The 55600-nt window shown below is 74.3% G+C and carries 56 protein-coding genes (2 of these 56 cut by a window edge); 33 read left to right on the forward strand and 23 right to left on the reverse strand.

Going from position 1 to position 55600, the window contains the following annotated elements; genetic code table 11:
- Positions 1-1441 carry the 5' portion of a phosphoenolpyruvate carboxykinase (GTP) gene (locus B5Y66_RS05125; RefSeq protein ID WP_079572100.1) on the reverse strand. The gene continues 497 nt to the left of window position 1, outside the view, so the window shows 1441 of its 1938 coding nt (coding positions 1-1441); it begins with the start codon at positions 1439-1441; its stop codon lies off the left edge, out of view.
- A 129-nt stretch (positions 1442-1570) separates the two neighbouring features.
- Here B5Y66_RS05125 and B5Y66_RS05130 point away from each other — a divergent pair, with 129 nt between their 5' ends.
- Positions 1571-3049, forward strand: coding sequence for a helix-turn-helix transcriptional regulator (locus tag B5Y66_RS05130; RefSeq protein ID WP_079572103.1), 1479 nt, complete (start codon positions 1571-1573; stop codon positions 3047-3049).
- 59 nt (positions 3050-3108) lie between these two features.
- On the opposite strand, the gene B5Y66_RS05135 is transcribed toward B5Y66_RS05130, so the two are convergent.
- Complete coding sequence (locus tag B5Y66_RS05135) at positions 3109-4407, reverse strand: hemolysin family protein (RefSeq protein ID WP_079572105.1); 1299 nt, start codon at positions 4405-4407, stop codon at positions 3109-3111.
- A gap of 110 nt (positions 4408-4517) precedes the next feature.
- Positions 4518-5309, reverse strand: a complete 792-nt coding sequence (locus B5Y66_RS05140; protein WP_079572107.1) for an ABC transporter ATP-binding protein — start codon at positions 5307-5309, stop codon at positions 4518-4520.
- 262 nt (positions 5310-5571) lie between these two features.
- Between B5Y66_RS05140 and B5Y66_RS05145 the strand changes: the two genes are divergently transcribed.
- The gene (locus tag B5Y66_RS05145) at positions 5572-5955 is read left to right on the forward strand and encodes a YybH family protein (RefSeq protein WP_245806946.1); all 384 of its coding nucleotides are present in this window, start codon (positions 5572-5574) and stop codon (positions 5953-5955) included.
- 1 nt (position 5956) lies between these two features.
- Here the strand turns inward: B5Y66_RS05145 and B5Y66_RS05150 are convergent, their stop codons facing one another.
- Together B5Y66_RS05150 and B5Y66_RS05155 are read right to left on the reverse strand one after the other, a co-directional pair.
- Entirely contained in the window at positions 5957-6232 is a 276-nt protein-coding gene (locus B5Y66_RS05150) for a hypothetical protein (protein ID WP_079572110.1), read from the reverse strand.
- 164 nt (positions 6233-6396) lie between these two features.
- Positions 6397-7713: an alpha/beta fold hydrolase gene (locus B5Y66_RS05155; protein WP_245806947.1), complete on the reverse strand. Its 1317-nt coding sequence runs from the start codon at positions 7711-7713 to the stop codon at positions 6397-6399.
- A 56-nt stretch (positions 7714-7769) separates the two neighbouring features.
- On the opposite strand from B5Y66_RS05155, the gene B5Y66_RS05160 reads away from it, so the two are divergent.
- Together B5Y66_RS05160 and B5Y66_RS05165 are read left to right on the forward strand one after the other, a co-directional pair.
- The gene (locus tag B5Y66_RS05160) at positions 7770-8516 is read left to right on the forward strand and encodes a YqeB family protein (protein ID WP_176168792.1); all 747 of its coding nucleotides are present in this window, start codon (positions 7770-7772) and stop codon (positions 8514-8516) included.
- Entirely contained in the window at positions 8500-9132 is a 633-nt protein-coding gene (locus B5Y66_RS05165) for a TetR/AcrR family transcriptional regulator (RefSeq protein ID WP_079573207.1), read from the forward strand. Before B5Y66_RS05160 ends, B5Y66_RS05165 begins: the two co-directional genes overlap by 17 nt.
- Positions 9133-9782: 650 nt before the next feature.
- Here B5Y66_RS05165 and glpK read toward each other — a convergent pair.
- From glpK to B5Y66_RS05180, 3 genes are all read right to left on the reverse strand, one after another.
- Positions 9783-11297: a glycerol kinase GlpK gene (gene glpK / locus B5Y66_RS05170; protein WP_079572112.1), complete on the reverse strand. Its 1515-nt coding sequence runs from the start codon at positions 11295-11297 to the stop codon at positions 9783-9785.
- A 74-nt stretch (positions 11298-11371) separates the two neighbouring features.
- A complete protein-coding gene (locus tag B5Y66_RS05175; RefSeq protein ID WP_079572115.1) occupies positions 11372-12133 on the reverse strand; it encodes an MIP/aquaporin family protein in 762 nt (253 codons plus the stop codon).
- Positions 12134-12248: 115 nt separating this feature from the next.
- On the reverse strand, positions 12249-13994 hold the full coding sequence (locus B5Y66_RS05180; protein WP_079572118.1) for a glycerol-3-phosphate dehydrogenase/oxidase: 1746 nt from the start codon (positions 13992-13994) through the stop codon (positions 12249-12251).
- A 99-nt stretch (positions 13995-14093) separates the two neighbouring features.
- Between B5Y66_RS05180 and B5Y66_RS05185 the strand changes: the two genes are divergently transcribed.
- A complete protein-coding gene (locus tag B5Y66_RS05185; protein WP_079572120.1) occupies positions 14094-15047 on the forward strand; it encodes a sugar-binding transcriptional regulator in 954 nt (317 codons plus the stop codon).
- 58 nt (positions 15048-15105) lie between these two features.
- Positions 15106-15636 carry an amino-acid N-acetyltransferase gene (locus tag B5Y66_RS05190; protein WP_281251987.1) on the forward strand — a complete coding sequence of 177 codons (531 nt, stop codon included), beginning with the start codon at positions 15106-15108 and terminating at the stop codon, positions 15634-15636.
- Positions 15637-15687: 51 nt separating this feature from the next.
- Here B5Y66_RS05190 and B5Y66_RS05195 read toward each other — a convergent pair whose 3' ends face one another.
- Positions 15688-16611 (reverse strand): HhH-GPD family protein, encoded by a 924-nt coding sequence (locus B5Y66_RS05195; protein ID WP_407656369.1) that lies wholly within the window; start codon positions 16609-16611, stop codon positions 15688-15690.
- Between the two features lie 243 nt (positions 16612-16854).
- Between B5Y66_RS05195 and B5Y66_RS22165 the strand changes: the two genes are divergently transcribed.
- Both B5Y66_RS22165 and B5Y66_RS05210 read left to right on the forward strand, forming a co-directional pair.
- Positions 16855-18240: a hypothetical protein gene (locus tag B5Y66_RS22165; RefSeq protein ID WP_139820745.1), complete on the forward strand. Its 1386-nt coding sequence runs from the start codon at positions 16855-16857 to the stop codon at positions 18238-18240.
- A gap of 64 nt (positions 18241-18304) precedes the next feature.
- Positions 18305-18754, forward strand: a complete 450-nt coding sequence (locus B5Y66_RS05210; protein WP_079572132.1) for a GNAT family N-acetyltransferase — start codon at positions 18305-18307, stop codon at positions 18752-18754.
- A 6-nt stretch (positions 18755-18760) separates the two neighbouring features.
- Here B5Y66_RS05210 and disA read toward each other — a convergent pair whose 3' ends face one another.
- Both disA and radA read right to left on the reverse strand, forming a co-directional pair.
- Positions 18761-19846: a DNA integrity scanning diadenylate cyclase DisA gene (gene disA, locus B5Y66_RS05215; protein ID WP_079572135.1), complete on the reverse strand. Its 1086-nt coding sequence runs from the start codon at positions 19844-19846 to the stop codon at positions 18761-18763.
- 9 nt (positions 19847-19855) lie between these two features.
- On the reverse strand, positions 19856-21301 hold the full coding sequence (gene radA, locus B5Y66_RS05220; protein ID WP_079572137.1) for a DNA repair protein RadA: 1446 nt from the start codon (positions 21299-21301) through the stop codon (positions 19856-19858).
- Between the two features lie 60 nt (positions 21302-21361).
- Between radA and B5Y66_RS22670 the strand changes: the two genes are divergently transcribed.
- From B5Y66_RS22670 to B5Y66_RS05250, 6 genes are all read left to right on the forward strand, one after another.
- The gene (locus B5Y66_RS22670; protein ID WP_245806948.1) at positions 21362-22060 is read left to right on the forward strand and encodes a DUF2087 domain-containing protein; all 699 of its coding nucleotides are present in this window, start codon (positions 21362-21364) and stop codon (positions 22058-22060) included.
- 124 nt (positions 22061-22184) lie between these two features.
- The gene (locus B5Y66_RS05230) at positions 22185-22811 is read left to right on the forward strand and encodes a hypothetical protein (RefSeq protein ID WP_139820746.1); all 627 of its coding nucleotides are present in this window, start codon (positions 22185-22187) and stop codon (positions 22809-22811) included.
- A gap of 109 nt (positions 22812-22920) precedes the next feature.
- On the forward strand, positions 22921-23721 hold the full coding sequence (gene proC / locus B5Y66_RS05235; protein WP_079573213.1) for a pyrroline-5-carboxylate reductase: 801 nt from the start codon (positions 22921-22923) through the stop codon (positions 23719-23721).
- Between the two features lie 11 nt (positions 23722-23732).
- Complete coding sequence (locus B5Y66_RS05240) at positions 23733-24416, forward strand: TetR/AcrR family transcriptional regulator (protein ID WP_245806949.1); 684 nt, start codon at positions 23733-23735, stop codon at positions 24414-24416.
- Positions 24406-25185 carry an ABC transporter ATP-binding protein gene (locus B5Y66_RS05245; protein WP_079572143.1) on the forward strand — a complete coding sequence of 260 codons (780 nt, stop codon included), beginning with the start codon at positions 24406-24408 and terminating at the stop codon, positions 25183-25185. The genes B5Y66_RS05240 and B5Y66_RS05245 overlap by 11 nt, the downstream gene beginning before the upstream one ends.
- A complete protein-coding gene (locus B5Y66_RS05250) occupies positions 25182-25904 on the forward strand; it encodes an ABC transporter permease (RefSeq protein ID WP_079572146.1) in 723 nt (240 codons plus the stop codon). Before B5Y66_RS05245 ends, B5Y66_RS05250 begins: the two co-directional genes overlap by 4 nt.
- A gap of 85 nt (positions 25905-25989) precedes the next feature.
- Here B5Y66_RS05250 and B5Y66_RS05255 read toward each other — a convergent pair whose 3' ends face one another.
- The 3 genes from B5Y66_RS05255 to B5Y66_RS05265 form a co-directional block, all read right to left on the reverse strand.
- Positions 25990-27366: a phytase gene (locus B5Y66_RS05255; RefSeq protein ID WP_079572148.1), complete on the reverse strand. Its 1377-nt coding sequence runs from the start codon at positions 27364-27366 to the stop codon at positions 25990-25992.
- A 79-nt stretch (positions 27367-27445) separates the two neighbouring features.
- Entirely contained in the window at positions 27446-28117 is a 672-nt protein-coding gene (locus B5Y66_RS05260) for a potassium channel family protein (RefSeq protein ID WP_079572150.1), read from the reverse strand.
- Between the two features lie 36 nt (positions 28118-28153).
- Positions 28154-29542 carry a TrkH family potassium uptake protein gene (locus tag B5Y66_RS05265; RefSeq protein WP_245806950.1) on the reverse strand — a complete coding sequence of 463 codons (1389 nt, stop codon included), beginning with the start codon at positions 29540-29542 and terminating at the stop codon, positions 28154-28156.
- A 64-nt stretch (positions 29543-29606) separates the two neighbouring features.
- On the opposite strand from B5Y66_RS05265, the gene B5Y66_RS05270 reads away from it, so the two are divergent.
- On the forward strand, positions 29607-30782 hold the full coding sequence (locus B5Y66_RS05270; RefSeq protein WP_079572153.1) for an acetoin utilization protein AcuC: 1176 nt from the start codon (positions 29607-29609) through the stop codon (positions 30780-30782).
- Between the two features lie 152 nt (positions 30783-30934).
- Positions 30935-31033, forward strand: a complete 99-nt coding sequence (locus B5Y66_RS05275; protein WP_003792170.1) for a 30S ribosomal protein bS22 — start codon at positions 30935-30937, stop codon at positions 31031-31033.
- A 91-nt stretch (positions 31034-31124) separates the two neighbouring features.
- Here B5Y66_RS05275 and B5Y66_RS05280 read toward each other — a convergent pair whose 3' ends face one another.
- Complete coding sequence (locus tag B5Y66_RS05280) at positions 31125-31928, reverse strand: HAD family hydrolase (protein WP_079573219.1); 804 nt, start codon at positions 31926-31928, stop codon at positions 31125-31127.
- Between the two features lie 35 nt (positions 31929-31963).
- On the opposite strand from B5Y66_RS05280, the gene B5Y66_RS05285 reads away from it, so the two are divergent.
- A complete protein-coding gene (locus tag B5Y66_RS05285) occupies positions 31964-32236 on the forward strand; it encodes a glutaredoxin family protein (protein WP_245806951.1) in 273 nt (90 codons plus the stop codon).
- A gap of 18 nt (positions 32237-32254) precedes the next feature.
- Positions 32255-32914, forward strand: coding sequence for a redox-sensing transcriptional repressor Rex (locus B5Y66_RS05290; protein WP_079572156.1), 660 nt, complete (start codon positions 32255-32257; stop codon positions 32912-32914).
- 100 nt (positions 32915-33014) lie between these two features.
- On the opposite strand, the gene B5Y66_RS05295 is transcribed toward B5Y66_RS05290, so the two are convergent.
- Positions 33015-33563, reverse strand: coding sequence for a YceI family protein (locus B5Y66_RS05295; protein ID WP_079572158.1), 549 nt, complete (start codon positions 33561-33563; stop codon positions 33015-33017).
- Between the two features lie 102 nt (positions 33564-33665).
- Between B5Y66_RS05295 and B5Y66_RS05300 the strand changes: the two genes are divergently transcribed.
- From B5Y66_RS05300 to ccsB, 6 genes are all read left to right on the forward strand, one after another.
- On the forward strand, positions 33666-34226 hold the full coding sequence (locus B5Y66_RS05300) for a MarR family winged helix-turn-helix transcriptional regulator (protein WP_079572160.1): 561 nt from the start codon (positions 33666-33668) through the stop codon (positions 34224-34226).
- A 61-nt stretch (positions 34227-34287) separates the two neighbouring features.
- Positions 34288-34932, forward strand: coding sequence for a histidine phosphatase family protein (locus B5Y66_RS05305; protein ID WP_079572163.1), 645 nt, complete (start codon positions 34288-34290; stop codon positions 34930-34932).
- Positions 34932-35567 carry a TlpA family protein disulfide reductase gene (locus B5Y66_RS05310; protein ID WP_079572166.1) on the forward strand — a complete coding sequence of 212 codons (636 nt, stop codon included), beginning with the start codon at positions 34932-34934 and terminating at the stop codon, positions 35565-35567. Before B5Y66_RS05305 ends, B5Y66_RS05310 begins: the two co-directional genes overlap by 1 nt.
- Positions 35567-36346, forward strand: coding sequence for a cytochrome c biogenesis CcdA family protein (locus tag B5Y66_RS05315; protein WP_079572171.1), 780 nt, complete (start codon positions 35567-35569; stop codon positions 36344-36346). Before B5Y66_RS05310 ends, B5Y66_RS05315 begins: the two co-directional genes overlap by 1 nt.
- Complete coding sequence (resB, locus tag B5Y66_RS05320) at positions 36346-38130, forward strand: cytochrome c biogenesis protein ResB (protein WP_079572175.1); 1785 nt, start codon at positions 36346-36348, stop codon at positions 38128-38130. Before B5Y66_RS05315 ends, resB begins: the two co-directional genes overlap by 1 nt.
- 2 nt (positions 38131-38132) lie before the next feature.
- Positions 38133-39143 (forward strand): c-type cytochrome biogenesis protein CcsB, encoded by a 1011-nt coding sequence (gene ccsB / locus B5Y66_RS05325; RefSeq protein WP_079572178.1) that lies wholly within the window; start codon positions 38133-38135, stop codon positions 39141-39143.
- A gap of 12 nt (positions 39144-39155) precedes the next feature.
- Here the strand turns inward: ccsB and B5Y66_RS05330 are convergent, their stop codons facing one another.
- Positions 39156-39506: a PLD nuclease N-terminal domain-containing protein gene (locus B5Y66_RS05330; protein ID WP_079572180.1), complete on the reverse strand. Its 351-nt coding sequence runs from the start codon at positions 39504-39506 to the stop codon at positions 39156-39158.
- A gap of 55 nt (positions 39507-39561) precedes the next feature.
- Between B5Y66_RS05330 and B5Y66_RS05335 the strand changes: the two genes are divergently transcribed.
- Positions 39562-39837, forward strand: coding sequence for a DUF4229 domain-containing protein (locus tag B5Y66_RS05335; protein WP_245806953.1), 276 nt, complete (start codon positions 39562-39564; stop codon positions 39835-39837).
- 7 nt (positions 39838-39844) lie between these two features.
- On the opposite strand, the gene B5Y66_RS05340 is transcribed toward B5Y66_RS05335, so the two are convergent.
- Together B5Y66_RS05340 and B5Y66_RS05345 are read right to left on the reverse strand one after the other, a co-directional pair.
- The gene (locus B5Y66_RS05340) at positions 39845-40714 is read right to left on the reverse strand and encodes a 1,4-dihydroxy-2-naphthoate polyprenyltransferase (RefSeq protein ID WP_079572183.1); all 870 of its coding nucleotides are present in this window, start codon (positions 40712-40714) and stop codon (positions 39845-39847) included.
- A 49-nt stretch (positions 40715-40763) separates the two neighbouring features.
- Entirely contained in the window at positions 40764-42059 is a 1296-nt protein-coding gene (locus B5Y66_RS05345) for an AMP-binding protein (protein WP_079572185.1), read from the reverse strand.
- A 128-nt stretch (positions 42060-42187) separates the two neighbouring features.
- Here B5Y66_RS05345 and B5Y66_RS05350 point away from each other — a divergent pair, with 128 nt between their 5' ends.
- Together B5Y66_RS05350 and B5Y66_RS05355 are read left to right on the forward strand one after the other, a co-directional pair.
- Positions 42188-43291 (forward strand): DUF3048 domain-containing protein, encoded by a 1104-nt coding sequence (locus tag B5Y66_RS05350; RefSeq protein WP_079573225.1) that lies wholly within the window; start codon positions 42188-42190, stop codon positions 43289-43291.
- 76 nt (positions 43292-43367) lie between these two features.
- Positions 43368-44453, forward strand: a complete 1086-nt coding sequence (locus B5Y66_RS05355; protein WP_079572187.1) for a DUF3048 domain-containing protein — start codon at positions 43368-43370, stop codon at positions 44451-44453.
- A gap of 24 nt (positions 44454-44477) precedes the next feature.
- Here the strand turns inward: B5Y66_RS05355 and B5Y66_RS05360 are convergent, their stop codons facing one another.
- From B5Y66_RS05360 to B5Y66_RS05370, 3 genes are all read right to left on the reverse strand, one after another.
- Positions 44478-46091, reverse strand: a complete 1614-nt coding sequence (locus tag B5Y66_RS05360) for an outer membrane protein assembly factor BamB family protein (protein ID WP_079572190.1) — start codon at positions 46089-46091, stop codon at positions 44478-44480.
- 86 nt (positions 46092-46177) lie between these two features.
- Complete coding sequence (locus B5Y66_RS05365) at positions 46178-47800, reverse strand: outer membrane protein assembly factor BamB family protein (protein WP_139820747.1); 1623 nt, start codon at positions 47798-47800, stop codon at positions 46178-46180.
- Between the two features lie 72 nt (positions 47801-47872).
- Positions 47873-48847, reverse strand: a complete 975-nt coding sequence (locus B5Y66_RS05370; RefSeq protein WP_079572195.1) for a 1,4-dihydroxy-2-naphthoyl-CoA synthase — start codon at positions 48845-48847, stop codon at positions 47873-47875.
- Between the two features lie 126 nt (positions 48848-48973).
- Between B5Y66_RS05370 and B5Y66_RS22475 the strand changes: the two genes are divergently transcribed.
- The 4 genes from B5Y66_RS22475 (at position 48974) to B5Y66_RS05385 (ending at position 53931) form a co-directional block, all read left to right on the forward strand.
- Positions 48974-49141, forward strand: a complete 168-nt coding sequence (locus B5Y66_RS22475) for a hypothetical protein (RefSeq protein ID WP_176168793.1) — start codon at positions 48974-48976, stop codon at positions 49139-49141.
- Between the two features lie 78 nt (positions 49142-49219).
- On the forward strand, positions 49220-50239 hold the full coding sequence (locus B5Y66_RS05375; protein ID WP_079572197.1) for an o-succinylbenzoate synthase: 1020 nt from the start codon (positions 49220-49222) through the stop codon (positions 50237-50239).
- Positions 50236-52083, forward strand: coding sequence for a 2-succinyl-5-enolpyruvyl-6-hydroxy-3-cyclohexene-1-carboxylic-acid synthase (gene menD / locus B5Y66_RS05380; RefSeq protein WP_079572199.1), 1848 nt, complete (start codon positions 50236-50238; stop codon positions 52081-52083). Before B5Y66_RS05375 ends, menD begins: the two co-directional genes overlap by 4 nt.
- Positions 52084-52179: 96 nt before the next feature.
- Positions 52180-53931: a S1C family serine protease gene (locus tag B5Y66_RS05385; RefSeq protein ID WP_079572202.1), complete on the forward strand. Its 1752-nt coding sequence runs from the start codon at positions 52180-52182 to the stop codon at positions 53929-53931.
- 128 nt (positions 53932-54059) lie between these two features.
- Here B5Y66_RS05385 and B5Y66_RS05390 read toward each other — a convergent pair whose 3' ends face one another.
- Positions 54060-54662, reverse strand: coding sequence for a TetR/AcrR family transcriptional regulator (locus B5Y66_RS05390; protein ID WP_079572204.1), 603 nt, complete (start codon positions 54660-54662; stop codon positions 54060-54062).
- 154 nt (positions 54663-54816) lie between these two features.
- On the opposite strand from B5Y66_RS05390, the gene B5Y66_RS05395 reads away from it, so the two are divergent.
- Both B5Y66_RS05395 and B5Y66_RS05400 read left to right on the forward strand, forming a co-directional pair.
- Entirely contained in the window at positions 54817-55407 is a 591-nt protein-coding gene (locus B5Y66_RS05395; protein ID WP_079572207.1) for a DUF6230 family protein, read from the forward strand.
- A 28-nt stretch (positions 55408-55435) separates the two neighbouring features.
- On the forward strand, positions 55436-55600 hold the start of the coding sequence (locus tag B5Y66_RS05400; protein ID WP_079572210.1) for a DUF6114 domain-containing protein. The gene runs 1356 nt beyond the window's last position; only the first 165 of its 1521 coding nucleotides appear in the window; the start codon lies at positions 55436-55438; its stop codon lies off the right edge, out of view.

Here is a 55600-nt window from a genome sequence, read left to right on the forward strand (position 1 = left end):
CGGTGCGTTCGGAGCTGATCGTGGCGCCCATGAAGACGCCGTGGTCCCAGCTGGTCGCCTGCGCCACGAGCGGCACGTTCGTCGCGCGACGGCCGCCGAAGATCACCGCGTCCACGGGCACGCCCGCCGGGTCCTCCCACGAGTCCGCGATGGACGGGCACTGTGCGGCGGCGACGGTGAAGCGCGAGTTCGGGTGCGCGGCCGGGGTGTCGGAGTCCGGCGTCCAGTCGTTCCCCTGCCAGTCGACCAGGTGCGCGGGCGGCTCCGGGGTGAGGCCCTCCCACCACACGTCGCCGTCGTCGGTCAGGGCCACGTTCGTGAAGATCACGTCGTGGGAGAGCGTGTCGATCGCCGTCGGGTTGGTCTCGACGCCGGTGCCGGGGGCGACGCCGAAGAATCCGGCCTCGGGGTTGATGGCGCGCAGACGTCCGTCCGGGCCGGGGCGCATCCACACGATGTCGTCGCCGATGGTCTCGACCGTCCAGCCGGGGATGGTCGGGCGCAGCATCGCGAGGTTGGTCTTGCCGCAGGCGCTCGGGAACGCGGCGGCCAGGTGGTACCGCCGCTGCTCCGGCGAGGTGACGCGGATGAGCAGCATGTGCTCGGCGAGCCAGCCCTCGTCGCGCGCCATCGCCGACGCGATGCGCAGCGCGAAGCACTTCTTGCCGAGCAGCGCGTTGCCGCCGTAGCCCGAGCCGTACGACCAGATCTCGCGGGTCTCGGGGTAGTGGACGATGTACTTCGTGTCGTTGCAGGGCCACGGCACGTCGGCCTCGCCGTCGGCCAGGGGAGCGCCCACCGAGTGCACGGCGGGCACCCACTGCTGGCCGCCGTCGATGAGGTCGAGGACGGCGCTCGAGACGCGGGTCATGACGTGCATCGACACGACGACGTACGGCGAGTCCGTGATCTCGATGCCCACCTGCGAGATCGGCCCGCCGACGGGGCCCATGGAGAACGGCACCACGTACATCGTGCGGCCGCGCATCGAGCCGGCGAAGACGTCGTCCAGCTCGGCGCGCATCTGCGCGGGGGCGCGCCAGTTGTTGGTCGGGCCGGCGTCCTCCTCGCGCTCCGAGCAGATGAACGTGCGCGACTCGACGCGCGCGACGTCGGACGGGTTCGACCGGGCGAGGTAGGAGTTCGGGCGCTTGGTCTCGTCGAGCCTGACCAGCGTGCCGGCCTCCACCAACCCGTCGAGCAGGCGCTGCTTCTCGGCGGCCGAGCCGTCGCACCACACGATCTCGTCGGGCTGCGTGAGCTCGGCGACCTGGCGCACCCACGCGCGGGCGTCCCTGCCGGACCTGCGCGGGGCGGCGGCGGTGCGCGACGACGCGGCGCCCGCCTGCTCGCGGGGCGCGGTCGTGCCGGGGGCCAGGGCGTCGGGCGCGAGCTCGGCGATCGCGAGTCGCGTGCGGCGCGGGTTCGCGGTGAAGGTCATCGGGTGCTCCGTCCGTCGAGGCCCCGGCCAGCGCTGCCGGGTGGGCTGCTTCCAGCGTCCCCCCCCGGGTAGCCGACTTTCCAGCACTTCGACGGTGAAGATTTGCCGATCTTCACGTACCGTCAAACCATGGCTGCCAAGGACGCCGGCGGGGCGGAATCTCCGGACCTCATCACCCTCGGTCGGCGCATCCGGCACGCGCGTACGACGCACGGGCTCACGCTCGAGGCGCTGGGGGAGCGGGTCGGCTCGGCGCCGAGCCTGCTGTCGCTGATCGAGAACGGCCGCCGCGAGCCGCGGCTGTCGCTGCTGCGCTCGATCGCCGACGCCGTCGGCGTGGCCGTGCCCGACCTGCTGGCCGACGAGCCGCCGTCGCGCCGGGCCGAGCTGGAGATCGCCCTCGAGCGGGCGCAGCGCGGCCCGCTCTTCGGGGCGCTCGGTCTGCCGTCGGTGAAGCCCAGCCAGAAGCTGCCGATGCCGGTGCTGGAACAGCTCGTCGGCCTGCACACGGAGCTGTCGCGACGCGAGGAGGAGGCGATCGCCACCCCGGAGGAGGCGCGGCGGGCGAACACCGAGCTGCGGCACGAGCGGCAGGAGCGCGACAACTACTTCCCGCAGATCGAGGCCCTCGGGGAGGACCTCACCCGGCGCGCCGGGTACGCCGGGGCGGGTGCCCTCACCCACCGCACGGTGGCCCGCATGGCCGAGCAGATGGGGCTGACCCTCCTGCACGTCGACGACCTGCCCCGGTCCGCGCGGTCGGTGACCGACCTCAAGAACGGCCGGATCTACCTGCCGCCGGCGTCCATCCCGGGCGGGCACGGGCTGCGCTCCCTGGCGCTGCAGGCGATCGCGCACCGCGTGCTGGGGCACGAGCGGCCCCGCAGCTACGCCGAGTTCCTGCGCCAGCGGGTGGAGATCACGTACTTCGCGGCGAGCTGCCTCATCCCGCAGTCGGTGGCGGTGGAGTTCCTGCAGCGGCGCAAGCGCGAGAAGGACCTGGCGGTCGAGGACTTCCGCGACGCGTTCGGCGTCACGCACGAGGCGGCCGCCATGCGCATGACCAACCTCGCCACCGTGCACCTCGGCATCCCGCTGCACTTCCTGCGCGTCGGTGACGACGGCGCCCTGTTCCGGGGGTACGCGAACGACGGGCTGCCCCTGCCGCAGGACGTGACGGGCGCCATCGAGGGGCAGCTCGTGTGCCGGTGGTGGGCGGGGCGCGAGGCGTTCGCCCGCCGCGACCGGGCCACCGAGTCCTACCAGTACACCGACACCCCGGCGGGCACGTTCTGGGACTCCGTGCAGACCGGTACAGGCGCGGACGGGCGGCAGTTCTCCATCACCGTGGGCGTGCCGTACGCGCACGCCAAGTGGTTCCGCGGCCGCGACACCCAGGTGCGGCACGCCTCCACCTGCCCCGACCCGGCCTGCTGCCAGCGCCCGCCCGCCGACCTGGCCGAGCGGTGGGACGGTGTCGCCTGGCCCAGCGCCCGCATGCACCAGCAGGTGCTCGCCGCGCTGCCGCGCGGCGCGTTCCCCGGCGTCGACGACACCGACGTCTTCGGCTTCCTCCAGCGGCACGCGCCCGCAGGGGAGGCGCTCTGACGTCTGCCCCGGGCTGGGACGATCCCGGCCGCCGGCCGGCACGCGGCGGGGACGCCGGCTCAGTCGAGGCGGACCTCACGGATCCGGCGGTCGTCCACCGCCGTGACGCGCAGGACGTGCGGGCCGGACCCGCCGTCCACGGCGTCGTCGTCCGCGCCGTCCACGGCGACCGTGTCACCCTCCGTGGCGAGGCGACCGAGCCCTGCCAGGACGTAGCCGGCGACCGTCTCGTACGGGCCGTCGGGCAGCTCGACGCCGGTCAGCCGGGCGAAGTCCTCGATCGTGAGCCCGGCGTCGTAGGTGCCCGCCACGCGCACCGCGGCGAGCGGGTCGTGCTCGTCGCGGATGTCGCCCACCAGCTCCTCGACGAGGTCCTCGAGCGTGACGATCCCGTCCGTCCCGCCGTACTCGTCGACGACGAGTGCGAGGTGCGTCCGGGTGCGCTGCATCTCCGCGAGCGTCGGCAGCAGCCGTCCGGTCGCGGGCAGGTCCAGCACGGGCCGGGCGACGTCGCCCACGGTGCGGCGGTCGCCGGCCGGCGCTCCTGCACCGCGCGAGAGGTCGCGCACGTGCACGAACCCGAGCACGTCGTCGACGTCCTCGCCCGTGACCGGGTAGCGCGAGTACGGCAGGTCACGCGTCCGTCGCTCCGCCTCGGTGAGGGTGAGGCCGGCCCGCAGGAAGACGACGTCGGCCCGCGGGCGCATGACCTCCCCCAGGCTGCGCTCCGAGGCGGCGAAGACGTCCGAGAGGATGCGGCGCTCGTCCTCGTGCAGGCCCGGGTGGGCGGCGACGAGGTCACGCAGCTCCTGCTCGCTGATCTCCTCCGAGCGCACGCTCGGGTCGCCCCCGAGCAGGCGCACGACGGCGTCGGTCGAGCGGGACAGCAGCCAGATGACGGGGCGCATCAGGACCGCGAAGCGGTCCAGCGGCGGGCCGACGACGAGCGCGACCTGCGCGGTGCGCTGCAGCGCGATCCGCTTCGGCACCAGCTCGCCCAGCACCAGCGACAGATAGGCGATGACGAGGGTGAGGCCGACGAGCGCGGCGGTCGCCGCCGCACCGGCGGGCAGGCCGGCGGACTCCAGCGCGGGAGCGACGTCGGGGGCGAGGGTCGACGCGCCGTACGCGGCGGAGAAGAAGCCAGCCACCGTGACGCCGATCTGCACCGCCGCGAGGAAGCGGTTCGGGTCGCGGGCGATCGCCGCCACCCGGCGTCCGCGCGGGCTGCTGCGCTCGAGCTGGTCGATCTGCGTGCCCCGCAGGGAGACGAGCGCGAACTCGGTCCCGGCGAACACGCCGCCCAGGAGCACGAAGAGCAGGACGAGCGCGATGTTCCACCAGGTGTCCGCGTCCACCGGGGTCCTCTCGGTCGGTCGTCGGCCGAGGCGCCGACGGTCGCCCCGGTGTCGTCACCGGGTGAACGCGTCGCGGCGGGGCCGGGTTCCGTCGGGGCCCGGGCGGCCGGTCAGCGGAAGCGCTGTGCCGCCAGCGGCGCGGCCTCGGCGAGGCCCCGCACGGCGGGGTGCGCGTCGTCGTCCGCGCCGGCGGCCAGGACGTCGTTCATCGGGCCGGAGGCGACGAACGTGCCGTCCGCGAGGACGTGCACCGTGGAGCACAGCCGGCCGACGAGCTCGACGTCGTGCGAGACGAGCAGCACGGCGGTCCCCTCGGCGCGCGTGGCGTCGGTGAGGCGACGCACGATCTCGCCGCGCATGGCCGGGTCGACGGCGGTCAACGGCTCGTCCAGGAGCAGCGCCCCGGGCCGGGTCGCGAGGGCGAGCGCCAGCGCGAGTCGCTGCTTCTCCCCGCCCGAGAGCGAGTACACCGTGCGCTTCGCGAAGTGCGGCTCGAGCGCGACGTCGTCCAGCAGGTCGGCCACGGTGCGGCCGCTCGCCCGGCCGGCCTTGCGGGCGTCCGACAGCGCGCCCGAGACGGCGCGGTCGACGGTCCACCGCAGGTCGACGTCGAGCCCGTTCTGCGCGACCGTGCGCACCGCCGCGCGGAACTTCTTCTTGTCCCGGCGCCCGAGCTTGCCGACCGTGCGGCCGTCGAAGGTCACGTGCCCCTCGCGGATGCGCAGGTGCCCCAGCAGCGCCTGCACCAGCGTCGACTTGCCCGCGCCCGACTCGCCGACCACGCCGACGGGCTCCGCGCCGGGCAGCAGCGCCAGCTCGATCCCCTCCAGGATCGCGGGGCCGCCGTAGCCGACCACCAGGTCGGTCGCGCGCAGGATCGGGGCGGGGGAGGTGGAGCTCATGCTGGTGTCACCTTCATGTGTGCGTGCGCCGGACGACGGGGCCGGCCGCTAGTCCGACGAACGACGGTACCCCGCGGTTCCCGCACCGCGGCCCGGCGGTCCGGATCCCGGCGAGGTAGTTCGAACCGTGCCGAGGTAGTTCCGGGCTCCGTGAGGTAGTTCGGGCCGTGCCGAGGTAGTTCCTGTCGTGCCGAAGTAGTCCCCGGCTCCTCGAGGTAGTCCGGGTCCGGCGAGATCCTGCGGCTCGGGACATACTGCCGAGATGGCTCTGAACCGGGACGCGGTGCGGCGCTGGGTCGCCGGGTACGAGGCGGCGTGGCGCGACAACGACGTCGACGCCGTCGCTCGGCTGTTCACGCCGGACGCGCGGTACGCCCGGTCCCCGTACGACCCCGAAGAGCTCCTCGGGCACGACGCGATCCGCCAGTTCTGGACCGTCGACGAGGGGGCCTCGTTCACGATGAGCGCGGAGCCGCTCGCCGTCGAGGGCGACGTCGCCGTCGTCCGGCTCGAGGTGCGCTATACCGCCCCGGACGTGCAGGAGTACCGCGACCTGTGGGTGCTGCGCTTCGCGCCCGACGGCCGCGTCGCGGACTTCGAGGAGTGGGCGTACTGGCCGGGCCGGTCCTGGAGTGCGTCGACCTGAATCAGGCGCCGTTCGTCTCCCAGTAGTCGAGCTCCACGCGCCACGGCGCGGGCAGGACGGCGGCCAGCGCGTCGCGCAGCGCCTCACCCTCAGCCCGGTGCGCGGCGGCCACGCGGGGGTCGTCCCAGCCATGCTCGTAGTGATAGTGCCTGTCGAAGTCGTCCGCCCAGGCACGCAGGCGGGTCGCGAGTACGTCGTCCACGGCCTCCTCGACAGCCGACTCCAGGTCGGAGTCGATCTTGGGCCAGATCGGCCAGTCGACCGAGTAGTCGTTCATGAGCCGGACGAGGTAGGGGTCGCGCGGGCGCGGGCGCGGGCGCGGGCGCGGGGGCGCGTCTCCCGAGCGTCGTCGAGGCACGAACACCTGGCCGGAGTGGGGCGCGTACGCGTACCAATCCGGCCGTGGGTCATCTCCGTCGGGTAAGTCGGGACCGCCCCTGCTCACGACCGCGCGCCCCCGCGGACGTCCATGCGGGCGAGGAGCCGGGGGAAGACGTCACCCAGGCGGAGGCCGTCGTGCTCGAACTCGTTGGTCACCCAGGCGTGGGCGTTGCCGACGTGGGCCGCGGTCTCCAGCGAGAGCCCGGCGTCCACGAACATGTCGTCGTGGTAGACGGCGGCCTCGAGCGGCACCTCGTTGCCGGCCAGGACGTCGAGGTCGTACAGGTCGTCCCAGTCGGTGCGGGCGGCGAGCGCGTCGGCGGCGGAGCGGAACGGCCGGAGTGCGGCCACCTGCTCGAACATCCAGGGGTAGATCATCTCGCCGGTGAACAGGAGCGGGCGGGCCGCGGCGCCGAACGACCCGTCGTCGTCGCGCACGCGCTGCGCCGCCCACGCGGTGGCGCCCGTGCCTGACTGCGCGTAGATCGACTCGTGCAGGACGGCGTACATCGGGTTGGTCGCGAAGCCGGTCGCGGCCTCCACCTCGGCGAGGAACGTGTCGGTCAGCTCGTCAGAGCCGTCGTCGAACGCCTCGTCCACGATCCAGTGCACGCGCTCGAAGCCCGGTCCCATGCCGAACGCCATGCCGAGGGTCTGGAAGCGCTCGACGGTGAGCAGGTCCCCGCCCGGCAGGCGGACGTCGCCGGCGGTGACCCGGTCGGCGATCCGCGCCACGCGCTCGACGTCGTCGGGGTACCGCTCCCGGTACAGCGCGTTCTTGGCCGTGACGCGCGGCTGGGTGCGCCGGTAGACGTCCTCGGCGCTCGCGGTGAGCCCGGCGAGGCCGCCGGTGACGTACGACGCGGCCACGCCCTCGGGGGCCTGCGACAGATAGGTGAGCGTGAGGAACCCGCCGTACGACTGGCCGAGCGTGGACCAGCGGCGCCCGCCGTAGACAGTCGTGCGCACGTGCTCGGCGTCGGCGACGATCGCGTCGGCGCGGAAGTGGGTGAGGTGCTCGGCCTGGGCGTCGGCCGGCCCGAGCGCGGTGAGCGCGGCGGCCCGGACCGCCGTCGAGCGGCCCGTGCCGCGCTGGTCGAGCAGCACCACCCGGAACCGCTTCAGGGCCTCGCCCACCCAGCCTTCGCGGCCGGTGGGGCGCGGCCCCTTGCCGCCCGGGCCGCCCTGCAGGAAGACGAGCAGCGGCAGGTCGTCGGCGCGCCGGGCGGGGTCCACGAGCTCGCGCACGAAGACGGAGAGCGTGCGCCCGTCGTCGGGGTGCGACCAGTCGAGCGGCACCGGCAGGGTGCGGTCGGTGACGTGGACGCCGGGGATCGTGTACTCGCGCGTCGTGGTGGTGGTGCCCGTGATGCTCACCGGGCCAGCGTAGGCCGGGTTGCATTATTGGAGTGCGTGCTCCAACAATTGTCCTCGTGCCGACCATCAACCCCTCCGAGGTGCGCCAGCCCCGCCGGGTTCCCGTCCTCCTGCTGCTCGGGGCCGTGGCCCTCGGCGTCGGGCTGGGCTGGGCCCTCCCGCCGCTCGCCCGCTGGCTGCGCGGGATGCTCGAGCAGAGCCCCCTGCCGAGCCTCGGCCCCGTCGAGCTGCTCGCGGGCCTGCCCCTCGCGTGGTCGGTGCCGATCCTCGGCGGCCTCGGCGTGGTGGGCGGCGTCCTCGTGGCGCTGAGCAGCATCGGGGAGTCGCTGCGGCTGACGGTCGCCGACGACCACCTCGAGCACCGCACGGACGACGTGGAGGGCTGGGTCGAGCGGGCGGACGTCGCCGACGTTCTCCGCGACGGCCGGTACCTGGTGCTCCTCGGCGCGACCGGCGCCCCGCGGGCCCGGCTGGACGCGGACACGCTGCGCCAGGCCGAGATCCGCGCCGCGTTCGAGGCCCACGGGTGGCCGTGGCGCGACGTCGACCCCCACGAGGGGGCCTACGAACGGTGGATGGACGGGCGCCCCGGGTTCTCGGCGGCCGAGCACCTGCTGCTGCGCCGCCGGCTCGCCGAGCGCAAGGACGCCGCCGCGGTCACGGAGGTCGACGTCGCGCTCGCCGGTCACCGTCTCGCCGCGCGCGTCCGCGACGACCGGCTCCAGGTCCGGCGGCTCGGGGCCGGCGCGCCCGCCGCCCCGACGGATCGTGCGGCGGACGTCGCCCGTGGCGCGCAGGGTTGACCCGGCGCGCCACGAGGCGCGCCGCCTGCAGATCATCGGGGCCGGGCTGACCGTGCTGGCCGGACGTGGCTACGAGGGGGCGACGACGGCGGCGATCTGCCGGGAGGCGGGGATCGGCTCGGGCACGTTCTTCCACTACTTCGCGACGAAGACGGAGCTCGTGCTGGCGATCCTCGAGCTCGGCACCGCCGAGACCGTCGAGCAGGCGGCGGCGTTCGAGGGGCGCACGGACCCGTTCGCCGTCCTGCTCGAGCTCGTGGGCTCCTGGGCCGACGACGCCGCCGACCCCCGCATCCCGGGCTTCGTCCGCGCGGTGGCCGGCGTCATGCACCTGCCCGCCGTCGCGGCGGTGCTCGCCGCCGACGACCGTGCGCAGCGCGACCTGCTGCTCCCGTGGGTCGAGCGCGGCCAGGCCGCGGGGGAGGTCCGCGCGGACCTCGCCCCGGCCCGCATCGCCTCCTGGCTGGCCCTCCTCTCCGGCGGCTTCCTGGAGCGCGTCGCCACCGACGACGCCTTCACCGTCGACGGCGAGAGGGGCCTCCTGGTCGCCACGGCCCGGGCGTTCCTCGCCGGTCCCGCGGACGCCGCGGATGCGACCACCTGGCCCCGCCGCTAGGCAGGAGTGGGGCCTGAGGCCCTGCGTCGCTCCCGTGGTCCCGACGGACGGCGTCTCCGGCGCCGACCTCGCCTGGGGCGGCCTGTCCGGGCCCGGCACCGGGGCGGCGATGGTGTTCCTCGTCCGCGGCATCTCCCAGGGCGCGATCTCGATCGTCGTCCCCATCAGTGCCGTCGGCGGGCTGGTGCTCCCGGTGCTGGCGGCGGTGCGCGACGGGCTGGCCTCGAGCGTGGGCGTCGCGGTGCAGTACTTCGCGCTCGCCCAGGCCGGAACAGGCTCGGGGGTCGGGGCCGCAGCGGGCCTCGTCGCCTACCTGCTGGCGACCCGGTTGACGCTCTTCGCCGTCGCGGTGGCCTGTACCCGGTGGAGCCGGTCCTCGTCGGCCTCACGGTCCTCGGCGAACGGCCACACCGGTCCAGACGGTCGGCCTCGCGCTCGTCGGCGTCGCCACCGTCCTCCTCGTCGTGCCCTGGCCGGCCCGCGGAACACAGCACCGGCAGCAGCACCCACCAGGCGCAGAGGACGAACGCAGAGCGGCGGGGAGGAACGTCGTGCGGGCGGTCGTAGAAGTCCCGGAGTGGAGGGCGTCCTGGCGCCCGTGAACGCGACCGCTCGCACGACGTTCCTCCCCGCCGCGGGCTCAAGAACGACTACAGCACGTCCGCATCCACCCAGTCGAACGTCTTCGACACGGCCTTCTTCCACGACCGGTAGAGGCGCTCCCGCTCGTCCTCGGCCATGGCCGGCGACCAGCGCTTGTCCTCCGCCCAGTTCGCGGTGACGTCCTCCTCGCCCTTCCAGAACCCGACGGCGATGCCGGCGGCGTAGGCGGCGCCGAGCGCCGTCGTCTCGGCGACCTTGGGCCGCACGACGTCGACGCCGAGCTGGTCGGCCTGGAACTGCATGAGCAGCTCGTTCTGGACCATGCCGCCGTCCACCTTGAGCTCGGTGAGCTGCACCCCGGAGTCGAGCTTCATGGCGTCCACGACCTCGCGGGTCTGGTAGGCCACGGCCTCCAGGGCGGCCCGCGCGATGTGGTTGCGGTTGACGTACCGGGTGAGGCCGACGAGCGCGCCGCGCGCGTCGGGGCGCCAGTACGGGGCGAAGAGGCCCGAGAACGCGGGCACGAAGTACGCGCCGCCGTTGTCCTCGACCTTGCGGGCCAGCCACTCGACGTCGGGGGCGTCCTCGAACATGCCGAGGTTGTCCCGCAGCCACTGGATGAGCGAGCCCGTGACGGCGATGGAGCCCTCGAGCGCGTACACCTGGGGGGCGTCGCCGATCTTGTAGCAGACGGTGGTGAGCAGGCCGTTCTTGCTCGGCACCTTCTCCGTGCCCGTGTTGAGGAGCATGAAGTTGCCGGTGCCGTAGGTGTTCTTCGCGGTGCCGACCTCGAAGCACGCCTGGCCGAACGTGGCGGCCTGCTGGTCGCCGAGGATGCCGGCGATCGGCACGCCGGGCACCAGGCCGCGGACGCGTCCCTGCCCGTACACCTCGGAGGAGGAGCGGATCTCCGGCAGCATCGACATCGGGATGCCCATGTCGGCGGCGATGTCCTCGCGCCAGCTCAGGGTGTCGAGATCCATGAGCATGGTGCGCGACGCGTTGGTGACGTCGGTGACGTGCACGCCGCCCTCGGGCCCGCCCGTCATGTTCCACAGCACCCAGGTGTCGGTGTTGCCGAACAGCAGGTCGCCGCGCTCGGCCGCCTCGCGTGCGCCCTCGACGTTGTCGAGGATCCACTTCACCTTGGGGCCGGAGAAGTAGGTCGCGAGCGGGAGGCCCACGATCGACTTGTACTTCTCGGCGCCCTCGGAGCCGCCGAGCTCGTCGACGATCGCCTGCGTGCGGGTGTCCTGCCAGACGATCGCGTTGTACACAGGCTTGCCGGTGTTCTTGTCCCACACGACGGCGGTCTCACGCTGGTTGGTGATGCCGATCGCGGCGAGGTCGGTGTGCGCCAGGTTGCCGCGGGTGAGCGCCAGCCCGACGACCTCGCGGACGTTGGTCCAGATCTGCTCGGCGTTGTGCTCGACCCAGCCGGCCTTGGGGAAGATCTGCTCGTGCTCGAGCTGGCCGGAGGAGACGATCCGGCCGGAGTGGTCGAAGACGATGGCACGCGAGCTCGTCGTGCCCTGGTCGATGGCGAGGACGTAGTCAGCCATGGGGGTTGCCCTTCACGTCGGTGTGGGTGGTGAGAGGCCGGCCGGGCCCGGGCGGGCCCGGCCGGCGGGTCGGGTCAGGAGTAGGCGGCGCCGAGGAGGCCGGCGAGCACGCCGCCCACCAGCGGGCCCGCCACGGGCACCCAGGCGTAGGCCCAGTCGCTGGAGCCCTTGCCCTTGATCGGCAGGAAGGCGTGCGCGATGCGCGGGCCCAGGTCACGGGCGGGGTTGATGGCGTACCCCGTCGGGCCACCGAGGCTGGCGCCGATGCCGACCACGATCAGCGCGACGGCGAGCGGCCCGAGCCCGGAGGGCGACTTGCCCGAGACGACGACGAAGAACACCAGCACGAAGGTCGCGACGACCTCGGTGATGAAGTTCCAGCCGTAGGAGCGCAGCTCCGGACCGGTGGAGAACACCGCGAGCTTGGTGGCTCCCGGGGCTTCCTGGTCGAAGTGCTTCTTGTACACGAGGAACGCGAGCACGGCGCCGATGATGGCGCCGATCATCTCTGCCGCGAAGTAGATGAACATGTTGCTCACGGTCGGCTCGATCGTGGCGGTGACCCGCCCCTCGGGCCCGGTGAGCGTGGCGAACGGCAGGTCGGCCGTGTAGAGGCCGATCGTCACCGCGGGATTGAGGTGCGCACCGGACTTGTACGCCGTGAAGACACCCGCGAAGACCGCGAGGCCCCACCCGAAGTTGATCAGCAGCCAGCCGCCGTCGAAGCCCTTGGTTCGGGGCAGGATGACGTTGGCGACCACTCCGGCACCCAGCAGGATCAGGGTCGCGGTCCCGAGGATCTCGGACCAGAACGCCTGCATGATCAATGTATCCATCGTCGGATCTCTTTCTCTTCAGGGACCTCGTTGTCCTCTCCGGGACCGGAGAGCCCGCGACGGGCAGCCGCCCTGCGGGTGATTGCCCCGGCCGGGCTCCCGGCCGGGTGACTCGTCAGCCCCGCAGGGGCTGCATGGCGGCGACGTCGGGTGCGCGGAGGCGTGCGGCCTCTGCGCCGGCGTCGTCGGGCTCGTGCTCCGCCGCGTCCTCTGCTCGGGCGCGGGCGGTGTAGGAGTCGACCTCCGTCTGCCGGGTCGCGTCGTCCCAGCCGAGCAGCGGCGCGGCGATGTCGGCGATCTCGTCGAGCGCGGCCACGCCGCGGTCCTCGACCTCGTACACGAGGCGGGTGCGGTGCAGCAGCAGGTCCTCGAGGTGCAGCGCACCCTCGTGGCTGACGCCGAAGTGGATCTCGGCGCGCAGGTAGGCGGGCGCGTGCTCGAGCGGGCGGGCGAGCGACGGGTCCTGCTCGCACAGGTCGACGAGCTGACGCAGCGACGACCCGTAGCGGTGCAGCAGGTGGTCGACCATCGCCGGCGTCCACCCGTACCGCGCCGCCCACGTGCGGGCCAGGCGGCGCGTGGCCTGGAGGCCCACGGCTCCGAGCAGCGGGATCTGGTGCGTGATCGACGGCAGCGCGGCGGCCCGCTGGCCGATGGCGAAGTCCACGGCGTCCTTGGCCATCACGCGGTAGGTCGTGAGCTTGCCGCCGGCGATGACGGTGAGGCCGGGCACCGGGCTGGCGACGGTGTGCTCGCGCGACACCTTGGCCGAGCTGGTGCCCTCCTTGGTGCCGGGCTGCAGCAGGGGGCGCAGGCCGGCGTACGTGCCGATGATGTCGTCACGGGACAGCGGGTGGGCCAGCACGGCGTTGGCGTGGTCGAGGATGTAGTCGATGTCCTGCGCGGTCGCGATGGGGTGCGTCGGGTCCTGGTCCCACGGGGTGTCCGTGGTGCCGACGACCCAGTACCGGGACCACGGGATGACGAACAGCACCGACTTCTCGGTCTGCAGGATCAGCCCGACGGTGCCCTTGATGCGCTCGCGGGGGACCACGATGTGCACGCCCTTGGAGGCCAGCACCCGCAGGCCGCCGGAGTCGCCGGCCAACGCCTCCGTGTCCTCCGTCCACACGCCGGTGGCGTTGATGACGTGCCGGGCGCGGACGGTGATCTCCTCGCCGCTCTCGAGGTCCACGAGGACGGCGCCGTTCACCGCGCCGGTGGCGCCCTTGGTGAGCGCGACGACCTGCGTGCGCGACGCGGCGTGCGCGCCGTAGCTCACGGCGGTGCGGACCAGCGTGGACACGAGGCGGGCGTCGTCCACGGACGCGTCCCAGTACTGCACGGCGCCGATGGCGGCGTCGTGCGCGAGGTCCGGGAACTTGCTCGACATCTGCCGCCGGGACAGGTGCCGGTGCAGCGGCATGGCGCGGCGGCCGGGGGCGAGCGAGGCGAGGGTGTCGTAGAGCGCGATGCCGGCGCCGACGTACGCGCGCTCCCACACCCGGTGCTCCAGGGGGTACAGGAACGGCACCGGCTTGACCAGGTGCGGGGCGATGTCCTTGAGCAGGAGGTCGCGCTCGGTGAGCGCCTCCTTGACCAGGTGGAAGTCGAGCATCTGCAGGTAGCGCAGGCCGCCGTGCACCAGCTTGCTGCTGCGGCTGGAGGTGCCGGACGCCCAGTCCTGCGCCTCGACGATCGCGGTCGACAGGCCGCGGGTGGCGGCGTCGAGCGCGATACCGGCGCCGGTGACTCCACCGCCGATGACGAGCACGTCGAGCTCGCCGCTCGGGGTCTGGGAGCCCTTGAGCGCGGTCAGGGCCTGGGTTCGTGACTCGGCCGTGAGCCGGGTGGAGGACATCGTGGTTCCTTCCGATCGTCGGCGACGCTCCCAGAGCAGCACCGTCAGCACGTCCGCGCAACCTGGGTGCACGAACGTGCAGGGTGAGATCCTGGGGGCATGGCGACCTACCGGGAACGCGACGTGGTCATGGCCGCGACGATGTACTACCTGCAGGACATGAAGATGGAGACGATCGCGCGCCACCTGCGCACGTCCCGCTCCACGGTGTCGCGCCTGATCAAACGGGCGCGCGACACCGGCATCGTCGAGATCACGCTGCGCCCCGGCCCCTCCCGGGCGCCCGGGCTCGGCCAGGAGATCGCCGAGCGGTACGGCATCGACGCCTACGTCGTGCCCGTCTCGGACTCCGCCACGGACGACGACCGCCTGCAGCAGGTGTCGATCACCACCGCCCGGCTCCTGGCGCGCTGGTTCGACTCCGACATGGTGCTGGGCGTCGCGTGGGGCACGACCCTCGCCGCGATCACCGAGCACCTGCCGCACAAGCCGACCCGGGGCGCCGCCGTCGTGCAGCTCAACGGCGCCGCCAACACCCGGACCTCGGGCATGAGCTACGCCGGTGACCTCATCTCGGGCTTCGGCACGGCGTTCGACGCGTCCGTCCACTACTTCCCGGTGCCCGCCTTCTTCGACTTCGCCGAGACCAAGGCCGCGATGTGGCGCGAGCGCTCCGTGCGGCGCGTGCTCGACGTCCAGGGCCGGGCCGACATCGCCCTGTTCTCGGTGGGCGCCCTCACCGGCGGCGTGCCGTCGCACGTGTACTCGGCCGGGTACCTCGACCCCGACGACGTCGCCGTGCTGGACGCGGAGGGGGTCGTGGGCGACGTGTGCACCGTCTTCGTGCGCTCCGACGGCACGTACCGCGACATCCCCCTCAACGCCCGCGCCACCGGGCCGTCGCCCGCCGAGCTGCGTCGGATCCCGCGCCGGGTGTGCGCCGTCGCGGGCGACAACAAGGTGGCGCCCCTGCGCGCGGCCCTCGCCGCGGGAGTGGTCACCGACCTCGTGATCGACGAGGCCACGGCCGTCGCGCTCGTGGAGGAAGCGTGAACGTCCGTGCACCGGACGCCCGCGCCCGGGCCGGGGCGCGCGACCGTAGAGTGACGGCGTGCGTCCGGACCCTTCTCACGACCACGGTGCGTCGTACGCCGTCCGACCCGCGCTGCCTGCCGACATGCGGGCGGTGCGCCGCCTGGTGGAGCCGTACGCCGAGCGACGCATCCTGCTGGCCAAGGAGATGGTCGGCTACTACGAGGCCGTGCAGGAGTTCCTCGTGGCCGCCGACGTCGACGGCGAGGTGATGGGCTGCGGCGCGCTGCACGTCATGTGGGACGACCTCGCCGAGGTGCGCACCCTCGCCGCCGACCCGGCGTGGCGCGGCCGCGGGGTGGGGCACGCGATCGTCGAGGGGCTGATCGGGCGTGCGCGTGAGCTCGGGCTGCGGCGCGTCTTCTGCCTCACCTTCGAGGTGGGTTTCTTCCGCACGCACGGCTTCCGCGAGATCGACGGCACGCCCGTCGACGCGCAGGTCTACACCGAGCTGCTGCGCTCCCACGACGACGGCGTCGCCGAATTCCTGGACCTGGCGCGCGTGAAGCCCAACACCCTCGGCAACACCCGGATGCTCCTCGAGCTCTGAGCTCCCCCGCCGGTCGAGCCGGTCGACACCCGTCCGCCGGTCTCGACGGGCTCAGCCGACGGGTAGGTGGTACCGGCCGGCGTCGTCCTGCTCGACGAGGCCGTCCTCGACGAGTCCGGCGAGGCAGCGGTCGACCTGCGCCTGGTCCGGGCCGGAGTCGGCGAGCAGGGCGCCCGGCACGGGGTCGACGGCGGCCCGCAGCGCGGCCATGACGCGGCCGCGCACCTGGCGGTCGGTGCCGTGCCACGCCTGGGCGCGGCGGCGGTGCGCGTGCTCGTCCGGCGGGTGGCCGGCGGCGCGCCAGGCGCACAGGTCGGCGACCGGGCAGGCCCCGCAGCGCGGCGCGCGGGCGGTGCACACGACGGCGCCCAGCTCCATCGACGCCGCCGCCCAGCGCGCCGCGGTCGCCTCGTCGTCGGGCACGACTCCGGCGGCGACCGCGCGCTCCGCGGCCGTGGGGGAGGGTGCGCCGAGCGCCGTGCCGCCCAGCGTGCGGGCCAGCACGCGGCGCACGTTGGTGTCGACGACGACGGAGCGCCGCCCGAAGGCGAACGCGCGCACGGCGGCCGCGGTGTACTCGCCGATCCCGGGCAGGGCGCGCAACGCGTCCTCGTCGTCGGGGACGGCGCCGTCGTGCCGCTCGACGATCGCGCGGGCGCAGTCCGCCAGCCGCAGCGCCCGGCGCGGGTAGCCGAGCCGGTCCCACGCGCGCAGCACGTCGGCCGTGGGGGCGGCGGCGAGGTGGGCGGGAGCGGGCCAGCGTTCCATCCAGGCCCGCCACACCGGCTCGACCCGCACCACCGGCGTCTGCTGCAGCATCACCTCGCTGACGAGCACGCCCCACGGCGTGCGGTCGGCGCGCCGCCACGGCAGGTCGCGCGCGGCGTCGTCGAACCACGCGACGGTGCGCGCGACCAGCGCGGCCTGGCGCGACGGCGGGTCCGGGAGCTGCGTTGCGGGGTCGAGGTGCGGCACGGTCGCCCATTCTCGCCCACGACTCGTCAGACCCAGGGCGAGAGGCGTGCCGCGCCCCGGGTCTGACAGGTCGCTCGGACAGGTCCTGGGCGGGGCAAGCTGTCGGGCCCACTGGCGGCCGTACCCCGCGGTGGGTCCGACAACTCGGGCGGGTGGCGCGCGACGGCGGCGCGGCTCCGCGGAGCGGGCCCGCGCGCGTCGTACGGTGGCGCCGCGGCACGGATCGAGACGGAGGGGTGGCCCGTGGCACGTGCGGAAGACGGGCGTCGAGGTGCCGGCACCTCGCGCGGTTCCGGCGCGCGCTCCGGTGCCGGTCGGAACGGTTCCGGCGCCACCGGGCGCACGGGCGGCACGCCGCGCGGGACCTCCTCGGGACCCGCGAGGGGCACGTCGAAGAACACCGCGAAGGGCGCGCCCAAGAGCGGGGCGAAGGGCACGGCGAAGAGCACCCCGAAGAGCACCCCGAAGAGCACCCCGAAGAGCACCCCGAAGAGCGCCGGCCGCGGAGGCGCGACGTCCTCCGCGCAGGGCGCCTCTCGGGGCGGCGCCACGCGCGGCAGCGGGTCGGGCACGCGGTCGTCGAGCACGCGGTCGTCGAGCACGCGGTCGTCGAGCACGCGGTCGACGTCGCCGCGCCAGTCGGGGTCCGGCTCGTCGTCCCGCGCGCAGGGCGCGCGCCGGGGCGACCGTCGCGTGGTCAGCGCGTCGCAGCTGGTGGCCCCGGGTGCCTCGCGCGGGGGTGCGCGCTCGGCGTCGGTCCGCCGGACGACGACGAGCGGCCGTCCGGCCCGCCCCCGGACCGCACCACGGCGGCGTGGCCGCCGCTCGCTGATCGTCTCGATGCTGGTCGTGGTGCTGCTGTGCGCCGTGGGCGTGGTCGGCGGGTACGGCCTCGGGCAGGCGGTCGACGGTGCGCGAAACCTGCTCACCGGCCCGGAGAGCCTCCCGGCGGACAAGGTGGCGGCGCCCGAGCCGCTGGACGTCGGCGGTCCCGCCACGACGTGCCGCTCGCAGGACGTGGAGGTGCGGCTGTCGCCGAGCGCCACGACCGTCACGGCCGGGTCCCCGATGTCGTTCATGGTGCGCGTCGCGAACGTGGGGCGCGTGCCGTGCCTGTTCGACGGCGCCGCCGCCAGCCGCGCTGTGACGATCACCGACGAGTCCGGCAAGGAGGAGGTCTGGTCGTCCGCGGAGTGCTCCGACGGCTCGACCATGCTGCTCCTCGGTCCCGAGGGCGTGAACGCCGGCGAGGTGCACTGGACGTCGGTCCAGGGCTGCGCGAAGGAGGCCCCCGTCGTCGAGGCGGGCACCTACCGGGCCACCGCGGCGCTGGAGGACGTCCCGGGGGCGTCGAGCGAACCCGTGACCTTCACCGTGGCGGCCAAGGCGAAGCCGCGCCCCACGCCCAGCGCCGACACGAGCACCGAAGGGGCGACGTCGGGCGACGAGGCGGACGCGAAGGGCGGCGCTGCGAAGGACGGCGCGACCTCCGACGACGAGAAGGACGACGGCCAGAAGGGCGACGGGGGCAGGGCCGACGACGCGACCGGCGGCGGCGGCGAGGAGGCTGCCGCGGACCGGGCCGCCGAGGGCAGGGCCACCGCGGACGAGAAGTCCGCGACGCGCTGACCCCGGGGCGCGGCGTCCGCGGACGCCACCGCCGCGCCCTGGCGGGCGCGCGTACCGTGCCGAGGTGCTCGAACCGGTGCGCTCCCGCGAGATCCCCGACCTGACCGACTTCTTGTGCGGTGCCGACCTCACGGTGGCGGGACTCGACGCGCCGGCCGTGCGCCTGTGGGCGCGGCGCGACGGCGCGGGGATCGCTGCGAGCGCGGGCATCGAGCTCAGCGCGGACGGCCGGCACGCCCTGATCCGCAGCACCGCGGTGCGTCCCGACCTGCGCGGCCGCGGCGCCGGTCTCGCGGCCGCGACGTTCGCCGTCGACCGCGCCAGAGACGCCGGGGCGAGCACGGCGTGGCTGTTCTCGCGGCGGTCCGGACCGTTCTGGGAGCGGCTGGGCTTCGCCCGCTCGACGACCGGCGCGCTGGCCGCGGCGCTGCCGGACGCGCAGCAGGTGCGGCTGTTCCGCCGCACCGGTCAGCTGGACGGAGAGGTCGCGTGGAGCCTGGCGCTGCGGGGGTGACCCCGGTCAGACGTAGCGTTCCAGGATGCTGGACTCGGCCAGGCGGGACAGGCCCTCGCGCACGGCGCGGGCGCGCTGCTCGCCGACGCCGTCGACGGCCATGAGGTCGTCGACGCTCGCGGCCAGGAGCTTCTGCAGCCCGCCGAAGTGCCCGACCAGCCGCTCGATGATGGCGGCGGGCAGGCGCGGCACCTTGGACAGCAGCCGGTAGCCGTGGGGTGCCACGGCGGCGTCGAGGGCGACGCCGCCGCCCGGCAGCTCCAGCACGCGCCCGATGTGGCCGAGGTCCAGGAGCTGCGCGGAGTCGAGGGCGGCCAGGTCGGCCTGCACGCCGGCGAGGGAGCGGCCGCTGCGCTCGAGCTCGACGTAGTCGCGCACCACGAAGTCGCGGTCGGCGCCGATACCGCCGATGAGCTCGTCGAGCTGCAGGGCGAGGAGGCGGCCGTCGGCCCCGAGCTCGACGACGTACCCGTCGATCTCCTCGGAGATCCGGCGCACCATCTCGAGGCGCTGGACGACGGAGCACACGTCGCGCACGGTGACGAGGTCCTCGATCTCCAGCGCGGACAGGGTGCCGGACACCTCGTCGAGGCGGGAGCGGTAGCGCTCGAGGGTGGCGAGGGCCTGGTTCGCGCGCCCGAGGATCGTGTCCGGGTCCTCGAGCACGTGCCGGTGCGACCCGACGTAGATGGCGATGATCCGCATGGACTGGCTGACCGAGATCACGGGCAGGCCGGACTGCTTGGCGACGCGCTCGGCGGTGCGGTGGCGGGTGCCGGACTCGCTGGTCTCGATCGACGGGTCGGGCAGCAGCTGCACGGCGGCGCGGCGGATGCGGGTGGCGTCGTGGTCGAGCACGCACGCGCCGTCCATCTTCGACAGCTCCCGCAGCCGGGTGGCGGAGAACTGGACGTCCAGCTCGAACCCGCCGGAGCACATCTGCTCCACCGTCTTGTCGAGGCCGAGCACGATGAGTGCGCCGGTGCGGCCGCGCAGGATGCGCTCCAGGCCGTCGCGCAGCTCGGTGCCGGGGGCGACCGCGGCAAGCGTCTCCCGGAGCAGGGCATCGGAGTGCACGGAAGAGGGAGCCACGGGGGAATCCTACGACGCGGGCGGCCGCTCGCCCCGGCGATCCGCCGATCGGACACCGACTCCGGCGAGCTCGACGGCCTCGGCGAGGTGCCGGGCCTCCAGGAGCTGCATCCCCGCGGGCGCCTTGACGGACGACCCGGCGGGCACCACGGCGCGCACGAAGCCGAGGCGGGCGGCCTCGCCGACGCGGCGGTCGAGGCCGGTGACGGGCCGGATGTCGCCGGCGAGGCCGACCTCGCCGAGCGCGACGGTGCCGGTGGGCAGCGGCTCGCCCGTCCTCGCCGAGACGATCGCGAGGGACGTGGCCAGGTCGGCGGCGGGCTCGGTGACGCGCGCGCCACCGATGGTGGAGACGTACACGTCCTGGTCGGCGAGGCGCAGGCCGGCGTGCCGGTGCAGGACGGCGAGGATCATCGCGAGCCGCGACGACTCGACGCCGCTGGTGGTGCGCCGCGGGTTGGCCAGCGGGGACGGCGCGACCAGCGACTGGAGCTCGAGCGCGAGCGGGCGGCGCCCCTCGAGGGTGACCGTCACGCAGGTGCCGGGCACGCCCGCGCCGAGGTGGGAGAGGAAGAGGCCGCTCGGGTCGCTGAGGCCGACGATGCCCGCCTCTGACAGCTCGAAGCAGCCCACCTCGTCCGTCGGGCCGTACCTGTTCTTGACCGCCCGGACCATGCGCAGGCGCGAGTGCCGGTCGCCCTCGAACTGGCACACGACGTCCACCAGGTGCTCGAGGGTGCGCGGGCCGGCGACCGTGCCGTCCTTGGTGACGTGCCCGACCAGCAGCACGGGCACCTGCCGGGACTTGGCCACGGCGATGAGCGCGGCGGCCACCTCGCGCACCTGGCTCACGCCCCCGGGGGCGCCGTCCACCTCCGCGGACGCGATGGTCTGCACCGAGTCCACGACCAGCAGGTCGGGTTCGTTGGCCTCGATGTGACCGAGCACGGTGCCGAGGTCGGTCTCGGCCGCGAGCAGCAGGGTCGGGGCGAGCGCGCCCACGCGCTCGGCGCGCAGGCGCACCTGCCCGGCGGACTCCTCGCCCGTCACGTAGAGCACCGTGCGGGCGTCGCGACCGTCCGCGCCGCGCGCGTAGGCGGCCGCGACGTCGAGCAGCAGCGTCGACTTGCCGACGCCGGGCTCCCCCGCCAGCAGCACGACGGCGCCGGGCACGAGGCCGCCGCCGAGCACGCGGTCCAGCTCCGGCACCTGCGTCGGTGCCGCTTGCGCCGAGGCGACGTCGATCTCGGAGATCGGGCGCGCCGGAGCACGCCCGGGGCTGGTCGCGACCGTGCGTGGGCCGGCCGACGCGGGGCCCTCGTCGGTGACCGTGCCCCACTCCTGGCACTCGCCGCACCGCCCCACCCACTTCGAGGTGGTCCAGCCGCACTCGGTGCAGCGGTAGCCGGGGCGCGACTGCTTGGCGCGGGTGCGGGACGACGTCGTGGTGCTCACGTCGTCAGACGCTAGGGGGCGGCACCGACAGGGGCCGTCGCTCGCGCGATGATGGGCGGCATGGTCCCCGAGCCCCCGGACGTGAGCCGGTTCCTGCACGGCGGACGCCTGGAGACGATGCCCCGGCGACGGGAGCACCGCAGGGCGGTGGCGCGCTGGCTCGCGCACGCAGCGCTGCCCGACCTGCTCGAGCCCGTGGGGGAGCGGGAGGTCACGCGGCGGCTGGGAGACCTCGCGGACGACCCGGTCGGCGTCCGCCGGGCGCTCGTCGACCTCGGGATCGTGCGCCGCACGCGCGACGGCGCCGAGTACTGGCGCACGGAGCTCACCGAGTACGACGACGTCGGGCCAGAGGGTGGCGCGGACGCGGGGCATCGCACGCTCCATCTCGACGGCAGCAGGGTCGACTCGATCGCCGCGTTCTACGACGAGCTGAACCGGGTGTTCATGGCAGGCGAGGCCTGGCGGCTCGGGCCGAGCCTCGACGCACTGGACGACCTGCTGCACGGCGGCTTCGGCGCCGCGCGCGGCGCAGACCGGCTCACCGTCGTCTGGCACGGCTACGCCCTGGCCCGCGCTGCCCTCGGTTTCGCGGCGACGTGCGAGTACTACCGCGCGAAGGTCGCGGACCCGCGGTTCGACACCACGCTGTTCCGGGGACGGCTCGCCGACCTCGAGGCGGGTCGCGGCAAGACCTACGCCGAGCTGGTCCTGGAAGTCTTCGCCGACCACCCCGGCGTCGAGCTGCTGCTGCGCTGAGCCGCCGGCCGGCCCTGCCCGGTCGGCGGACGGCCGATCGACACGCGGCCCGCGGTCGTGATCGATCCGACCCGCCGCGCCCTAGGCTGCCCCTGCACCGCCGCCGACCCCGCAGGAGGACATCGTGAGCCAGGCACGTACGGGTGGGAACGGCCGCCCGTCGCCGGAGGTGTTCCGGCGTCGCCGCCTCGTGGTGGCGTCCGCCGCGGGCGCGCTGGTGCTGCTGATCGTGCTGCTGACGGCGTTCGCGTGGCCGGGGTTCGCGCGCGACGAGCCGGAGCCGCAAGCCACGGTGACGGCGCCGGTGCCGACGCCGACGATCGCGCCGAGCGGGCGGCCGGAGGACCAGACGGCGTTCGTCAAGGCGCAGCCGGACGCGGTCCTCGCGCTCGCGCTGCGTGAGGTCGCGGCGTACCCGACGTGGGAGGACGACGCCGACGCCGTCGAGGCATGGCAGCTCACCTACGCGGACGGCGCCGGCGAGGGCGCGGCGTCCGTCGTCGTCCTCGCCGGTCAGTGGGAGGACGACGACGCTGCGACCGGTGCGTACGAGGCCTTGGCGAAGGCGGCGGGCGAGCCGACCGACGAGGGCGAGGTCGCGGTGGAGGGCGAGGCGACGGGCGCGTACGTCGTGACGCCGGGCTCCACCGCCGGCACCGCCGTCGTGACGTGGCGCAACGGCACCGCCGTGCTGCAGGCCACGGGTCCGGCGGACCTCGTCGAGGACTTCTACTCGGCCTACCCGCTGTAGGGCCGGCCGGCGGCCGCGGCACCCCGCGCGACGTACCGTGGTGCCCGTGAGCGAGCAGACTGACGAGCATGGCGGCGCCCCGACGAACAACCAGGTGGGCGGCGTGAAGATGGCGTTCCTCGGGACGGGGAACATGGGCGAGGCGGTGCTGGCGGGGGCGCTGGCCGCCGGTGTCGCGCCCGAGGACGTGGTGGCCACCTCCCGGCGCCCGGAGCGCGGCGCCCACCTCACCGAACGGTTCGGGGTCCGCGCGACGACGGACAACGTCGCGGCCGTCGACGGCGCGCACGTCGTCGTCATCGGGGTGAAGCCCAAGGACGTGGGCGCGATGCTCGACCGCGTGGCGGACACGCTGGAGCCGGGCGCCGTCGTCGTGAGCGTGGCCGCCGGCCTGCCGCTGTCGTTCTTCGAGCAGCGCCTCCCCGCGGGCACTCCCGTCGTCCGTGCGATGCCGAACACCCCGGCGCTGGTGGGCGCGGGGGTCACCGCACTCGTCGGCGGCTCCGCGGCGCGGGAGGACGACGTCGCGCTGGTCGAGAAGGTGCTGTCGGGCTCGGGGCACGTGTTCCGGGTCGCGGAGAAGGACATCGACGCGTTCGGCGCCCTCGCCGGCTCGGGCCCGGCGTACGTGTTCTACGTGGTCGACGCGATGGCGGAGGCCGGCGTGCTGCTGGGCCTCACGCGCGACGTCGCGCGGCGCCTCGCGGTGGAGACCGTGCTCGGCTCGGCGAAGCTTCTCGACGAGACGGGCGAGCACCCCGTGCTGCTGCGCGAAAAGGTCTCCTCGCCCGGCGGCACCACCGTCGCCGCGCTGCGCAAGCTCGACGACGGCGGCGTGCGCGCCGCGTTCCTCGACGCGCTCGAGGCGGCGCGCGACCGGTCCCGCGAGCTCGCCGCCGAGCACGGCTGACGGAGCGGGTCGTGACGGGCGGTCGGGTGGACGACCGGGCCGACGGCCCGGTGGGCACGGCGCGCCGGGGGCGCCGGCCGGCGGGGCAGGACACCCGCGAGCTGGTGCTCGCCGGCGCCCGGGAGGAGTTCCGCGAGCGCGGGTACGAGGCGGCGTCCGTCCGCTCGGTCGCGCGGCGCGCGGGGGTGGACCCGGGCACGGTACGGCACTGGTTCGGGGACAAGACGCACCTGTTCACCGCCTCGCTCGGCCTGGTCGACGTCGACCCGGCGGCGATCGTGCGCGCCGCGGCCGAGGGCCCGGTGGAGAGCCTGGGGGAGCGGCTCGTGCGGGCGGTCGTCGACGTTTGGGACACGGACTACGGCGAGACGGTGCGGCTCGTGATCCCCGCCGTGATGGCGGACCCCGGGCTGCGCGCGCTGCTGCCGCAGTTCCTGGGCGCCGAGCTGCTCGGCCCGATCGTGCGCCGGCTCGACGTCGAGGACGCGCACCTGCGCACCGCGTTGGTCGCGTCGCAGATGGCGGGCGTGCTCATGACGCGCTACCTGGTGCCGATCGAGCCGCTCGCGTCGCAGCCGCCCGCGCGGGTGGCGGCGCTCGTGGGCCCGACGGTGCAGCGCTACCTCACGGGCGACCTGCCCGCGGGCATTGCGCCCGGCGCCCGGGAGGAGCAGAATTCCCCACATGGGGAATAGTGGTGAAGCGGTGCGCGTCGCCGGGCTCCGGGTCGAGCGCGGCGGCCGGACGATCATCGACGGGCTGGACGTCGCGGTGCCGGCCGGCCAGGTGGTGGGCCTGCTCGGGCCGTCGGGCTCGGGCAAGACGACGCTGCTGCGCGCCGTCGTCGGCGTCCAGGCTCGTGTCACGGGCGAGGTGACCGTGCTCGGCGAGCCCGCGGGCGCACCCGGCCTGCGTCGGCGCGTGGGCTATGTGACACAGGCCGCGTCCGTGTACACGGACCTGACGGTGGTGCAGAACCTGCGCTACTTCGCCCAGCTCGCCGGCCTGCCGCACGCCGGGGCAGAGGCGGCCGTGCGGCGCGCGGTCACCGCGGTCGACCTGGGCGGGCACGCGAAGCAGCGGGTGGGCACCCTGTCCGGCGGGGAGCGCTCGCGCGTCTCGCTCGCCGCCGCGCTCGTCGGCGACCCCGAGCTCCTCGTGCTCGACGAGCCCACCGTCGGCCTCGACCCCGTGCTGCGCCGCGACCTGTGGGCGATGTTCCGTCGGCTCGCCGCCGAGGGGCGCACCCTGCTGGTCTCCAGCCACGTCATGGACGAGGCCACCCAGTGCGACCGGCTGCTGCTGCTGCGCGACGGGGCGCTCGTCGCCGACACCACCCCGGCCGAGCTGCTCACCACCACCGGCGCGCCCGACGCCGAGCGCGCCTTCCTCGCCCTCATCGACCAGCAGGCCGCCACGTCCGGCTCGACGTCGGGCCCGGCGGCCGGGGAGGGGTCCCGATGACGCTCACCACCACGACCGCGGGCCGCGTCATCGCCCAGCTCCGGTTCGACCGCCGTACCGTCGCGCTCATCCTCGTGCTGCCGTGCCTGCTGCTCGGCCTCATCGCGTGGATGTTCGACGGCACGCCTGTGCTCGACCAGTTCGGCCCCATGCTCGTGGGGCTCTTCCCGCTCATCGTGATGTTCCTGGTGACGAGTGTCGCGACCCTGCGCGAGCGCCAGTCCGGCACCCTCGAGCGGCTCATGACGACACCGCTGCGCAAGGGCGACTTCGTGGCGGGCTACGCGCTCGCTTTCGCGGCCCTCGCGCTGCTGCAGTCCCTCGTGGTGGTGGGTTTCGCGCTCGCCGTCGGGATGGACGTGCTCGGCCCGCTGTGGCTGGTGGTCGTCGTGGGCATGCTCGACGCCGTCCTCGGCTGCTGCCTCGGCCTCGCCGCCTCGGCCCTCGCGCGCACGGAGTTCCAGGCCGTGCAGATGATGCCCGCGGTGATCTTCCCGCAGCTCATCACCTGCGGCCTGCTCATGCCCCGCGACCAGATGCCGGAGGTCCTCGAGTGGCTCTCGCGCGTCTTTCCGCTCACCTATGCCGTCGAGGCCATGCAGACGCTCGCCGCGGGCGGCGAGTGGGTCGACGTCCAGGGCGCCGTCGGGGCGATCGTGCTGTTCATCGTCGGCGCCGTCGCCCTCGGCATCTTCACCCTGCGCCGCCGCACCGCCTGACCGTCCCGACGCATCGAGCGTGCTGACTTGTTCCTCAAACCGTGGATTTGAGGAACAAGTCAGCACGCTCGATGCGAGCGGTGGGTCAACGGAAGCGCGGGTCGTTCCCGGCGCGGGTGCCGACCACCAGGTCGAGCGCGTCCGCGACGTCGTCCCAGCCGACGTACGAGAACCCGGTCGCGTCGCCGCGGCCGGCCTCGACGTCCGCGCCGGTCTCCGGCTCGTCGTGCGTCACCAGCAGGCCCGCCTCGAAGTCGCCGACAGGCCGGTGGGTGACCGCCAGGCCGTCCGAGCCGTTCACGTCGTCGACACCGCCGGTCCCCGCCACGCGGAAGGATCCGAGCGCCCGGTTGCGGCCCGTCGTCGAGTAGACGGCGTACGTGTCGTCGCCCTGGCTGGACACGATGACGTAGCCCGTCCGGCCGGGGCCGTGATAGACGTCCACGCCCTCAGCGTCGGCGGTGAGCAGGTCGCCGCCGAACGGGTTCGCGGCGACGGCGTCCTCCTGGGACGAACCGTCTGCGGGGGCGCACTCCTCGGTCTCGGGGTCGTAGGCGTCCTGGACGCCGAAGTCGGTGACCTCGTCGACGAGCCGCGGCTCGCCCGAGCCCAGCGGCAGGGCCAGGCGCCACAGGCCGACGTCCTCCTGCGCGGCGTACAGCGTGCCGGTGCGCTGGTCCACGGACAGCCCCTCGAGCTGCGGGCCGACGCCCGGCTCCTCGCACGGCGTCCACGTGGTGCCGCCCGGCAGGTCGAACGACGCGGGCAGGTCGAGGTGCTCCACGTCCGCGTAGCCGACGGTGCCGTCGGCGCGCGGGACGAGCCGGGCCGTGGCGACGCGGGTCGTGCCCTCCTGCGTCACGACCGCGTACGCGTCGGCGCCGTCCTGCCACACGGCCAGCCCGTAGGCGGTCTGCTCGGAGCCGACGCCCGCCCGGTCGGGCTGGAACAGGAACGGCTGCTCGGGCGCGGTGATCTCGGTGAGCGGGGTGTCCGCGTCGGCGCCGTCCGGGTCGATCGCGAACAGGCGCAGCTGGTCGTTGTAGCGGTCGGAGACGACGGCGACGTCCAGGGTCTCGCCGCCCACCGTCAACCCGAAGGCGAGGTCGACGTTGTTGTAGCGGCCGGCGACGCCGTCCGCCCGCGGCGCGGGGTCCGCGGCCAGCGCCTGCAGCTCGTCGCCCGCGGTGTCGTACACGCGCAGCCCGCCCTCCTTGGCGGTCGCCAGCACGAGCGACCCGTCGGCGTCGTCGGGGTGCACCCAGATCGCCGGGTCGTCGCCGGACGCGTTCCCGCCCTCGTCGTCGTCGTACAGGACGGGCGTCTCGACGTCGGTGGTCACGGTCGCGACGTCGTGACCGCGGTCATGACCGGGCCCGTGGCCCCACGCCGAGGAGGCGGGCACGAGGGCGAGAGCGGGCAGCAGGAGCAGCGCCGGCAGGGCGCGTCGGGGGTATCGCACGGACCCGAGCGTGCCCGGCGTGGTTGGCCGGGCGGTGGCGTCCGCGTGAACGGTCGCCGAACGCGCCCGGCGCCACGGGTCAGGGCCGTGCGGAGAAGCGCTCCAGCAGGTCGGCGTGGCCGGAGCAGACCAGCAGGTCGTTGGCGCTCACACGGGTCTCGGGCGTGGCGTACTGGAACTCCACGCCGGGCGACTTCACGCCGATGACGGTGACGCCGTACCGCTTGCGGATGTCCGACTGGGCCAGCGTGAAGCCCTGCATCTCCTTCGGCGGGCGCATCTTGACGATGGTGAAGCCGTCCTCCACCTCGATGTAGTCGAGCATCTTGCCGCTCACGAGGTGCGCCACGCGGGAGCCGGCGTCGGCCTCCGGGTAGACGACGTGGTGGGCGCCGATGCGCGTGAGGATGCGGCCGTGCTCCGCCGAGATCGCCTTGGCCCAGATCTGCGGGGTGCCGAGGTCGACGAGGTTGGCGGTGATGAGCACCGACGCCTCGAGCTCGGTGCCGACTCCGACCACCGCCACGCCGAAGTCCTTGGCGCCCAGCTGGACGAGCGCCTCCGCCTCCGACGCGTCCGCCTCGACCAGGGGCAGGCGGCCGGACCACTGTGCGACGAGCTTCTCGTCGCGCTCGACGGCGAGCACGTCCTGGCCCAGCCGGTCCAGCGTCGTCGCGAGCGAGGATCCGAAGCGGCCGAGGCCGATCACGAGCACGCCCGCGTCGCGCGCGGGAGCCTTCTTGTCCGCCACGGTTCTCCTCTTTCAGGCAGGTCGTCCAAGGACGGGTCACCCGATGATCGGGCGCTCCTCGGGGAAGCGTACGATGCGCCGCCGGTCGCGCAGGGCCAGGGCGCCGAGCAGCGAGATGACGCCGACGCGGCCCACGAACATCAGGGCGCACAGCACATACTTGGCGCCGTCCGGCAGGGTGGCGGTGATCCCTGTGGACAGGCCTACCGTGGCGTAGGCGGAGATGACTTCGAACAGCGCCTCGGAGAGCCGCAGGTCGGTGAGGCGCAGCAGCGCCAGGCACGACACGAGCACGGCGGTGGCGCCCATGAAGACCACCGCGATGGACAGCCGCAGCGTGTCGCGGGGGATGCGCCGGCCGAACACCTCGGTGTCGGCGTCGCCGCGCGCCTCGGCGAGGATCGCGAGCAGCATCACGGCGAACGTCGTGACCTTGATGCCGCCCGCCGTGGACGCCGAGCCGCCGCCCACGAACATCAGGGCGTCCGTGACCAGCCAGGTCTCCTGCGACATCTCGTCCACGGGCACGGAGCTGAACCCGCCCGAGCGGGGCATCACGGAGGCGAAGATCGACGAGAGGATCTTGGTGGCGAAGCCCTGCCCGCCGAAGGTCGCCGGGTTGGTCCACTCCATCGCGCCGATGAGGATCGCGCCGCCGACCAGGAGCGCGAGGCTGGTGGTCACCGTCAGCTTGGTGTGCAGCGACAGGGCCCGGACCCAGTGCTTGTGCCGGCGCCGGTTGGTGAGCACGTTGAGGATGACGGGGAAGCCGAGCGAGCCGATGAACACGCCCAGCGCGATCGGCACCAGCACGAACCAGTCGGAGGCGAACGGGAGCAGGCCGTGCTCCGTCGGGACGAAGCCGGCGTTGTTGAACGACGAGACGCCGTAGAACAGGGCGTGCCACGCCGCGGTGCCCGCCTGGTCGCCGAGGGCGAGGAAGCGCGGGAACAGCAGCAACGAGATGCACAGCTCGATGCTCGTGGCCGTGATGATGATCGTGCGCAGCAGCGCACCCACCTCGCCCAGCCGCTCCGTCTTCGTCTCCGAGGCCGTGAGCAGCTTCTGCGTCAGGCCGAGCCTGCGCGACACCGCGAGGCCCAGCAGCGAGGCGAGCGTCATCACGCCCAGGCCGCCCACCTTGATGCCGACGAGGATGACCACGTGGCCGAACTCGGACCAGTAGGTGGCGGTGTCCTGCACGACGAGGCCGGTGACGCAGACGGCCGACGTCGCAGTGAACAGGGCGTCGACGACGGACGCGCCGCGGCCCGACGCCGTCGCCCACGGGGTGAGGAGCAGCAGCCAGATGACGGTGATGACGGCGGCGAACACCGTCATCGCGAGCCTGGCGGGGTACTCGCGTGCCGCCCGGTTCGCCCATCCGCGCAGCGAGAGCCCGCGACCGCCCCACGTCCTCGGCACCGTGCCCCCTTCCGCCCCTCAGTCGCTGGGCACAGCCTGCCACGCCGTCGGCTACGGTGACGGGATGCGCGTCGCCCGGCTGCTGTGGAGCCCTGAGCTCCTGCGCTACGACTTCGGCCCCGGGCACCCCATGGCGCCCGCCCGCCTCGACCTCACGATGCGGCTGGTGGCCGAGCTGGGCCTGCTCGACGAGCCGACCCTCGAGGTGGCGGACGTCGAGCCCGCGCCCGACGCGCTGATCGAGACGGTGCACGACGCCGCGTACGTCGCGGCGGTGCGCCGCGCGGCCGCGACCGGGGTGCCCGACGTGGCCCGCGGGCTCGGCACCGACGATGACCCGGTGTTCCCGTCGATGCACGAGGCCGCCGCCCGGCTGGTCGCCGCGTCGGTGGACGCCGCGGAGGCGGTCTGGTCGGGCCGGGTGGTGCACGGGGTGAACATCGCGGGCGGCATGCATCACGCGCAGCGGGGAGCTGCGTCCGGGTTCTGCATCTACAACGACGCCGCCGCGGCGGTGCAGCGCCTGCTCGACCTCGGGGCGGAGCGGGTCGCGTACGTCGACCTGGACGCCCATCACGGCGACGGCGTCGAGGCGATCTTCTGGGACGACCCGCGCGTGCTCACCGTCTCGGTGCACCAGGACGGGCACACGTTGTTCCCGGGCAGCGGCAGTGCCGGCGACACGGGCGGCACGGCCGCGCAGGGCACCGCGGTGAACCTGGCGCTGCCGCCGCGCACCGACGGCGCGCACTGGCTGCGGGCCCTGGACGCCGTCGTGCCGGCCGTGGTGCGCGAGTTCCGCCCCCAGGTGATCGTGTCGCAGCACGGCTGCGACGCGCACGGCAACGACCCCCTCACCGACCTGAACGTGGGCGTGGGCGCGCAGCGGACGGCGGCACGGTGGGTGCACGACCTCGCGCACGAGCTCGCGGACGGCCGGTGGGTGGCCCTCGGCGGCGGCGGGTACGCCGTGGTCGACGTCGTGCCGCTGGTGTGGGCGAGCCTCGTGGCGGAGGCCGCACACGCCCCGCTGGCCATCGGCATCGAGCTGCCGGAGTCCTGGCGGCGGGAGGTCGAGGAGCTCTCCGGCCTGGACCCTGCCGAGCGGCTGGGCAGCGGCGACGTCGCGTGGCGCCCGTGGACCGACGGCTACGACCCCGCCGACGACGTCGACCGCGCGATCCTCGCCACCCGGCGCCACGTGTTCCCCACCTGGGGCCTCGACCCGTACCGGGACTGAGCCCGGGCCCGAGCCTGACCGGACCGGTCGGGAGGGCGCCCGGCATCGGGTACCCTGGGGGACGGACTTTTTCGCGTTGGTCGGCTGCGCCTGGACACAGGCCTCGTGGGACCAACCGTGCTCCACCTACCGACCAGCATTGTGAGGACCTCATGGGCTCCGTCATCAAGAAGCGCCGTAAGCGCATGGCGAAGAAGAAGCACCGCAAGCTGCTTCGCAAGACGCGTCACCAGCGCCGCAACAAGAAGTGACGTCGTCCCCGCCATCCGGCGGGGCGGCACGCACCGAGCCCGGACCTTCCTCGAGGGTGCCGGGCTCGTCGCGTCTCCGGGGGACGGGCGCTCAGCGGCCCTGGAGGCGGCGGCGGATGCTGCGCAGCACGAGCCCGGCCACCCAGGCGGCCCCCGCCCACGACGCGGTCTTCATGCCCCGCCCGGCCACGCGCCGCCCGCGCCCGCGGAACTCGCGGATGGGCCAGCCGACATCCTTGGCGTGCCGGCGCAGGCGGGCGTCGGGGTTGATGGGGCACGGGTGCCCGACGGTGCGCATCATCGGCAGGTCGTTGAGCGAGTCGCCGTACGCGTACGACGCGGACAGGTCGATGCCCTCCCGCTCCGCGAGCTCGCGCACGGCGGCGCCCTTCGCCTCGCCGTGCATGAGGTCTCCCACGAGCCGCCCGGTGTAGAAGCCGCCCGAGTGCTCGCCGATCGTGCCGAGGCAGCCCGTGGCGCCGAGGCGGCGTGCGATGAGGCTGCCGATCTCGACCGGCGTGGCGGTCACGAGCCACACCTGGTCGCCGGCGGCCAGGTGCTCGTCGAGCAGCCGCTTGGTGCCGGGGAAGATCCGCAGCTCGAGCACGGTGTCGTACACGTCCTCGCCGACGGCGGTGATCTCCGCCACGGAGCGGCCCGCGATCAGCGACAGGGCCCGGCTGCGCACGAGCTCGATCTGGGACCGGGACTCGCCGAACAGCAGGTACTTCGCCTGGATCAGCGCGAACCGCAGCAGGTCGCGGGTGCCGAAGAACCGGCGTTGGTACAGGGCCCGCGCCAGGTGGAAGGCGCTGGCACCGCGGATGATGGTGTTGTCGACGTCGAAGAAGGCTGCGGCGCGCGCCGGCGGGGACGACTCGACGGGCGACGGCATGCGGCCCACTGTATCGGCGCGGATACGCTGTGCAGGTGAGCAGGCTGCAGGGATCCGCAGGTGAACCCCGGGTGCTGCTGTACACGCGTGTCGGATGCCACCTGTGCGAAGAGGCTCGGGCGGTGGTCGCGGACGTGTGCGGCGCGGCGGGGGAGGCATGGCGGGAGGTCGACATCGACGTCGACGGTCCCGGCGGTGACCTGGTGGGCAAGTACGGGGACTACGTGCCCGTCGTCGAGGTGGACGGCGTGCAGCAGGGCTTCTGGCGGGTCGACGGCGCGCGGCTCGCGCGGCGGCTGGCACGGTAGCCCGGGGAGGACGACGGAGTGATCGAGCTCGGTGAGGCGACGGTGCCGGCCGCGACGGTGGCGCGGCTGCCCTACTATCTGCGCGCCCTGCGCGACCTGGCGGAGGCCGGCGTGACGACGACGTCGTCGTCGGAGCTGGCGGAGCGTTCCGGGGTGGGGTCGGCGCAGCTGCGCAAGGACCTGTCCTACCTCGGGTCGTTCGGGACGCGCGGGGTGGGATACGACGTGCAGTCGCTGGCGCAGTACATCGCGTCGGCGCTCGGACTGGGGTCGGAGCACCGCCTGGCGATCGTCGGCATCGGCAACCTGGGGCACGCGCTGGCGAACTACTCGGGGTACGCGGCCCGTGGCTTCCAGGTGGTGGCGCTGCTGGACGCGGACCCGCAGGTGGTGGGGGGCTCCGCGGCGGGGTTGACGATCGAGCACGTCGACGCGCTGGAGGACGTGCTGCCGCGTACCGGCGTGTCGATGGTGGTGCTCGCGACGCCGGGCCCGGTGGCGCAGGCCATCGCCGAGCGGATCGTCGGGTGCGGGGTGCGGGAGATCCTGTCGTTCGCGCCCGTCGCGCTGCAGCTGCCCGACGACGTCGTCGTGCGCTCCGTGGACGTGGCCGGCGAGCTGCAGATCCTGGCGTTCCACGCCGCGGCCCGGGCGGCGACGAACGGCACCCCGCGATAGCGGAGACGGCGCGGACCCCCGCGGGTCGAGCCCGTCGAGACCAGCGCGAGGTCTCGACAGGCTTCGACCGACGGGGGTCCGTCCGCCGTGACGTGCGGGCTCAGGCCTGCTTGATGGCCGAGACGTCGAGGGCGATCTTGACCTTGTCGCCCACGAGGACGCCGCCGGTCTCGAGCGCCGCGTTCCAGATCAGGCCGTAGTCCTTGCGCGAGATCTCGATCTCGGACTCGAAGCCGGCGCGCGGGTTGCCGAACGGGTCGGTGGCGGTGCCGGTGAACTCGGTGGGCAGCGCGACGTCGTTGGTGACGCCGTTGATCGTCAGGGCGCCGTGGATGACGTAGTCCTCGCCGTCGGTGGAGATGCCCTTCGAGGCGAACGTCCAGACCGGCTTCTCCTCCGCGTGCCAGAAGTCGGCGCTCTTCAGGTGGCCGTCGCGGTTGTCGTCGCCGGTGCTGACCGACGCGGCGTCGAGCTCCGCGGTGACGGCCGACGACTCGAGGTCGTCGCCCACGCTGATCTCGCCGGCGGAGATCGCGATCGTGCCGCGCACCTTGGCGATCCCGGCGTGACGCACGGCGAACGAGGCGGTCGAGTGGGCGGTGTCGATGGCGTAGGTGCCGGTGGTCAGGCCTGCGGGCAGCGCGGTCATGGTGTCTCCTCGGGTTCGGGTCGGTCGGACGTTCACCAAGATAGTTGATGGATCAACTATCGTCACGAGGGGAGGAACACGGCGGTCTCGTAACCTATTCCCGTGGGTGCGACGAGGACGCGGGAGCGCGACGACGACGGTGGCGGCGCGGAGGTGCGCTGGCTCGACGAGGAGCAGCAGTGGGCGTGGCGGCGCTTCCTCGAAGGGACGTCACGATTCTTCGAGGCGCTCGGTGACGCCCACGACGTGGGCCTGCCGGTCACGCTCGGCGAGTACCACCTGCTGGTGCAGCTCTCCGAGGCGCCGGAGCGCACGCTGCGGATGTCGGCGCTCGCGGAGTTCCTCGCGCTGTCGCGCAGCCGCCTGACGCACACGGTCGACCGGATGGAGCGGCGCGGGCTCGTGGTCCGCAACCCGGTGCCCGGCGACCGGCGCGGCGTGAACTGCGTCATGACCGACGCCGGGTACGCGGCGCTCGTCGACGCCGCCCCCGGCCACGTCACCGCCGTGCGGCGCCTGCTGGTCGACGCCCTCGAACCCGGGGAGATGGCGGTGCTCGGCCGCGCGATGGCGAAGATCGCCGCCACCGCGAAGGGGCTCGACCCGGCCGTCGAGCTCGCCACGGACCCCGCCGCTCCAGGGGCGCGACCCGCCGCCGAGTGAGGGCCGTCACGCTCGGCTGAACGGGACCTGGATACCCCGGAGTTCTGGGACACTGGGACCCATGGCCACCACCACCGTCCATCTCGTGCGGCACGGCGAGGTCCACAACCCGGACGGGGTCCTCTACGGGCGCATCCCCGGCTACCGGCTGTCCGATCGCGGTCAGGCGATGGCGCGCCGCGTGGCGGAGCACCTGTCCGGCAAGGGCCGCGACGTCGTCGCCGTCGTCGCCTCCCCGCTGCAGCGCGCGCAGGAGACCGCGACCCCGACGGCCGAGGCCTTCGACCTGACGCTCGCCACGGACCACCGGCTCATCGAGGCGGGCAACCACTTCGAGGGCACCACGATCGGCAAGAACCCGGGTCAGCTCGCCAACCCCAAGTACTGGCGCTACCTGTGGAACCCGCTGAGCCCGTCGTGGGGAGAGTCGTACGCGGACCAGGTGACCCGGATGCGGGCCGCCGTGGACGACGCACGTCGTGCGTACGAGGGGCACGAGGTGGTGCTCGTCAGCCACCAGCTCCCGGTGTGGGTCACCCGTCGCTCCTACGAGGGCGGCCCCCTGGCGCACGACCCGCGGCGCCGGCAGTGCGCCCTGGCGTCGATGACGTCGCTGCGGTTCGACGGCGAGGCCTTCGTCGGCCTGCACTACACCGAGCCTGCCGCGGACCTGCTCGCCGGCGCCGACCCCGTGCCGGGGGCGTGATGCGCGCCGCTCGCATTCGCGCCCTCCGCCGCGCCTCCGCCACGGTCGGAGCTGTCGTGAGCCTCGGCCTCCTCGCCGCGTGCGGCGCGCAGGACTCGGGCGCCGGCGACGTCGTCGGGCAGGGCTTCGTCTCCGGCGACGGCTCGGTGAAGCAGTGGGACGCGGGCGACCGCGAGGACGCCGTGACCGTCGAGGGCACCACCTTCGAGGGCGACGAGGTCAGCACCGCCGAGTGGCTCGGCGACGTCGTCGTGGTGAACACCTGGTACGCCGGGTGCGCACCGTGCCGCGCCGAGGCCCCCGACCTGGTGGCCCTCGCCAACGACCGTGAGGCCGACGGCGTGCGGGTGCTGGGCATCAACACCGAGGACGAGGCCGGCGCCGCCACGTCGTTCGAGCGCACCTTCGACGTGCCCTACCCGTCGATCGAGGACCGCAGCGGCCAGGTCGTGGCCAGGCTGTCGGGGGTCGTCCCGCTGCAGGCCGTGCCGTCGACCGTCGTGCTCGACGCCGAGGGGCGGGTCGCGGCCCGCGTCATCGGGCAGGCGGAGGCGTCCACGCTCGACGCGATCGTCGACGAGCTGCTCGCCGAGTCGGACAGCGGCTCGGACGACGGCGCCGCGAAGGGCGCCTGATGGGCGACTTCTTCGCCACCACGGTGTGGAGCGGCTCGATGCTGCTCGCGCTGCCCGTGGCGCTGATCGCCGGCCTGGTGTCGTTCGCGTCGCCGTGCGTGCTGCCCCTGGTGCCCGGCTACGTCGGGTACGTCAGCGGCATGGCCGCGGCGACGGCGGGGTCCGGCACGAAGAGCCGCCCGGGAGTGCCTCAGGACCCGGCCCGCCGCCGCGTCGTCCTCGGCGTGGGCCTGTTCGTGCTCGGCTTCACCGCGGTGTTCGTGGCGCTGATGGCTGCCGCCGGAGCGCTCGGGTCCTACCTGGTCCTGTGGGAGGACACGATCATGCGTGTCCTCGGCATCGTCGTGATCCTCATGGGTCTGGCGTTCCTCGGGGCCGTGCCGTTCCTGCAGCGCGAGCGGCGCATGCACCTCAGTCCGCGCGCCGGCCTGTGGGGCGCCCCGTTGCTCGGCATCGTGTTCGGGCTCGGCTGGACGCCGTGCATCGGCCCGACCCTCGCGGCCGTGCAGGCGCTGTCGCTGGACCAGGCGTCCGCCGGCCGCGGCATCGTGCTGGGGATCGCGTACTGCGTCGGGCTGGGCGTGCCGTTCCTGCTGGTGGCGCTCGGGCTGCAGTCGTCGCAGCGCATGCTCGGCTTCCTGCGTCGCCACCGCCTGGGCATCCAGCGCGCGGGCGGCGCCCTGCTGGTGCTGGTCGGCCTGGCGCTGGTCACGGGCCTCTGGTCCGCGTGGACCAGCCAGCTCCAGGGCTGGATCAGCGGATTCGCGACGGTGGTGTGATGAGCGACAAGGCGACCTACCGCCCCGAGGGCATCCACGACGCGTTCACCGAGGGACGCGCCGGCGACGCCCCCGCGGCGACCGACGGCGGCCCGACGAAGCCTGCCGGCGGCCCGAACCTGCCGACTCTGGGCTGGCGCGGGACGCTGCGCTGGACGTGGCGCCAGCTCACGAGCATGCGCGTGGCGCTCATGCTCCTGATGCTGCTCGCCGTCGCGGCGGTTCCCGGCTCGGTGCTGCCGCAGCGCGGCCAGGACGCCGCGGCCGTGCTGGCGTACCTCGGCGACCACCCGACGCTGGGGGAGTGGCTGGACCGGTTCGGCTTCTTCGAGGTCTACAGCTCGGTCTGGTTCTCCGCCATCTACATCCTGCTGTTCGTGTCCCTCGTCGGCTGCATCGTGCCGCGCACGATGTCGCACGGCCGTGCGCTGCGGAACCGGCCCCCCAAGACTCCCGTGCGGTTCGGCCGGTTCCCCGCGACGGCCGGGGCGCGCACCACGGCCTCGCCCGACGAGGTCACCACCGCCGTGGCCCGCCACCTGCGCGGCCCGCTGCGCCGCCTGCCCACCTTCCGGGTCGACGTCGGCTCCGAGGAGCCGCGGCTCGGCCGCCCTGCCACCCGCACCGTGGCCGCCGAGCGTGGCTACCTGCGCGAGACCGGCAACCTCGTGTTCCACCTCGCGCTGCTGGGCCTGCTCGTCTCGGTCGCCCTCGGCCAGCTGCTGCACTACCGCGGCCAGGCGATCGTCACGGAGGGGCGCGGCTTCGCCAACGCCGTCGTGGACTACGACACCTTCGACAAGGGCGCCTGGTTCCAGCCCTCGTCGCTGTCGCCGTTCTCCATGACCCTCGACTCGTTCGACTCCGAGTTCGCCTCCGACACCGTCGCGTTCGCCCAGGCACGCGACTTCACCGCGCACGTGACGGTCAGCGAGCCGGATGGCGGGCAGCACTCCGACCAGATCAAGGTCAACTCCCCGCTGACCGTCGACGGCGCCAAGATCTACCTGCAGGGCAACGGCTTCGCCCCCGAGATCACGGTCAAGGACGGCGCGGGCGAGATGGCCTTCTCCGGGCGGGTGCCGTTCCTGCCCGAGGACACCATGTACACCTCGCGCGGCGTCGTGAAGGTGCCGGACGTCTCGGCCGGCCAGGAGCAGGTCGGGCTCGTCGGGTACTTCCTGCCCACGGCCGTCGTGGAGGCGGACGGCTCCGCCCGCTCCGTCTTCCCCCAGCCGCAGAACCCGCTGCTGGTGCTCGAGGTGTATCGCGGAGACCTGGGTCTGGACGACGGCGTGCCGCAGAACGTCTACCGCCTCGACACCGCGAGCCTCACGCCCTCGGTCGACGACGACGGGCAGACGATCAAGCTGCTCGTGAAGCCGGGGGAGACGGTCGAGCTCCCCGACGGCCTGGGCTCGGTCACCCTCGGCGAGGACGTGCCCCGCTACGTCGCGCTCGACCTGCGCTACGACCCGTCGCTCGCCTGGGTGCTGACCTTCTCCCTCACCGCGCTCGCCGGCCTCGCGGTCTCGCTGTTCACGCCGCGCCGCCGCGTCTGGGTGCGATCATGGGAGACCACGGACGACGACGGCCGACCCGTCACCCGCGTCGAGCTCGCCGGGCTCGCGCGCGGCGACGACGCCGGCCTGCAGCGCGAGGTCGACAAGGCCCTGGCAGCGGTGCCCGGCCTCGCCGACGGGACCGGTCACGACACGAGTCACGACAAGACCGCCGACGACACGCTCGTCGACGACCATCAGAGAACCGCCACGGAGGACTGACCATGCAGATCGCCGAGCTGAGCGTGCTGCTCGTCTGGGGCGCCGCCACGGCGCTCACGATCGCGCTCGTCGCGTTCGCGATCGACCTGGGCCGCCGCACCGAGGAGCGGGCCGACGCCCGCGCCGAGGCGCGTACGCCCGCGGCGGTGGGGGCCGGCTCCCGGCCGACGCTCGCGCCGGCGAGCACCCTGCCGGCGACCCCGCCCGGGGACACCGGGCACGGGCCGGCCCGTCGTCGTGCCGCCGGCATCGCGATGTCCACCACCTGGCTGGGCACCGCGTTGCTCCTGGTCGCGATCGTGCTGCGCGGGATCGCCGCGGGCCGCACCCCGTGGGCCAACATGTACGAGTTCACGCTGGTGGGGTCGTTCATGGCCCTCGCCGTGTTTCTCGGGATGAACGTGCGCAAGGACTTCAAGTTCCTCGGCGCCTTCGTCACCGGCCTCTCCGTGCTGTTCCTCGTGCTCGGTCTCAACGTCTTCTACGTGGCCGCGATGGGCGTCCAGCCGGCGCTGCAGAACTACTGGCTCGTGATCCACGTGGGCGTCGCGATCAGCGCCACCGGCATCTTCACGGTGGCGTTCGTCGCCTCGGTGCTGCAGCTGTTCCGCGACAGCCGGGACTCCGGCTCCCCGTACCTGCAGCGCCCCGGCTTCCGCTGGCTCGACCGCGTGCCGACGCCCACCTCGCTGGAGGCGCTGTCCTTCCGGCTCAACGCCGTCGGCTTCGTGCTGTGGACCTTCACCATCATCGGCGGCGCCATCTGGGCCGAGCACGCCTGGGGCCGGTACTGGGGCTGGGACCCCAAGGAGGTCTGGAGCTTCGTCATCTGGGTCGTGTACGCGGCCTACCTGCACGCCCGCACCACCCGCGGCTGGGACGGCCGCCGTGCCGCCTGGTTCGTGATCGTCGGCTACCTGTGCGTGCTGTTCAACTTCACCGGCGTGAACCTGATCTTCAACGGCAAGCACTCGTACTCGGGCCTCAACACCGACACCACCGGCGGCGCTTGACACCGCGCCCGGTCAGGGGGTGTCGCCGCCGCCCTCGCGCTCGCGGCGGCGCTTCTCCTGCTCCAGGCGCCAGAGGAACTCCGGGTCGTCGTCGGGGGCCACGGGGCCGGAAGGGCGCTTCGGGCCGGAGGGGCGCCGTCCGGGCCGTGACGACGGGCCCGGCCCGCCGCCGGACGCGCGCCGCGCCGAACGCTTGACGATGATCCAGGCCACGGCGCCGAAGATCGGCAGCAGCACGATGATCACCGCCCAGAGCCACCGGGGGAGGCCGCCACGCTCGTCCTCCTCGGATCCGAACAGGTCGAGCAGGGCGTAGAGGGCGAGCCCGACGACGAGGAGGGGCAGGATCACACGCGCGAACATGCCTCCAGCCTAGTTCGGCGTCGGAGTGCTCAGGAATCGCGCCTACCCTGGAGGCGTGCCCCTCGTCATGTACACCGTCTGGCGGATCCTGCTGTTCGTCGCCGCCCTCGGTGCCGGTTACCTGCTCGGCCTGCGCAGCTGGCTCCTCGTCCTCGTCGCCGCCGTCGTGGCGTTCGCTGTCTCGTACCTCGCGTTCAGCAGGCCGCGGGACGCGGCGGCGCGGTGGCTGGCGGAGAAGGAGCAGCGGCGCAAGGACGGCTCCGACAAGCACGACGCCGACTCCGACTACGAGGACTCCGTCGTGGACCGGGAGAACCCCACCGCCGGCTGAGCGTGCGTCAGAGCGCCAGGCCGAGCGCCAGCAGCACCCCGTACGCGAGCTCGAACATCCCGGTGCCGGCGAGCACCTTGACCAGCAGCGGCCCACGCGCCCCGGCCATCACCGGCGCCACGAGCAGCGCGGCAGGCAGCAGCAGCACCGTGACGAGCAACGCCCACGGCGACCAGGCCGCGCACACCATGCCCAGCACCACGGGCAGCAGGATGCAGGCGGCGTACCAGCGGCGGGCCCGGTAGTCGCCCAGCCGGACGGCGAGGGTGCGCTTGCCCGCGACGACGTCGGTCGGGATGTCGCGCACGTTGTTCACCATGAGCAGGCCGCAGGCGATCATGCCGACGCCGACAGCGCCGAGCACGGACGGCCACGTGAGCGTGTCGGCCTGCGTGTACGTGGTGCCGAGCGTCGCGACGAGCCCGAAGAACACGAACACCCCGACCTCGCCCAGCCCCGCGTACCCGTAGGGGTGCTTGCCGCCCGTGTAGTACCAGGCGGCCAGCACGCACAGCACACCCACGGCCAGCAGCCACCAGTGCCCGCTCACAGCGCACAGGGCGAGCCCGAGCACGCCGGCGACGCCGAACGACGCGAACGCGGCGCCCTTGACCTGCCCGGGCCGGGCCGCCGCGGAGGCGGTGAGGCGCAGCGGCCCCACCCGGTCCACGTCGGTGCCGCGCACGCCGTCGGAGTAGTCGTTCGCGTAGTTGACACCCACCTGCAGGGCGAGCGCGACGCCGAGGGCGAGGACGGCGGGCAGCCAGGCGAACGCGCCGACGTCCGCCGCCGCCCCGGAGCCGATCAGCACCGGCGCGGCCGCGGCCGGCAGGGTGCGGGGGCGTGCTCCGGCGATCCACTCGCTGGTCGTGGCCATCGTTCTCCGTCCATCCGTGCGGCGCCGGGGCGTCGCGTGCGCGAGCGGGTCAGGCGTGCGCCTCGTGCTCGCGGACGAGGGCGACGACGCCACCGCGGTCCACCTTCCCGGGGCCGCGCAGCGGGAGCGCGGCCGTGCGGTACACGCGGCGGGGCGCGGACGGCGCACCCAGCCTAGTCGTCGCGGCGGCACGCACCCGCGCCACGTCGTCGCCGTCGACCGGGCTGAGGCGGGCCCCGCCGGAGGCCGGGTCGGCGACGACGGCGACGAGGGCCTGCCCCCACTCCGGGTCCGGGACGCCGACGACGCACGCCTCGCCGCCGAGCAGCTCGCCGACGAGCGCCTCCACCGGCGCCGGGGCCACGTTCACCCCGCCCGTCACCACGACGTCGTCCGCGCGCCCCAGCACCTGCAGCGTGCCGTCCGCGCGCAGCCTGCCCAGGTCGGAGGTGCGGAACCAGCGCGACCCGTCGGCGTCGGTCCGGAACGCGGCGGCCGTGGCGGCGTCGTCGCCCAGATACCCGGCCGCGAGTGTGGGCCCACCCAGCTCGATCACACCGACCTCCCCGGAGTCGTCAGAGCCACGGCGGGCCATACCTCGCTGTGCCTCTGACAACTCGGGAGGGCGCGAGTTGTCAGAGCCAGGGCGGGCTATACCCCGCTGTGGCTCTGACAGGTCGGCCGGGACGACGCGTACCCGGACGCCGCGCAGGGGAGCGCCGTCGTACACGCAGCCGCCGGCGGTCTCGGACATGCCGTAGGTCGTCACGACGTGGACCCCGGCGTCGGCCGCCCGCTCCAGCAGGGCGGGCGGGGACGCCGCGCCCCCGAGCAGCACCGCCGCGCAGCGGGCCAGCGCCGCCAGCCCGCGGGACGCGCCCTCGTGCGCGGCGGCGAGCAGGCGGTGCACCTGGGTGGGCACCAGCGAGACGTACACGGGGTCGCCGCCGGCGGCGTCGAGCGCCGGCTCGAGCAGGTCGGCCAGGCCGTCGGGCGTGAAGCGGGCGTCCGGGTCGGCGGCCGTCAGCGGGGTGCCGGCGAGGGCGGACCGCACCACCACCTGCAGGCCCGCCACGTGCGTGGGCGGCAGCGTCAGCACCCACCGCCCCGGTCCGCCGAGACGCTCGTGGGTGGCCGTCGCGGACGCGCGCAGCGCCGCGGCCGTCAGCGCCACCTCGCGAGGCGTGCCGGTCGACCCGGAGGTGCGCACGACGAGCGCGGTGCCAGCCGGCACCGGGGCCGCCGTCGTGCGGGGCAGGGGGACGACGACGGTGCCGCCGTCGAGCGCGTCGCGCACGGCGTCGCGGAGCGCGCCGACGGGCGGGGGGAGAGAGGGTCCGGGCACCGCACCAGGGTAGGTCCGGGCCGTGCCGGGTCTCGGCGGGGCTGCCGTAGGGTGGTCCGGTCCCGGCCCGGGAGCCGCTCGGGCCGGTCGTCGGACGCACGTCGAGGAGGACGCCGAGGATGCCCACGATGCCCGGAGGCACGACCCGGGGCGCACGCGCCGGGGCCGTCGCCGCGCTCGTCGCGGTCGCCCTGCTGGCCACGGCCGCGTGCGGCGTCGGCGAGCCGGCCGCCCCGCCCACCGTGACCGCGGCCCCGGACGTGGCGGTGCCCAAGGCGGCACCGCCCGATCCCGTGAAGCCGCAGCCGAAGCCCAAGCCCATGCCCGTGGTGTGGCCGCTCAACGGCAAGCCGACCGGGACGAAGAAGGTCCCGGCCCGGCCCGCCGTCGCGGTGAAGATCGAGAACTCCGTGCAGGCGCGCCCGCAGTCCGGGCTGCAGCAGGCGGACATCGTCTGGGAGCAGGTGGTCGAGGGCGGCATCTCGCGGTACGTCGCCGTGTACCAGTCGAAGCTGCCCGGCACCGTCGGGCCGGTCCGGTCGGTGCGCCCCATGGACCCGGCGATCGTCGCCCCGATGCGCGGCATCCTCGCGTACTCCGGTGGGCAGCCGCCGTTCATCCGCGCGGTGGGGAAGGCGAAGGTCCAGTCCGTGACCATGGACGGCGGCGACCCCGGCTTCCGGCGCAGCGGCGACCGCGCCGCCCCGCACAACGTCTACGGGTCGGTGAGGTCGTTCGCGAAACAGGCCAGCAAGAGCCGCGCGACGCCGCCGCCCGCGCAGTTCTCCTACGCTGCCAAGGTCGGGCAGGGTTCCGCCGCGAAGAACGACCGCGAGGGCCACGTCGCGGACGTCCGGCTCTCCCCGGCGCAGCGCACCGTGTGGCGGTGGAAGGCGAAGACCAAGACCTACGCCCGCTACGACGGCTCGACGCCCTCGATCTCCTCCGGGAGCCAGCTGCGTGCTCGGAACGTGCTGGTCCTGTCCGTGAAGATGAAGAACACGAAGTACCGCGACCCGAGCGGTGCACCCGTGCCCGAGACGCAGATGGTCGGCTCGGGCAAGGGCGTGCTGCTCACCCGGGGCAAGGCGCTCAACGTCAGCTGGTCCAAGAAGAAGACGGGCAAGAAGATCGTGCTCACGACCCGGGGCGGCGACCCGGTGAGCCTCGACCCGGGCAACCTGTGGGTCGAGCTCGTGCCACGCGACAGCGGGTCGTGGCGGGTGCGGTGACGCCGGATCGTGACGCTCCCGGCATACGGTGACCGTGTGTGATCGCGCGCACGACCCGCCATCCCGGGAGGACCGCATGACCGCAACGCCCCGCCTGCCCCGCCCGCCCCGCGCCCGCAGCGCCGTCGTCCGGGGCGTCGTCGTCCTGGCGCTCGGCGCGGTCGTCACGCTCGGTGCGTGCTCGTCGGGCGGGTCGCCCTCGCCGACGGTCACCCCGAGCAGCACGGCGGACAAGGGCGCGCCGCCGCAGCCCGCGGTGCCCTCGGCGTGGCCCCTCACCGGGGTGCCGTCGGACGACGTGGCCGCTCGTCCGGCGCTCGCCGTGAAGATCGAGAACGCGCCCGAGGCGCGGCCGCAGACCGGGCTCGAGGACGCCGACCTGGTGTGGGAGGAGGTCGTCGAGGGCGGCATCACGCGGTTCGTCGCCGTGTACCACTCGCAGGTGCCGAAGGCCGTCGAGCCCGTGCGCTCCGTGCGGCCCATGGATCCGGACGTCGTGGCGCCGCTCGGCGGCATCCTCGCCTACTCCGGCGGCCAGACGCCGTTCATCACGGCGGTGGAGAAGTCCGGCACCCAGTCGGTGATCATGGACCGCGGCGACGCGGGCTTCTCCCGCGACCCGGACCGTGCCGCGCCGCACAACGTCGTCGGCGACCCGAAGGCGTTCCTCGACCAGGCCGACGGCGACCGCACCGTGCCGCCGCCCGCCCAGTTCCGCTACGCCGGCGAGGCGGGGGCGGGCACCGCCGGCACGGACGGGAAGAAGGCGGCCACGGTCGACGTGACGCTCAGCCCGGCGCAGAGAAGCGTCTGGGACTGGTCGGGCAAGGAGAAGCAGTGGCAGCGCAGCGAGGGCTCCCGGGAGTCCGTCTCGTCGTCGGGGGCGCGGCACGCCGCCACCAACGTGCTCGTCCTGTCGGTGGACGTGGTCAAGACGAAGTACAAGGACCCGGCCGGGTCCCCGGTCCCCAAGACCGAGCTGGTCGGGAAGGGCAAGGGCGTGCTGGCGTCGGCGGGGAAGACCGTCCCGGTGCGGTGGTCGAAGAAGGACCAGGCGTCTCTGGTCGAGCTGACCCGTGACGGCGAGCCCGTCGAGCTCGACCCCGGGAGCACCTGGATCGAGCTCGTGCCGAAGGACAGCGGGAGCTGGAAGGTCTCCTGACCGCCGGTGCCCGGATCGCCAGGGTCAGCCGAGGCCGTGCACGGCGCCGTCGAAGGCCACCACGTGCCCACCGATCGACTGCAGCCCCTCGAGGTAGCCCCTCCGTTCCCGCTCCCACACCGTGGTGCCGTCGCGCAGGTCGAGGGCCACCAGCCGGTGCCGCTCGCCGCTGCCGCTGATGCCGACCAGCAGGCGGGTGCCGTCCGTGACCGCCCCGGTGACCCAGTCGCCCGACCCGTCGGCCGCGCGCTCGAGCAGGTCGCGACGCGCCCAGACCTCGGCGCCGGTCGCCACGTCGATCCCGACGAGCCCACCTCCGTCCTGCACGACGACGACGCCCGCCACCCGCGCGAGCACGCCGCCGAGGTCGTCGGTCGGGGTGCTCCACTCCTCCGCGCCGTCCGGGCCGACCGCCGTGAGCCGTAGCTCCCCCTCGGCGTCGCCCGTACCCACGAGCACGAGGAAGGGCCCCTCGGGGTCGTCGTCCACCAGCGGCGGGAGCAGAAAGCCCGGCACCGTGGCGACGACCGACCCGTCCTCGTCGATCACGGTGCTCTCCTCGCTCACGAGGACGTGACCGCCGCCGGGGATCGGACGAACCCATGCGCCGTCCGGGCCCACGTCGAGCACGGCGCCGTCGGGCGTGACGAGGACCGAGGCGCTGCACACCGAGAGCGAGGTCACCGACGGGGACGCGTCGACCATGGGGTCCGTCATCAGCTCGGGCGCGGCGTCTTCGTCCTGAGTCATCCCGCACTCCCCGAGGTCCTGTGCCCGGAGGCGCACGGTCGCCTCGCCGCGCACCTCGCCGGTGAGCGCGTCCTCGAGACGCAGCGTCGGGTCCACCCAGCCGTCGGCGCGGAGCGCGCGCAGGGTGTCCTCGTCAGGCATGTCGTCGGCGGGCCACGGGGCGGTGGCGTTCGTGCTGCCCTCGACCACCGCGATCGCGCCCGCGGCGGCGGGCACCACCACGGGGGCGCCGTCCGGGGCTGCCTCATCGAACGCGTCGGTCCGTGCGGGGCCGAGCGACCGCTCGCCGAGGACGACGCCGGTGGCGTCGAGCACCGTGACGGTGCGGTCGTCCGACTCGCCGCTGAGGCAGACCGCGGTGTCGGCGGGTGTGCCCGGGTCGTCCCGGGAGCTTCCCTGCGGGCCGCACGCCGGGTACGGACCGACGTCGCGCTGCCACAGCTCTTCGCCGGTGGCGGCGTCGAGCGCCGACACGGACGTGCCCTGGGTCGTGAGCACGATGCCACCGGGGAGCGTCACCAGGGTGCCGTGACCGTTCGCGAGCTCCCACGTCTCGCCGAGCGGCTCGGACAGGTCGCCGACCACGCCGGGCAGGCCCTGCACGGCCTCGGCGCGCAGCCGGTCGGCGCGGGCGTCCAGGAGGCCCGGGCCGACGGCGGCGGTGGCGGCGGCGGCCACGACGACGGCGGTGCCGGCCGCGAGGGTGACGCGGCCGCGGCGGGACAGGGAGCGCCAGCGGGCGAGGGCACGATCGCGCAGGTCGGCGAGGGGCCGCCGGCCGCCGGGCTCGTCGCCGTCCGGGGCGAGAAAAGGCTCGTCCTCCCGCTCGTCGTCCGGCACGAGCTCGAACGTGGCCATCGGCTCGCGACGACGGAACCTCGGGGGCATGCCCGGAGGCTACCGGCGGGACGGCGCTCTCACCCCGGACGCGCCTCGTGCTGGTGGGTGAGATGTCGTCCGGTGCGGTGCTGCGTTCATCCGAGGCCGTGCAACGTGCTCGTGAGGAGCACGGGATGCCCGCCGACCGCCTCCAGGGCGTTCAGGTGCCCCTTGCCCTCCCGTTCCCAGGTGGTCGTGCCGTCGCGGACGTCGAGTGCGACCAGCCGGTGGCTGCCGCCGCTGCTCCCGCCGACGCCCAGCAGCACTCGGGTGCCGTCGGTGAGCGCGCCGGCCACCCACTCGCCGTTGCCGTCCTTCGGCACGTCGAGCAGACCGTCGTGGGCCCAGAGCTCGGCCCCGGTCGCGGCGTCGAGCCCGAGGACCCGGTCGGCGTCCTGCAGCAGGACGACGCCGGCGACGCGTGCCGCCACGCCCGGGGGGCTCGTCACGGGGACGGCCCACGCCTGCTGGCCGTCGGGTCCGAAGGCGGCGAGCCGCATGTCCTCCGCTCGCTCGTCGACGACCGTGAGCGCGAGGGTGAGGCCGCTCGGGTCGGCGTCGACGGAGGGCAGCACCACCCACCCCGGGACCGTCGTGACCAGCGAGCCGTCGGAGGCGTGGACCCTGCTCTCCTCGCCCGTGGCTGCGAACCCGCCGCCGGCGATCGCCTGCAGCCACCCGGCGGACGTCGATGCGTCGAGCGGCGACCCGTCGGCCATGAGGCCGACGCTCGAGCCGCACGCCGACAGGACGGCGAACGACGGTGTGACGTCGACCGAGCTGTCCGGGATGACCCGGACCCGAGTCGTGCCCTCCTCGTTCGTCTCGTACGACTGGCCGCAGCCCTCGAGACCCTCGGGTCGCAGGCGCGCCGTCACCTCGGCGCGCACCTCGCCGGTCACTGCGTCCTCGATCCGCATGGTCGGGTCGGTCCACCCGCGTTCCCGCAGGGTCCGCAGGGTCCGCAGAGCGGCGTCGGCGTCACCGGTCTCCGACCAGGCGGCGTCGACGCCGCTCGTCCGGTCGTCGACGACGACGACCGCCCCGTCGGCGGCGGGCAGCATGATCCGGGTGTCGTCGTCGAGCCCCTCGGAGTACGGGTCGGTGATCGCCGCGCCGACGGTGCGCTCGCCCGTCACGGTGCCGGACGCGTCGAGGACCGTGACGGTGCGCGCGTCGGGTTCGCCCCCGAGGCAGACGACGGTGTCGACGGGCCGGTCGAGCTCGACCGAGCTGGGCCGCGGTCCGCAGACCGGATCCGCCCCGACCTGATGTCGCCAGACGTCCTCGCCCGTCGTGACGTCGACGGCCCGTGCGTCGGTCCCGTCCGTCGTGACGACCACGCTGCGAGGGAGAACCGCGAGGATCCCGGTGCCGTTGGGCACCTCCCAGGTCTGCTGCAGCGGTTCCGACAGGTCGGGGACCGTTCCCGCCAGCCCGCGGACCGCCTCCGCCCGCAGCCGGTCCGCGCGCGCGTCGAGCAGGGACGGGCCCGCGATTGCGCCCGTCGTGGCGAGCACGACGACGACAGCCCCGGCCGCCATTGCGACACGGGCCCGGCGGGACAGCCGATGCCAGTGCGCGGCGGCGCGGTCGCGGATCGTGGGGTCCCCCGGGGCGTCGCCGCCGGGCAGCGGCGGGCCGCCGGCTTCGGGCTCGGCGTCGGGCACGAGCTCGAAGGTGGTCATCGGCTCGGGGCGACGGAACCTCGGCGGCATGCCCGGAGGCTACCGGCACGGGGGACGGGATCGGCGGTGGTCCGGACCCTCCGCAGCCGCAGCCGAGGCAGGTCAGAAGGCGTACGGGAAGCGCGACCAGTCAGGGTCGCGCTTCTCGAGGAACGCGTCGCGACCCTCGACGGCCTCGTCGGTGAGGTAGGCGAGGCGCGTCGCCTCGCCGGCGAAGACCTGCTGGCCCATGAGGCCGTCGTCGGCGAGGTTGAACGCGAACTTCAGCATCCGGACCGCCTGCGGGGACTTCCCGGCGATGGTCCGCGCGTACTCGATCGCGAGGCCCTCGAGGTCGTCGTGCTCGGCCACCTCGTTGACGCCGCCCCAGCGCTCGGCGTCGTCTGCCGAGTACTCGCGGGCGAGGAAGAAGATCTCCCGCGCGCGCTTCTGCCCCACCTGCCGGGCGAGGTACGCGGAGCCGTAGCCGCCGTCGAACGAGCCGACGTCCGCGTCGGTCTGCTTGAACCGTCCGTGCTGGCGGCAGGCGATCGACAGGTCGGCCACGACGTGCAGCGAGTGCCCGCCCCCGGCGGCCCACCCGTCCACGACGGCGATGACGACCTTCGGCATCGTGCGGATGAGGCGCTGCACCTCGAGGATGTGCAGCCGCCCCGCGCGGGCCGGGTCGACGGCGTCGGCGCCGTGCTCGACGCCGCCCCCGTCGTCGGCCGTCGTGTACTGGTAGCCGGAGCGGCCGCGGATGCGCTGGTCGCCGCCGGAGCAGAACGCCCAGCCGCCGTCCCTCGGGGACGGTCCGTTGCCGGTGAGCAGCACGGTGCCGACGTCGGACGTCATGCGGGCGTGGTCGAGCACCCGGTACAGCTCGTCCACGGTGTGTGGGCGGAACGCGTTGCGCACCTCGGGCCGGTCGAACGCGACGCGCACCACGGGCAGGTCGCGCACGACGGCGCCGGCGGCGTCGCGCTCGACGCCGCGGTGGTAGGTGAGGTCGGTGAGGCCCTCGAACCCGGCGACCTCGCGCCACACGGCGGGGTCGAACGTCTGGGACACGGTGCGGGGGAGGGGTGCGCTCACGCGGCCACCCTAGTTCCGGATCGGGCCTCGCCCCGGATCAGGCCTTGCCCGGATCGGGTCGGGCGGCGTCGCGGCGCGCCCGGCGTCCTCCTCGGGGCCGCGGGTGTCGGGGCGCACCCTGAAGTCATGAGCGTGCGGGAACCCGAGGACGACGTGGTGGACCCGGCCGACGTCGCGCACGAGATCTTCGTGTACGACGCAGAGACGGTCCGCCGCGACGCCCAGCGCATCGGTGGTCGCCCGGCTCCGAGCCCGTTGTCCTACGTGCCGGAGCTGACGGACTTCACCGACTGACCGGCCAGGGACCTCCGGACGGGGCCTCCCGGCGTCCTGCCGTGCCCGCGCCCTGCCACCGGCCAGTAACCTGAACGGGTGCAGCTGCTGCGTGAAGTCGTGTACCGCACCCCGCTGACCACCCGGTTCCGCGGCCTCGACGTGCGCGACGGCCTGCTGCTGCGGGGCGACGCCGGGTGGGGCGAGCTGTCCCCGTTCTGGGACTACGACGACGTCGAGTCCGCGACCTGGCTCCGCGCCGCGCGCGAGGCCGCCGACGTCGGCTTCCCCGCACCCGTGCGCGACCGCGTGCCCGTCAACGTCACGGTCCCCGCCGTCGGCCCCGAGCGGGCCCGCGAGATCGTCCTCGCCTCCGGCGGCTGCCGCACCGCGAAGGTGAAGGTCGCACAGCGGGACCGCTCCGCCGACGGCCGCCCGGGCGCGCTCGAGCCGCTGGAGGCGGAGGAGGCGCGGGTCGCGGCGGTGCGCGCGGCGCTCGACGAGGTGCACGGGCCGGGGGTCGGCGCGATCCGGGTGGACGCGAACGGCGGCTGGTCCACCGACGAGGCGCTGGCGCGCATCCCCGTGCTCGACGCCGCGGCGGGCGGGCTGGAGTACGTGGAGCAGCCCTGCGCCACCGTCCCGGAGCTGGCCGCCGTGCGCCGCCGGTTGCGCTCGCCCGTCCCGGTGGCCGCCGACGAGTCGATCCGCCGTGCCGCCGACCCCCTGCGGGTGGTGCGCGAGGACGCCGCGGACGTCGTCGTGCTCAAGGTCCAGCCGCTCGGCGGCGTCCGCGCCTGCCTCGACCTCGCGGAGCAGGTGGGGCTCCCGGTGGTGGTGTCGTCCGCGCTGGAGTCGTCGGTGGGCCTCGCCGCAGGTGTGGTGCTGGCCGCCGCGCTGCCCGAGCTGCCTTATGCCTGCGGCCTCGCGACGTCGCAGCTGCTGGTGCACGACGTCGTCGCCGACCCGCTGCTGCCGGTCGACGGCGCGCTGCCCGTGCGCCGGCCCGCGCCGGACGCCACCGCTCTTGCCGCCGCCGAGCCCGACCCGGCGACGCGCGACCGGTGGCTGGCGCGGTACTCCCGCCTCGCCGGCCTGCTGGACGGGGTGCCCGCGTGAGCGCGCCGGCACCCGCGCTCCCGCCGTCGCTCGTGGCGGCGCGGGCCGTCGTGGCCGACCTGGCCCTGCAGGGCGTGCGCGACGTCGTGCTGGCGCCCGGGTCGCGGTCCGCGCCCCTCGCCTACGCGCTGGCCGAGGCCGCGGACGCCGGGCGGCTCACGCTGCACGTGCGGGTGGACGAGCGGACCGCGGGCTTCCTCGCGCTCGGCCTCGCGCGCGGCAGCGAGCCCCTGCTCCGGCACGCCGGCGGCGAGCCCGTCGAGGTGCCGTGCGCGGTCGCCGTCGTGACGACGTCCGGAACCGCCGTGGCCAACCTGCACCCCGCCGTCCTCGAGGCGCACCACTCCGGTGTGCCGCTCGTGCTGCTCACCGCCGACCGCCCGCACGAGCTGCGCGGCACCGGCGCCTCCCAGACCACCGACCAGGCGGGGATCTTCGGCAGCGCCGTGCGGTACGCCGTCGACGTCCCCGCCCCCGACGGGCGCGACGGCGAGGTGCGTGACCTGCTCGGCGCCCTCGGCCGCGCGCTCGCGGCCGCCCAGGGGCTCCGTGACCGCGATCCGGGGCCTGTGCACGTCAACCTCGCATTCCGCGACCCCCTGCACCCGCCGGCACCGCTCGAGCCCCTCCCGCCCGAGGAGCCGCGGCCCGAGGGCTTCCGCCGCACCACCGTCGTCCCGCCGGTGTCCCCGGTCGGCAGCGACCCGGCGTTGCACGGCGACGCTGCGCGGACCCTCGTCGTCGCGGGGGACGGCGCGGGCCCGGACGCGCGCGCCGTCGCAGAGGCGCAGGGGTGGCCGCTGCTCGCCGAGCCGTCGTCGGGCGCGTGCGGGGGCCCGAACGCGGTGGCGGCCTACCGCTCGGTGCTGGGCGTCGAGGAGCTGACCCGCGACGTCGAGCACGTCGTCGTGTTCGGCCGGCCGACGCTGTCCCGCCCCGTGCAGCGGCTGTTGGGCCGCCCGGACGTCGCCGTCACCGTCGTCGCGCCCGGCGGAGGCCCCTGGCCGGACGCGGCCCGCAACGCCGAGCTGGTCGTGCCCCGGCTCGCCGACCGCTGGTCGTCCCCGGCCGCGCCCGCGGACGCCCGCGCCGGTGGCGTCGACGGGGCGTTCCTTGCCCGCTGGCAGGCCGGGGGCCGGGCGGCCGCCGCCGTGGTCGACGCCGCGACGAGCGACGAGGCGGTCGCCGCGGGGCTCCTGACGGCGCCCCACGCCGCGCTCGCCGTCGCGCGCGCCGTGGCGTCCGTCCTCGGCCCGGACGACCTGCTCGTCGTCGGGTCGTCCAACCCCGTGCGCGACCTGGACCTCGTGCTCGGGCTCGACCACCCGCATGCCGGCGACCTGCCCGACGTGCTCGCCAACCGCGGGCTGGCCGGCATCGACGGCACGGTGTCGACCGCGGCGGGCGTCGCGCACGCCGGCGCCCGCCAGGGCCGCCGCACGCGCGCGCTGGTCGGCGACCTCACCTTCCTGCACGACGCCGGCGGGCTGCTGCGTGGACCGCACGAGCCGCCGGCCGACCTCGAGATCGTCGTCGTGAACGACGACGGCGGGTCGATCTTCGCCACGCTCGAGCACGGGGAGCTGGCGTCGTCGTCCGCGAGCGGCTCCGCCACCTTCGAGCGCGTCTTCGGCACCCCGCACGGCGCCCACCTCGCCGAGCTGTGCGCCGGCTACGGGGTGGACCACCAGCTGGTGCTCGACGTCGGCTCGCTGCGGCACGCGCTGCAGGCACCGACGCGCGGCGTGCAGGTGATCGAGGTGCACGTGCCGCGCGCCGAACGCCTCGCGGAGACGCGAGGACTCGCCGCCGACGTGGCCGCGGCGGTCCGCGCGACGCTCTGACATGAGACGACATGATTCGCAGGAAGTTCACAGGTTGAGCCAAGGCCCGCACCAGGGTGGGGTGGTCTCCTGGAGTCACACATCGAGGAGGGCATCATGAGCACCGACACCCCGGGCGCACCGCAGCCGTCGGGCGCCGACGAGCCGAACCGGAGCGCGACGCCGCACACGGAGCAGCCGACGGAGCAGCAGCCCGCTGCCGAGCGCGCTCCCCAGCCGGACGCGCAGGACACCCAGCACCTCACCGTGCAGCCGACCCAGCAGATTCCGACCCAGCGCGACCAGCAGCCCCCGGCGCCGCCGCAGCCGACGGCTCCCCAGCAGCCGACGGCACAGCAGCCGCGCTACGGGCAGATGGCGCCCGGGTCGCCGTACTACAACCAGCAGCAGCACCCGCAGGGGCAGTACCACCAGCAGCAGGGGCAGCACCCGCAGGGGCAGCACCCGCAGGGCCAGCCGTACGGCCAGGGCCCGGCCAACCCGTACGCCGTGGGCCAGACCTCGGCGCAGCCGGGAGGGCCGGAGGGCTCGGTCGCCACGACGCGCCAGCGGTCCGTGTGGGTCCCGGTGGCGAGCGCCGCCGTCATCGCGGCGGTCCTCGCGAGCCTGGGCACCGCGGCCGCGACCGGCGCCTTCGACGCGGGCAACCCCTCGTCGCTGGCGAGCGTGGGCACGAACCAGCAGTCCACCGACGAGGCCCCGGTCAAGAACTCGACCTCGAGCAACCCGGACTGGGAGGCCGTCACCACGGCGGTGGCCCCGTCCGTCGTCGCCATCCAGGTGCAGAGCCAGGCCGGTGGCGCCGAGGGCTCGGGCGTGATCTACGACGACCAGGGTCACATCGTCACCAACAACCACGTGGTGTCGGGCGCGGAGAACGGCACCGTGCAGGTGACGCTGTCCGACGGCCGCCTGTACGAGGCGACCATCGTGGGCACCGACCCGACCACGGACCTGGCCGTCGTCAAGCTGAAGGACCCGCCGGACGACCTCAAGGCCGCGTCGATCGGCAGCGCCGACGACGTCACGGTGGGCGACGCCGTGCTGGCCGTGGGCAACCCGCTCGGCCTGGCCAACACCGCCACCACGGGCATCGTGTCGGCCCTCGACCGTCCGGTCTCGGCGACGGGGGAGGACGGCAGCACGCAGGTCGTCACCAACGCCATCCAGATCGACGCCGCGATCAACCCGGGCAACTCCGGCGGCCCGCTGTTCAACGCGCAGGGCCAGGTCATCGGCATCACCTCGTCGATCGCCACGCTCTCCAGCGGGATGGGCGAGAGCCAGTCCGGCTCGATCGGCCTCGGGTTCGCCATCCCGGTGAACCTCGCGACGAACATCGCGGACCAGCTGATCAAGAACGGCACGGCGGAGCACGCCTTCCTCGGGGTGACCATGCAGGACGCGACGGCCACGGCCGACGGCGTCACGCGCCGTGGCGCCCAGGTGGTCGAGGTGTCCTCCGGGTCGCCCGCCGCCGAGGCCGGCATCCAGGCCGGCGACGTGATCGTCGCGATCGACGACGACTCCGTCAACGGCGCCGAGTCCCTCACGGCATACGTCCGGGAGAAGGCGGCCGACCAGAAGGTCACGCTCACCTACGTCCGTGACGGCAAGACGCAGACCGTCGACGTCGCACTCGCCGTCCGCGACGAGTCGTCCACCACCGGTCAGGGCAGCGGGGACCAGAACGGTCAGGGCGACCAGGGTCAGGACGGCCAGGGTCAGGGCGACCAGGGTCAGGACGGCCAGGGTCAGGGCGACCAGGGTCAGGACGGCAGCTCGGACTCGACCGACCCGGGCAACCTGCCCGGGTGGCTGCGGGACCTGCTCCAGGGCGGCAACTGAGCCGCGGCGGGCCCCCTGGCCGGCCGCACCGAGCAGCCCCGCGGGCCGCGACGAACTCCCCCTCCTCGTCGCGGACCGCGGGGCTTCGTCGTGACCGCTCCGAGGCTGAGGCTGTCGTCCGGACGGGCTCAGCCGGCGGGGCCGGGACGCAGCGCGGCGAGGACGCCGAGGGCGCTGCGCTCGAGGAAGTCGGCGAGCTCGGAGGGGGAGATCTCGGGGTCGGTGGCGGCCTCGACGAGGGCCTGCTCGGCGAACGAGATCCACGAGTGCAGGGCGACCTCCAGCAGGGGGCTCGGGGCGACGCCGATCTCCTGGAAGGCGTCGCGCAGGTGCCCGGCGAGCACGTCGCGCGCGTGCTGGATGGTGGCCCGGACGTGCTCGTCGCCCGACGCGGCGCCGCGCACCAGCGAGTAGAACGTCGCGTCGTGGTCGTGCACGAAGTCCACGAACCGGTCGAGGGTGTCGCGCAGGCGCTCGCGGGGCGGCAGCTCGGCGCGGGGCTCGGTGGCGTGCAGCATGGCGTCGCGGGCCGTGCGGACGATGGCGGAGTGCAGGCCCTGCCGGTTGCCGAAGTAGTAGTGGACGAGGCCGGGGGAGACCCCGGCCTGGGCGGCGAGATCCTCCACGGTGACGGACTCCAGGGGCCGGTCCGCGAGGGCGGCCACACCGAGCGCGACGAGCTGCTGCCGGCGTTCGTCGGGGCTCATCCGGGTGCGTCGCGCGGCTGCCATGCCCCGAGCATATGGCCGTTTCACGAGGTGACGGCGTCGGCCGGAGGGTGAAGCGCCGCGGGCAACCAGTTCTATTGACGCCGCCTCAGTAAGAGGCGTACCGTCGCGACTCGTCGGCGACACAGGGGTCGCCATGTCGCCTGTTGGAGGGGAAATGAAGCTCAGCGCACTGACGCGCACGCGTCGAGGCCGTGCGATGCTCGCGGCGGTTCCGACCGTCGCGGTGATCGGCGTCCTCATGGGCGGGGTCGCCCAGGGAGCGGTGCCGGTGTCGATGGCGATCTCGGGCCAGCAGTTCAAGATCGGGGCCGACCTGCTGGAGGGGACCGGCTTCTCGCAGTACGCGGGCGAGGCGAAGGACGCGGACGGCAAGTCGCACCCGGTGGCGATCGCCAACATCAAGGACGCCACGCTGCACAACCTCTGTCAGTCGGTGAAGGTCCCGGGCATGCCGCTCGGCCTGCTCATCTCGGCCGGCACGGACCCGAAGAACCCGGTCAAGGCGACCGACCTGCAGATCGGCATGAGCGACCTGCGCGGCACCGCGCAGTTCAACCAGATCCGGATCGGCGTGGACGCGTCCACCGTCAACACCAAGGCGCACGGCAGCAAGGGCGACTTCGCGATGGACTCCGACGCGATCACCATCGACGACCTCAAGCAGGTCTCGTCGAGCACGTCGGCCGCGGTCTTCAAGCTCACCGACCTGCACCTGAAGATCTCCGACGGCACCGAGTGCTTCTGATCGGCCCGGGCGACCAGGGAGACCAGGCGTGAGCGACGAGAACACCCCGAGCATCCCCGAGGGGACCCCCGAGTCGTCCACGGCAGCGACCACGGCGTCGCCCCACGAGGCACCGGCCACCCGCCGCGAGCGGTTCGCCGCGTGGCGGCGGGACCGGCCCTTCTGGGGCGGGACGTTGGCGATCCTGTCCGGT

Origin of the sequence: Krasilnikoviella flava (assembly GCF_900167525.1) — a bacterium.
In the GTDB taxonomy this organism is placed as follows: domain Bacteria; phylum Actinomycetota; class Actinomycetes; order Actinomycetales; family Cellulomonadaceae; genus Isoptericola; species Isoptericola flavus.

Bases quoted from the DNA above. Each gene is read 5' to 3' on its own strand.
- B5Y66_RS05130 (WP_079572103.1), top strand. From the start codon at position 1,571: ATGGCTGCCAAGGACGCCGGCGGGGCGGAATCTCCGGACCTCATCACC.
- B5Y66_RS05140 (WP_079572107.1), bottom strand. From the start codon at position 5,309: ATGAGCTCCACCTCCCCCGCCCCGATCCTGCGCGCGACCGACCTGGTG.
- B5Y66_RS05145 (WP_245806946.1), top strand. From the start codon at position 5,572: ATGGCTCTGAACCGGGACGCGGTGCGGCGCTGGGTCGCCGGGTACGAG.
- B5Y66_RS05150 (WP_079572110.1), bottom strand. From the start codon at position 6,232: ATGAACGACTACTCGGTCGACTGGCCGATCTGGCCCAAGATCGACTCC.
- glpK (WP_079572112.1), bottom strand. From the start codon at position 11,297: ATGGCTGACTACGTCCTCGCCATCGACCAGGGCACGACGAGCTCGCGT.
- B5Y66_RS05175 (WP_079572115.1), bottom strand. From the start codon at position 12,133: ATGGATACATTGATCATGCAGGCGTTCTGGTCCGAGATCCTCGGGACC.
- B5Y66_RS05180 (WP_079572118.1), bottom strand. From the start codon at position 13,994: ATGTCCTCCACCCGGCTCACGGCCGAGTCACGAACCCAGGCCCTGACC.
- B5Y66_RS05185 (WP_079572120.1), top strand. From the start codon at position 14,094: ATGGCGACCTACCGGGAACGCGACGTGGTCATGGCCGCGACGATGTAC.
- B5Y66_RS22670 (WP_245806948.1), top strand. From the start codon at position 21,362: ATGGTCCCCGAGCCCCCGGACGTGAGCCGGTTCCTGCACGGCGGACGC.
- proC (WP_079573213.1), top strand. From the start codon at position 22,921: ATGGCGTTCCTCGGGACGGGGAACATGGGCGAGGCGGTGCTGGCGGGG.
- B5Y66_RS05245 (WP_079572143.1), top strand. From the start codon at position 24,406: ATGGGGAATAGTGGTGAAGCGGTGCGCGTCGCCGGGCTCCGGGTCGAG.
- B5Y66_RS05250 (WP_079572146.1), top strand. From the start codon at position 25,182: ATGACGCTCACCACCACGACCGCGGGCCGCGTCATCGCCCAGCTCCGG.
- B5Y66_RS05270 (WP_079572153.1), top strand. From the start codon at position 29,607: ATGCGCGTCGCCCGGCTGCTGTGGAGCCCTGAGCTCCTGCGCTACGAC.
- B5Y66_RS05275 (WP_003792170.1), top strand. From the start codon at position 30,935: ATGGGCTCCGTCATCAAGAAGCGCCGTAAGCGCATGGCGAAGAAGAAG.
- B5Y66_RS05280 (WP_079573219.1), bottom strand. From the start codon at position 31,928: ATGCCGTCGCCCGTCGAGTCGTCCCCGCCGGCGCGCGCCGCAGCCTTC.
- B5Y66_RS05295 (WP_079572158.1), bottom strand. From the start codon at position 33,563: ATGACCGCGCTGCCCGCAGGCCTGACCACCGGCACCTACGCCATCGAC.
- B5Y66_RS05305 (WP_079572163.1), top strand. From the start codon at position 34,288: ATGGCCACCACCACCGTCCATCTCGTGCGGCACGGCGAGGTCCACAAC.
- B5Y66_RS05310 (WP_079572166.1), top strand. From the start codon at position 34,932: ATGCGCGCCGCTCGCATTCGCGCCCTCCGCCGCGCCTCCGCCACGGTC.
- B5Y66_RS05315 (WP_079572171.1), top strand. From the start codon at position 35,567: ATGGGCGACTTCTTCGCCACCACGGTGTGGAGCGGCTCGATGCTGCTC.
- resB (WP_079572175.1), top strand. From the start codon at position 36,346: ATGAGCGACAAGGCGACCTACCGCCCCGAGGGCATCCACGACGCGTTC.
- ccsB (WP_079572178.1), top strand. From the start codon at position 38,133: ATGCAGATCGCCGAGCTGAGCGTGCTGCTCGTCTGGGGCGCCGCCACG.
- B5Y66_RS05330 (WP_079572180.1), bottom strand. From the start codon at position 39,506: ATGTTCGCGCGTGTGATCCTGCCCCTCCTCGTCGTCGGGCTCGCCCTC.
- B5Y66_RS05340 (WP_079572183.1), bottom strand. From the start codon at position 40,714: ATGGCCACGACCAGCGAGTGGATCGCCGGAGCACGCCCCCGCACCCTG.
- B5Y66_RS05350 (WP_079573225.1), top strand. From the start codon at position 42,188: ATGCCCGGAGGCACGACCCGGGGCGCACGCGCCGGGGCCGTCGCCGCG.
- B5Y66_RS05355 (WP_079572187.1), top strand. From the start codon at position 43,368: ATGACCGCAACGCCCCGCCTGCCCCGCCCGCCCCGCGCCCGCAGCGCC.
- B5Y66_RS05360 (WP_079572190.1), bottom strand. From the start codon at position 46,091: ATGCCCCCGAGGTTCCGTCGTCGCGAGCCGATGGCCACGTTCGAGCTC.
- B5Y66_RS05365 (WP_139820747.1), bottom strand. From the start codon at position 47,800: ATGCCGCCGAGGTTCCGTCGCCCCGAGCCGATGACCACCTTCGAGCTC.
- B5Y66_RS22475 (WP_176168793.1), top strand. From the start codon at position 48,974: ATGAGCGTGCGGGAACCCGAGGACGACGTGGTGGACCCGGCCGACGTC.
- B5Y66_RS05385 (WP_079572202.1), top strand. From the start codon at position 52,180: ATGAGCACCGACACCCCGGGCGCACCGCAGCCGTCGGGCGCCGACGAG.
- B5Y66_RS05390 (WP_079572204.1), bottom strand. From the start codon at position 54,662: ATGGCAGCCGCGCGACGCACCCGGATGAGCCCCGACGAACGCCGGCAG.
- B5Y66_RS05395 (WP_079572207.1), top strand. From the start codon at position 54,817: ATGAAGCTCAGCGCACTGACGCGCACGCGTCGAGGCCGTGCGATGCTC.